Raw genomic sequence first — 57,671 nt, forward strand, 5'->3', positions numbered from 1 at the left:
GTGGACAGGACAGCGGAGGGAATCCGGCGTGCAGAAGCTGCCATCGCCGAATATCGCAAGCGGCACGGTGAGGGGGCTTACCTCTCAGCCAAGTCGAGTGGCCAGTACACTCGGCCGGGGGGGCTGTTTTACGGCGGGACCGAGCCTACGGAAGCCAGGCGAACCCTCGAGAAAATAGCGGCCGACTTTGATGTGGCTGCCCGCGATAACGTTATCATCATCGATTACCACACCGGGCTAGGTCCTTACGGCTATGGGGAACCGCAGTGCGAGCAGCCGTCTGGGCAAGACGGGTATGAGCGAGCAGCGCGCATTTTTGGCCCTTCCACAGCGGCCTATCTGGAAGACTCCTCCTCCACCTCGTACTCCGTTCCCGGATCCCAAGATGCGTTCTGGGAGCGAGCTTTGGGTGATCGCCACACTTACATCGCGCTCGAATACGGGACCTATGCCAATTCGACAGTACTGCGCGATGAGCATTGGTTGTTTAAGTATAGGCGGGACGAGATCAATTCGGAACTCGGGCGCCAGATTCGGAATGCCACAAAGCGGCATTTCTACCCTCAGAAGCCGGACTGGAATGAGATGGTTCTTTGGAGGGCGCATCAGGTGCATCGACAGGCGATCGAAGGACTAGGGTCCGAAACATAGTTGACCTGAGGTGCATCGGTTTCGAAGAAGTGCGCGTGACCGCGAATAGAGCGGGTGCGAGCTCATGGGTAGCTGGAGCGATTGAGTAACCGATTTTGCAGGAAGCATGTCAGTTGGCGATTGGGCATAAACTGCGCGTGCTCACGATCGTCGATATCTTCATATCTTCTCCCGCTTCTCACCGGCGCTGGTGCCGCGGTTCACCTTCCGCGGCAGCGACGTCGTGGCGATGCCGGAAAGGGCCTGCAAGGAAGTGGGATACCCGGCCACGATCCGCGTCGATCAGGGCAGCGAGTTCGTGTCGCGCGACCTTGACCTGTGGGCCTATCAGCGCGGCGTCACGCTGGACTTCTCGCGGCCTGGCAAGCCGACCGACAACGCGTTCATCGAGGCCTTCAATGGCCGCTTCCGGGCCGAATGCCTCAACGCCCACTGGTTCCTTAGCCTTGCAAACGCCCACGAAAAGGTGGAGAGTTGACACATCAGAACACCCAATTGTCTATGTTGTTGAAGAGAAGAGACTTTGTTGATCGGGATGCGATCCTGCGGGGTATCTTGGGTTCTGCCGCGCTCGTTCGGTGATGGATGTGGCGGCATCCGTGGTCAAGGCCGCGCGCGCGAAGATCCATGGCCCATCCGGCAAAGGGTGGACCGCTTCGATCTGACCAGCTTCTGCGGCCAAGCGCAGCGTCTTGGATGCGACCTTGAGAAGCCTGGCGGCGTCGGAGAGATTGAGCCATGGCTCGACGCTATCCTCGGCCCGCCGGAAGACGGGTATCCGATGATAAGATCGCGTGGTTGTGACGCGCTTACGGGTCCAACGGTTGCCGTTGCCCGTCTTGGGGCCGTTGCGGTTGAGCAGGCCCGCAATCAGGTCGTCGCTGGCGATCAGCACCAGTTGCCGGATGGCTGCGATGATGTCACCGGAGGTGCTGTTACGCTGCCCCCGTCGACGCTTCGGCAGCCGCATCTCGCTGTGAGCGCCGCCCGCCCAATGCACGACAAGAACGATCTCGGACGCTTCGTCATCGATATCGGCAACGACCTAGTGGATCAGCGTACGGACGATGCGCTTCTTCAGCCGCGCATCGATGGTCGGCCCTGACCAGATTGACTTGAGGTCTGAGGCCAGCACGCTGAGCATCGTTGGATCGATCGCTGTCGGTGCGGTCGTCGCATCATGCGCGGCAATCTTGCTCTCTACGTCGGCGACGCGGGCAAGCGAGCGACTCCAGCGCGTCTCAAGCTCCGCGGCAACCAGGCGATTTGCCGGATTCGCCGGGTCATATTGCCGGAAGGCGCGATCGGCGGCGTAACGGGCCGCTTCGAGATCACGGCCGAGCGCTTCGCGAACTTGATCCCTCTGATGTGTGGCTTGGGCTGCGGCGGCCGTAGCCGCCGCAACGGCGCCGGGTCCGACAACGCCGAGCAGTGCCCCTTCGATCGCATCATCGACGCGCAAGCCACCGAACGCGATGCAGCGCGGTTCGCCGTTGTCCATCCAGCCGCGCGAGCAGCTGTAACGGGGGATGTGATGCTTCATACCGCTGTAGCGCAGCGTCAGCTTGCGGCCACAACGCCGGCAGCGGATGAGCCCAGCGAGCAGCGCCTCGCCATGCTTGGGCGCGCCATGATGCCGGCTCGTGGGCACGTTACTGGAGACCATTGTACGGATCGCTTCGAACCTTTCCCAGTTCACATAGCCTTCGTGGGCGTCCGGCTTGAGGACGAGCCACTAGGCGCGCGCCTTCCGCCGGATCTTCGCGCCTGCGCCATGGGCGCCGTACCCCGTCGCTACGGCTGTTCTACCATAGGCGTAGGCTCCGCCGTAGACCGGGTTCTCGACCATCCTGTGGAGAGTCGCGTAGCTGGGCCGCCGCCAGGCTGTGTCGCCGTTCGGCTGCTTCACCGGTAGGTCGAGGCCGTGCTCATGGAACCACAGCAGCGCCTGCCGCGCGGTCCCGAGTTCCTCGATCTTGTCGAAGACGAGCGTAATAGCGTCCTGCACACGCCGGTCCGGATCCTTCTCGTAGCGATCACCGACCTTCACAAAACCGTGAGCGTCATCCAGGGACCACGCACTGAGGGCTGATCCGGTCGGCTAAGAATATCTCCCGGAATGGTTTGTCGCGGGGTCACAATGTCCAAGGATAGTCGTAAGGATAGCGATAAGGATAGGCATACGTCTATCCTTGAAGACGGCGCCGACACGCTGCAGCGCATCGAGATCATCACGGGGACGGGGCCGGCGTCGGCGCTGGTCGACCGACGCGAAGGCGGCGATTGTTGCGGAGAGTTTTGCGCCGGGGGCGAGCGTGTCCGCGGTGGCGCGGCGGCACGATATCAGTCCAAGCCTGTTGTTTCTCTGGCGTCGCCAGGCAACGCAGGCGCAAGTCGCGGAGCGCGGGGACAGAGGCATGCTACCTGGCTTTGTGCCGGCCGCGATCATCGGCTGCGGGAGCAAATTGCCGAGTGGGGAGCAGGCGGAGATCGAGGTCGGCGCGGTTCGGATCCGTGTCAGGGGGACAATCGACCGGCGGGCACTGTGCGAGGTGCTGGCGGCAGTCGGGGCGATTGGTCGATGATCGGGCTTCGATCTGGGTTGTCGATCTGGATTGCGACGCAGCCGGTCGATTTCCGCCGCGGCATGGACTCGTTGGCGATGCTGGTGAGCGAGGCTTTTGGAGCCGATCCGTTCGACGGCGGACTTTATGTCTTCCGCTCCAAGCGCCGAGATCGCGTGAAGATCCTGACCTGGGATGGGAGCGGCCTTATCCTTTACTACAAAAGAATCGAGGGACAGTTCACCTGGCCGCCGATCAAGGGAGGCGTCATGCCGCTATCTCATGCTCAGCTCTCGGTGCTGCTCGATGGCTCGGACTGGAAGCGTCTGCCGATGCGAGTTGTGGATCAGCCACTACGAGCTGGTTGATCCTTATTAAGAGTCGTTCGTCACTCATGCGGAGTTGTTGTAGAATCACTCTGCATGAGTGATTTGCCTTTCGATCCAGCATTGCTCCGTCAAACCGTGATAGTGCTATCGTCCGGCTTGCGGCGTTGTCGGAGGAATGCAGCTCGCTTTCGGCCGAGCGTGATGCGGCAATCGCCCAACGCGACGCTGCGATCCAGGAGAACGACAAGCTCCTGATGATCCTGTCCCAGTACAAACGCACGATCTTCGGTCCCCGCTCCGAGACACTGGATCTCGGACAGCTGTCTCTCTTCACCATCACGGCACAGGCGGTTCGTGCCGCCGCCAACGACGACGTGACCGGAGGCAGGCTGCCCGACGGAGCGGAGGACCGTGGAAAGCGACCGGCGCGACGCAACCGTGGGAAGCTTCCGGAGCATTTGCCGCGTATCGATGTCGTGATCGATATGGAGAGCCAGATCTGCCCCTGCTGCGGCGAGCAGCTGCACAAGATCGGGGAGACCGTCAAGGAAGCCTTCGACGTCATTCCGATGCAGTACCGGGTCAAGCGCATTGTGCGCCCGCGGTACGGCTGCCGGGGATGCCGCCAGGGCGTCCTGCAGGCACCCGCGCCGGCCCAGGCGATCGACGGTGGGATGGTGACGGAAGCGTTGCTGGCCCACATCGCGGTAATGAAATACGGGTACCAGCTGCCGCTGTATCGCCAGGAACAGATGTTTGCCGCCCAAGGCATCACGCTCGACCGGCAAACGCTGGCCTCGTGGATGGGTCGCGCCGCCTGGTGGCTGAAGCCGCTTCACACGTTGTTGCGCGACACAGTGATGTCCTACCCGCGGCTGTTTGCCGACGAGACGCCGCTGCCGGTTCTCGATCCCGGCCGTGGCCGGACCAAAGTCTGCCAGTTCTGGGCGATCGCCACCGATGACCGTCCGTGGGGTGGCCCGGCGCCGCCGGCGGTGGTCTAAATGTTTGCCGAGGATCGCAAGGCGATCCGCGCCAAGCAGCTGTTCGGGGACTACCACGGCATCCTGCAGGTCGACGGCTATGCCGCCTACAAGGGCCTGATCAAGAACGGCGGCCATCTGGTGCAGCTCGCGTTCTGCTTTGCGCATGCGCGGCGGAAGTTCTGGGACGTTCACGTCGCGACGAAGTCGCCGATTGCCGCGGAAGCGCTGCAACGGATCGCGATGTTCTACGCCATTGAGGATCGCATCCGCGGTCTGCCAGCGGCGCATCGGGCTGCGGTGCGGCAAACCGACACCAAGCCGCTGATCGAGGACTTCAAACCCTGGCTCGAAGCGCGACTGCTGGAAGTCTCGAAGAAGTCCGGTCTGGGCAAAGCCATTCGCTACACCCTCAACCATTGGGACGGCCTGACGCGCTTCATCGATGACGGACGCATCGAAATAGACAGCAATACGGTCGAGCGCAGCATCAAGCCGATAGGCCTGGGAAAGAAGAACTACTTGTTCGCCGGCAATGACGGCGGCGCCGAGACATGGGCCATTCTCGCCTCGCTCATCAACTCGGCAAAGCTGCAAGACATCGACCCGCGGCACTATCTGACCGATGTTCTCGAGCGCATCGTCTCTGGACGCACCAAGATCAATCAGCTGAACACGCTGCTGCCGTGGAATTGGAAGGCCGAACGCGACGGTTCGGAGGCAAAGCTCGCCGCTTGATCAGTTCGACGGCAAGGCGTCAGGAACTTCCTGCGCATCGCTGGCGTCGTCGTAGATCTCTTCGCGGGTCACGCGCAGCGTCACCTCGTGCAGATACACTTGCAGCGCACCCTCCAGCTCGGTGAACTCCGGCAGCAGGACTCGATCGACGAAGCCTCGTGATGCACGGACCATCACCGTGTTGCGTCGCTGCCGGTGATAACGAAACGGCCGCAGCCCATATCGGCGGCAAAGCGCCAGAAAAAGATGCCGAGACCATTGGTCGGGAAGTGAGAATTGCTGTTCGATCGGTGGATCGTGGCGAGCGAGTTCCTCGACCCTAGCTCGCACCCGCTGCAGCGCGGCTTCCGCCGCAAGGCGCTCACCAGCAGTTCCGGCACCTGCGAACAAGGCCTCGATCTTCCGAAGCTTCTCGCGCAGCTGCGACTCGCTGGTCATTCTGATCTCGTTACCCGCTCCGAACCAGGGTCACCCCATCACCGCGCGCCGGCGGCGTCAATCATCCCGACCGCGCTATCCAAAGCATTCCGCGCAAGTCAAGCCCGGGCACCGGTGATACTATCGTGACGCTCACACAAAACCGACTGGCGTGGCCGCAATCAGTTCGCCACGGCTGGCCCTCTCGTAGCGTGCCGAGAGCGAGCGTTGTCGCAAAAGGTCCAGCTCATACTCGTTGAGGCTCCCCCTTCAGCCCGAGAAGCAGTCGGTCGTTGCCATGCCGCGGAGCATAGACAGCTTCCTGGTCAACCAGCACCGTGTCGACGACGCGACACATCTAGCTAGATCAGCTGTTGCCAATCCCGGCTATTGCGGGCAAAGCGCGAGACCTCCCGCGCACAGACTGCGCCGACCTTGCCGAGGCAGACCTCGGCCACCATCCGCTCGAAGCCCGCGCGCTGGACGCCGCCGGCAGCGGAACGCCCAAGATCATCGTCGATCACCTCGATCTTGGACCACCCCAGCGCCGTCAATCGGTCGCGCATCGCGTATTGCAACGCGCTGCTCTCACGATTGTGCAGAACCTGATGGGCGGAGGACTGGCGCACATAGAGGATCGCCTTGCGCTCGAGATGGTGAGGGCGGACCTTGTCACTGATCATGACCGTCTTCCCTCTTCGCGAGCGTTGCGCTTACCCGTGCATGGTCCAGCACCAGCTGCGTCATCAAGTTCACCAGCGCATCCTGCGCCTCCTTCGGCAGCTCCCGCCATTCCGGTACCCCGACGGCGCCGTGCGCTATGCCACCCGTGAACAGGTCCATCTGATGCACGCCGAACCGCCGGTTGCGCCGAACCGGGTTCGATATCGCCGTCCTGCTTGCCATGAGCCTCTCCCCGATTCTGATCGTGAGAGACTCCACATGCACCGGAAAGCGGTTCATTCAATGATGATGTCGCGCTCTTGACCGCTGAATCGACAAGCGACGACAACGCGTTGAGCGCTTCCAGGCTGACAAAGGGCTCTGCCGTTAGGCTGCCACCGCGAGCACATGCCGCGCGGTCGAACATCCAGGATGGGATCTCCAGAAAACGCTGCGTCTCCGATCCATCCAGCGTGCAGCGGAAAACAACGCCGTCCGCCTTGTCGATCACACCATGGACGAAAACCTCGCGGCCTGCCCAAGGGGGATGCCGGTACAGAACCTCACGGCATACGGTCCCGTGGGCGTTCTCAAGCTTGTTGTACAATGAAGAACGTCCTCATGGGGCAATCGGCAACAGACCGCCGATTTTGCTGCATAACCACGATGGCGCCACCAGCCCGCCACCGTGAAAGAAGCGCAAAACTCTAGTTCTGGGTGGTCCAAACTTCGGTCTCGCTGCAAGAAGCGAAATACTCTAGTCATCTGGAACGCAAGTTCGTCGCATTAGTTGATAGCTCGAATCTCTGTAGAGGAGAGCGCTTGTGGCGAATGCAGGTATGAGAGGCCGGCCGATTGCGCCGTTAGTGCTGAGCCAGCAGGAGCGGACGTACCTGGAGAGGCAAGTTCGTCGTCATCGCGTTGCCCGGTCGCCATCTGAGCGATGCCGCGCGATCCTGCGATGTGCGGATGGCTTGCCAAGCAAGTCTGTGGCTGCCGAACTCGGCCTCCACGAACACACCGTTGGGAAGTGGCGTCGCCGATTTTTGAAGGATCGCTGTGACGGCCTGCTTGACGAGGCCCGCCCTGGTCGCCCTCGAACCATCAACGACGATCAGGTTGCCGCGGTGATCGAGCGGACGTTGCGGACGACGCCAGCCGATGCGACGCACTGGTCGATCCGCTCGATGGCTGCGGAAACCGGCTTTTCCCACACCACGATCCGCCGAATGTGGGCGGCGTTCGGCTTGCAGCCGCACCGTAGCCAGACATTCAAGTTATCGAGCGATCCGCTGTTCGTCGACAAGGTACGCGACATCGTCGGCCTTTATCTGTCCCCGCCGAACCGAGCCCTTGTCCTCAGCATCGATGAGAAAAGTCAGATTCAGGCACTCGATCGCGAGCAGCCGGTCTTGCCGATGATGCCTGGCGTACCGGATCGTCGCACGCACAGCTATGTGCGGCATGGCACGACCACGCTGTTTGCTGCACTTGATGTCGCCTCGGGGTTTGTCATCGGCAAATGCTACAAGCGTCACCGGGCGGTCGAGTTCTTGAAGTTCCTCAAAGAGATCGACGCTCAAGTCCCTGAAGGGCTCGATGTCCATATCGTCATGGACAATTACGCCACCCACAAGACACCCAAGATCAAAGCGTGGCTCGCCCGCCGGCCGCATTATCATATCCACTTCACGCCGACTTCCGCGTCATGGATCAATCAGGTCGAGCGCTGGTTCGCTGAGCTCACCAGAAAGCAGATCCAGCGAGGTGTTCACACCTCCGTCAGGCAGCTCGAGGCCGACATCCGTACCTTCATCGACCTGCACAACAAAAATCCCAAGCCCTTCAAATGGACCAAGTCCGCAGACCAGATTTTGGCTTCCGTCAAACGCTTCTGTCACAAAGCTCAGCAGACTTTATGTGGCGAACTTTAGATTCACGTGACTAGTGTCCTGAGTCACAAGTTCGCAATCGTAGATTCGCAGTAGATTCGCGTCGCTGTGTCAGAGATGGCGGCTGTAACAGCGACGGAGGATCTGATGTCGGCCCAGCGACTTGCGCCCCTGATATTGAGCGATGATGAGCTTGCCGAACTTCAGGCGCTGACGATGCGACGGAAAACGGCGCAGGCGCTGGCTCTGAGAGCCCGGATCGTGCTGACCTGCGCGGAAGGCGGTCAGAACAAGGAGGTGGCGGCCAAGCTGGGCCTGGAGCGGGGAACGGTAGGCAAGTGGCGGCAGCGTTTTGTAGAGCAGCGCGTGGCCGGGCTGCACGACGAGCCGCGTTCCGGGGCGCCGCGCACCATTGACGATGCCCGCATCGAAGCCGTGATCGTGCGGACGCTGGAAAGCTGCCCCGAGAACGCCACTCATTGGAGTTCTCGGGGCATGGCGAAGGCCAGCGGCCTGTCGGTATCAACGGTGCAACGCATCTGGCGGGCCTTCGGGCTCCAGCCGCACCGGCTGGAGACATTCAAGCTCTCCACCGATCCGAACTTCGTCGCCAAGGTGCGCGACGTCGTCGGCCTTTACGTCTCGCCGCCGGCACACGCCATCGTTCTGTGTGTAGACGAAAAGTCCCAAATCCAGGCACTGGACCGCAGTCAGCCGATGCTGCCGATGCGTCCCGGTCAGCCGGCTCGAAGGAGCCATGACTACAAAAGGCACGGCACCACATCGCTGTTCGCCGCTCTCGACATTGCGACCGGACGGGTCATCGGCAAATGCTACGGACGCCACCGAGCCGCCGAGTTCCGCAAGTTCCTCGACGAGATCGAGGCCGCCGTACCGGGCGAACTCGACGTCCATCTCGTCATGGATAACTAAGCAACGCACAAGACGCCGCTGATCCGGAAATGGCTAGCCAAAAGGCCGCGTTGGCATGTGCACCTGACCCCGACCAGTTCGTCATGGCTCAATCAGGTCGAGCGCTTCTTCGCGCTCCTTACCGATAAGAAGATCAGGCGCGGCGTCTATCGCAGTGTCGCTGCCCTCAGGGCGGACATCACCTCGTTCATCGAACGACACAATGCCGATCCGAAACCATTCCGATGGACCAAGTCCGCTGACGACATCCTTGCTTCCATCGAGCGCTTCTGCCGATACAATGCCCCGGCACAAAACGGACCAATGTTGCGAACTTCTGGTTCAGGACACTAGCAGCATGGCTGTTCTATCATCAAATCCCCACGTCGGAGCACGATCAATTAGATCTGACGGAAAATTTGCAAATACACCGCGGCCCTTTATCGGCACTCTTTTAACATACAGCTCGTTGCTGCGATCGAATACCTTGTCACTCATCGTGTCTGTCTTCTCGGTCCTGAGCTTTTGACTATTTCCTTCGTCGTATTCAGCACTGGTTCGATCCATTTGGACGGGAGCACCCCGATGGAGCGGCATCAGGAGCTTTGTGCTGCATGGGACGTTTGATGACGGAGAATTGGATGGACTATCACCAATGCGTGGACTAGGGCCAACGGCGCAGCAGAGCGTGAGACCGCGCTCGATAGGATCTCGAGCAATGCCCAGGCCCGGCAGCAAAATGGGTGACGAAAAGTACTGCGAGGCGGCCGAGTGCGCGGTCGGTTGTCGGGGGCGCGGCCTCACACCACAGATCTAGGAAAACAATACAAACCACCGCTCGATGACCGATGAGCGCACGACCAGCCGGTATAGTATTGGCACGATCAAGCGTTAGCGAGTCGAAAAATCGTATTGGCTGGATCAGGGCAGTCAGCGGGCCACTCCAGACACTCCGCCAGTCCGGACGGGTACGGGCAGAACGGTACTCCACGCTTGCGGACGCTGCCAACAATGTCATGCATACCACCCGACCGCGCATTCTTTGGGGAGCGAAATCTCAGCCTTCCGCTCACATTTTAGGTAGCTAACACTACACTTTCGCGAGCTAACGTAAACTATCTCCAAGCTCCTTACACCTACGTGGGAAGGTAGCTACCTAACACCGGGGGGCTGACCTGCCACTGCGTATTGATATTTCCTCGAAATTGTGGACGGTTGTAGGCGCCTTTTAGCTCTATCTCGCTCGGGGCGGATTGAGGAATGGAGTCGGGTTCGATTGTAGAAGCCCTCGATGAAAGCAAGGACATCGCGCTGGGCCTCGGCGCGGGTCTGGTACTGGCGATGACGGACGAGCTCTGTCTTCGAGGTGTGGAAGAAGCTCTCCATCGGGGCGGTGTCATAAAAGTCAGCCTTGCGGCTCATTGATGCGGTGATTGCGGCGGCCGACAGCGCCTCGCGATAATCGTGGGAGGCGTACTGGGCGGCTTCAAACGCAAGCGTAGCGCCGAGACCCTTCAGATTGTCCGTGCGCAGACTTGGGAGCACCGTTAGAAGAGTCATCTTCGGCAAGGGTGCTCATAATGGACGACCATTCGGACGACATAAGACGACCGTTGACGCAGCGTATCAAAGTCTATGCTGGCGCAGGCCGGAAGCAATGGCCGGATGATTTGAAGGCACAGATTGTCGCGGAAAGCCTCGAGCCAGGTGCGGTTGTAGCAGATATCGCACGCCGTCATGGCTGCCGGCCGCAGCAGGTGCATGACTGGGTCCGGAAGCACGTGACGTGCAAGTGGGCGCTGCTCTTCATCGAACGATGGCTGGCGGCACCTATGGACAAGGATGGAATTATTATCGAGCGAACCCGCGGCACCCCTCAGGGTGGCGTGATTAGCCCGATATTATCCAACCTTTTCTTGCACTACACTTTCGACCTCTGGATGGGACGGGCGCACCCCGACCTCCCATGGTGTAGGTATGCAGACGATGGCCTAGTGCACTGCCGGAGCGAGCAAGAAGCGGAAGCCTTAAAGGCCGAGCTACAAACTCGTCTGGCGGAACGCGGCTTGAGATGCACCCCACCAAAACCAGGATTGTCTACTGTAAGGACAGCCGGCAAGGGCAGCTATTCGAACGTCAAGTTTGACTTCCTTGGCTACTGCTTCCGGCCGCGACGGGCAAAGAACTCGCAAGACGCCTCGGTGTTCTGCAGTTTTCTGCCTGGGGTCAGCGCTTCGGCGCTGAAGTCTATGCGGGCGGCAATCCGGGATTTGAACCTCTCGAAGACGGACCCGTGTGTCAATGGCTGACATCGCTCGGCAGCTCAATCCACTCCTGCCGGGGTGGATTGAGTATTACGGTCGATTCACGCGGGCGGCTCTGGGGCCAATCCTTCGATACGTCAATCAGACAATCGAGGCTTGGATGATGCGGAAGTTCAAACGCTTTATGGGTCGCAAGGCCAAGGCCGGCCGCGTTCTCGACCGACTATCTCGAGAACGTCCCGGGTTGTTCGCACACTGGAAGATCGGCATACGCGGCTCGTTCGCCTGATGGGAGCCCAGTGAGGCGAGAGTCTCACGCTGGGATCTATGAGAGGCCGGCGGTGAGATTCCACCGGCCTACTCGCCAAAGCCGCCCGCCCGGATCTGTGAGGGCAAAGCCAAATGGCCGAGCTACTCGACCACGATCTCTGTTCGATCGTATTCCATGATTCGCTCCGGGGCTAAACTGCCGTTCTCTGCAGGAAAAACCTAGCAGATGGGGTGTATTGCGACAAAAAACGTCCTGATAGCATCTTGGATAGAAGGGGCCATTTCAACGACATCGGAATGAAAAACTTTGGTTGGAATGGTCGAACGGTGGTATCGCAAAGCCACCGCTGAGATTGAGTTTCGGCGCCCGCCGCTCCGCTCGCGCCGAGCGGCCGACTCATGCAGGTTGCTAAAAGTCCGCGAATGTCGTTTTTGAAATTGGCGCGTGTTGCCGAAGAGTAGCCATGGTGTTTTGCTGCGGTTGCGGTCTTGGCACGCGAATTGCTGTGACTTACCTGGAGCCAAGTTCAGCCTGAGTCGGAACTTCGTTGATAGCTGACCCCTCCATCGCAGAAAATCGTCGATTTCTGCGGCCACAAGCGGAATTTCTTTGATATGCGTCTCAAAGCAAGAGAATTCGAGCTCGAATCCCTTGCTAGAAGTTTTTCTTCGTTTGTAGTCGCGATATTTATTGGAGTTGTTTAATGCCGTCTCAAACCTCTCGCGCTCTCGGATTCCTGAACCTTGAACGGAAATTGCCGTTTGACGTCCAATCTCCCAAGCCAACGCCAAACGTGCTCCTAAATCCGGACACCTACGGCTTCCCAGTTATTACAGAAACCGTCGAAGGTGCGTGGTCGGACCGTGTCATCCGAGGTGATCCAACGCTTGAGTCGGCCTGCATTCGTGCCGCTCGCCGTCTGTTAGAGCGTGGTGCCATCGCAATAACGTCGAACTGTGGCTTTTTCATCCGTCATCAAGCGGCGGTAGCCGCTTCGGTGAGTGTCCCAGTAGCAGTGTCGAGTCTGCTCCTAGTGCCGATGTTGCTCCGCCAGCTTCCGCCGCACCTTAAGCTGGCTGTGGTGACTGCCGACTCGAGGCATTGCAGCGAGGACCTGCTCGGGGTTGATGATCCGGTTGAGCGGTCAAGAGTGATAATTGGCGGCGTCGAAGAAGGTGAGTGGTTTATTAATCTGATGAAGGATTGGTCAGAAGACGAGTCGGAGCGTCCAGCGGCACCGAATTACCAGGCCCATCTTGAGACAGATGTTTCAGCCTGCATTGCGCGATTGCGCCGTGCGAATCCGGAAATCGCAGCGCTCGTGTTCGAATGTACGGGGTTTCCATCTGTAGCGCCGGCAATCCGTCGCGTCTCGGGGCTGCCGGTCTACGACATCACGACTCTCTGTCGGCTGACCTTGGCATCGGTTTCTTGAAAGACTTTCTGACGGTGCAGAAAATCGCATGAGCGATGGGTTCGTTCGAACGGCGGGCGGGAGCGATATGATCGTTTCGGCTAGTTACTGTGCCGTAACAACATCAAAAGTGATCATGAGCGCAGGGCCCGAATGGCTGACATGGACTGGCTATTTGACAACCCAATAATCTGAGCCATCAAGATCGCAGTGGCTGCGCCGCAAGCCTTGTCAAGTGAGGTTCTGAGTGGCTTCGCGCCTCGACATTGCAGGGCAACTCGCTGAGCTAATGGCGGTCGCACTTCCGCTGAACAGAGCGCCGGTGTGCTGATGGTCGCGCTCGACCGCTTGCCTCAGATTCTTGACCACCTCGTCGGCGAGCCATGGCACGAAGCTGCTTTCTGAATTCCACTCGCCGAAAGCTATGAGAGCTGTCGCTGCGGGCAACGTGTTCTCGCAAACATTGAGCTGCTACCGGTTTGATGGACACCAGGTTAAGCTAATCCCACCTTGCGCTCGAACTCAATCGGGCTGAGATAGCCGATGGTCGAGTGCCTACGAATCGTGTTGTAAAATCCTTCGATAAATCGAACACATCGGCTCGTGCATCGTCTCTGGTTCGGTAGATCTTGTTGGCGGCCCGTTCGGTCTTGAGCGACGAGAAGAAGCTCTCCATCACTGCGTTGTCCCAGACGTTGCCGGAACGGCTCATGCTGCAGAGAATGCCGTGGTCGGCCATCAAGCGTAACCGGCATGAGGCCCCCACCTAGCCACCCCTCGGCTTGCGCGCGATACAGCCTGGCATGAGCTGATCGGTGGAGGTGGAACGATGGCAAATGCCATGCTTGATGCCAGGCAGGAAGATGACTCCTAGCGTCGCGTCGAGGTGATCACTGGGGAGCGCCGACGGCGTCGGTGGACGGGCGAGGAGAAGGCCCGGATCGTGGCGGAGAGCTTTGGGGAGGGTGCGAACATCTCCGAGGTTGCGCGGCGCAATGGCGTTTCGCGCGGGCTGCTTACGGTGTGGCGACGCCAAGTTGCGGCGGCGGTGGTGGGCAAGGCGCCGAACTTCGTGCCAATCCAAATTGATGCCGAGAGCGGTAGCGGGACAGCCGGCCGCCCGAGCGTATTTCGCGGCTACAGACGAAGCTTTTGGAGATCGCCGCGCCGCCGGCCAAGGTTTGCGGGGTTGTCGAGATCGAGGTGAACGGGGCGCGCATCCGGGTCGAGCCGGGCGTGGAGCTGGCGACGCTGTCGACCGTGCTGGCGGCGCTTCGGGGCGTCCGGTGATTGCGCTACGCTCTGACCTCAAGGTGGTGCTGGCGACACAGCCGGTCGATTTCCGCAAGTCGGTGCATACGCTGTCGGCACTGGTGAGCGAAGCGCTGCGTGCGAACCCTTATTGTGGCGACGTCTTCGTGTTCCGCAGCAAACGCATGGACAGAGTGAAGCTTCTGGCGTGGGACGGCAGCGGCATGGTGCTGGTGACGAAGTGGTTGCACCAAGGGCACTTCACCTGGCCGCCGATCCGCGACGGCGTGGTGCATCTCAGTGCGACGCAGCTCGCGATGCTGCTCGACGGACTCGAGTGGACGCGCGTCTCACCCAAGCCTGTGAAGCAGCCGGCCGTTGTCGGCTGAGAGGAGAGGATTTCGCTGGAGCCTCTGGCGCGCGCATGTATCGTCTGGTCATGGCGATTCGCCCTGACGCTCTCCCGACCGATCCAGCGGCGCTGACCGAGATGGTGCTCGCGCTTGACGCCGAGAACGAGAAGCTGCGCGTGGCGATGCAGACGCTCAAGGAGATGATCTTCGGGAAGCGCTCGGAGCGGCTTGCGGCGCTCGTGGCCGAGCAGCTCGCGCTTGAGCTTGGCGATCTCGAGACCAGTGTCACGCCGCCTGCAGCTGCCAACGACGATGCTCCTGCGGCAAAGCCGGCCGACAAGCCGCGCAAGAAGGCGCGCCGCAACATCGGCGCGCTGCCCAAGCACCTGCCGCGCTGTGAGCAGGTGCTGGAGCCGGAGGCGACCGCGTGCCCGTGCTGCCCGAGTCAGCTTCACAAGATCGGCGAGGACGTCAGCGAGGTGCTGGACGTGATTCCGGCGATCCTGCGGGTGCTGCGCACGATCCGTCCCAAATACGGCTGCCGCAGCTGCACCGATGGCGTGGTCCAGGCGAAGGTGCTGCCGCGTCTGATTGAGAGTGGCATGGCGTCGACAGCCCTCGTGACCCACGTGGTGGTCTCGAAGTTCGCCTGGTATCTGCCGCTGTACCGGCAGGTGCAGATCCTGGTCGGCCAGGGCATCCATCTTGACCGCGCGACACTCGCCGGCTGGGTGAAGCGTGCCGCCTGGTGGCTCCAGAGCCTGTATGAGCTCCAGCTGCGGGTGATCCAGGCCGCACCGCGCGTGTTCTGCGACGAGACGCCGATGCCGGTGCTCGATCCCGGACGACATCGCCCCCGTATGTGCCAGTTCTGGGCGCATGCCATGGATGATCGGCCGTGGGGCGGCCCTTCGCCGCCGGCGGTGGCCTACGTGTTCGCCGGCGGCCGTGGCACCGAGGAGATCGCCCGACAATTGACGGGCTTTTCCGGCATTCTGCAGGTGGATGGGTATGCCGCCTACAAGGCGCTGGCCCGCGGTCATGGCGGCGCGATCCAGCTCGCCTTTTGTCTCGCCCATGCCCGCCGCAAATTCGTCGAGGTCTTCAAAACGACCCAGTCGCCGTTCGCGCGCGAGGTGATCGAACGGCTGCAGGCGGTCTATGCGATCGAGGCAGAGATCCGCGGCAATAGTGCGGAGCAGCGGCTCGCCGTCCGCCGCATCAGGAGCGCACCGTTGATGGCGGCGCTCAAGGCGCGACTGACCGAGATAGTCGGCCAGCTGTTCTCCCAGTCGAAGCTGACAGAGGCGATCAACTATGCGCTCAATCACTGGGACGGACTGACGCTGTTTCTCCGCGACGGCCGCGTCGAGGTCGACTCCAACACGGTCGAGCGTTCCATGCGCCCGATTGCCATGGGAAGACGCAACTCCTTGTTCAGCGGCAGCGAAGGCGGCGCCGAGAGCTGGGCCATCCTGGCGTCGATCGTGAACACCGCAAAACTCCATGAGCTCGATCCGCAGGCCTATCTGACCGACGTGCTGGAGCGCATCGTCTCCGGGCGAACCGAGAGCCATCAACTGCACGAGCTGCTCGCCTGGCACTGGAAGGCGGCGCGCCAGCGCACCGCACAGGCCGCTGCGTGAGCCCACGTCGCCATAAAGCATCGTCATCGATGGCCGCCGCCGCGATGCCACTTGCGGAACTCGAGCGATGGCTGCAGGCTCGCGTCGATCAGCATCCTGCCGCCACCAATCTCCCTATGCTCGACGGCTACGTCGCCGCAATCGTGGCCGGACCGGTGTCGATGAGCCCACTCGACTGGATCTGCCCGCTGCTCGCCATCGATGCCGATGCCTTCAACCACGGCGGCACCCCGGCGTTTGCAGCCATATCGGCCGTCGCGCTGCGCCACAACGACATCAGCAACACCCTCTCGACCGCACCCGACAGGTTCGCGCCGATGCACCGGCGCAAACCCAGTGGAGACGTCGATCCGCGACCATGGTGCCAAGGCTTCTATGCCGCGATGCGGCTCAAGCTATCGGCGTGGGCGCCGTTGCTGGACGCCAGCAACGTCAATCACGGCCTACTTCTGCCCATCCTGCTGCACTGTCGCGACGATCAGGGCCGTCCGCTGCTTGGACCACCACGAAGCGGCCGCGAGACCAAGAACTTTCTGCGTAACGCCCACGCCGATATTCCGGCGGCGGTCGAGGCCTTGCGGCAATACTGGATGCCGATCCGCTACGCCCGCGCTCGCTGATCAGCGCGGACGTGGGAGCTCATACCGGTTACCATCAAGCGCTGGAACTGCTCGCTGGTGTACTGACTGACCTGGTCGGAGTGGTGCAACAGGGCGTCCGGCTTGCCGCGTCGCCAGACGGCCATCAGCAGGGCATCGGTTACCAACTGAGCTGTCATGTCGGCGCTCATCGACCAACCCACCACCCGGCGCGAGAACAGGTCGATCACCGCTGCGACGTAGAGCCAGCCCTCGCTGTCGAGAGATAAGTAAAGTCGGCGATCCACTTCTGGTTCGGCCGCTCGGCGGCGAACTGCCGGTCAAGGAGGTTCGCCGGCACGGTCTCGAGCTGTCGATCGCCGCTGTCCTTCGGCAAGCGCCGGCGTCGCGGCCGCGCCCGCAAGCCTTGCAGGCGCATCAGCCGTTCGATTTGGTGCAGGCCACAGCCCGCCCCATCGGCGAGCAGATCACGCCACACCCGGCGCGCACCATAGGTGCGGTCGCTCGCCATGAAGCTGGCCGTCACCTTGCCGCCGAGCTCTTCCGTCGCTGCGGGACCTGGCGCTGGGCGAGCGATTCAGCCAGGCATGGAAGCCCGACCGCGACACCCCCAGCGCATCGCATTGCCATGCCACCGGCCAGATCGTCCGGTGCTTCGCGATGAAGACGAACTTCATATCGCTTCCTTCGCGAAGAAGGCTGCGGCCTTCCTAAGAAACAGCCGGATTGGCGTCCCCGGAATGGCCTGCAATAGGAGGCCTAGCGATTTGGCCGTCCGCTGAAGGTTGGCGACGACGCGGCTGCGATATTGTTGCTCATATTGGTTGGCACCCGGATCGCTGTAGCTCATGCCGTGCCGGAGCGTGTTGTAGAATAAAACCGCAATCTTGCGGGCGGTCGCCGTTACGGCCTTCGACTTACCCGCCCGTGAGGACAGCCGACGATAGAATGCACTCCCAGCGCTGTATCACTTCGACCGACCGTTGTGGCCGCCAACCGCAACAGTGCGGCTGCCCGACTGGAGGATCGTCGCGTACGCGAAGACAGCACCTTGCCGCCGGAAATCTTGTTGTCCGGTGCGAGGCAGAGCCAGGAGGTGAAGTGCTTGGCGCTCGGCCATGCCCTCAGATCTGTGCCGCACTCGCCGATGAGCTTCAAGGCGAGCGACGGACCCAACCCATGGATCTCGGTCAGATCGACGCCGAGCACACCATACAGCGCGGTCCTGACCTCGAACCTGGGTGTGTTGACCTGCTTGGTCTTTACGCGTGGTCTGGGTAACTTTCTGCCGGTTTTGTCCCTCTGTTGCTTAACGCAGCGATCAAGACTTCGAGCTTGCGATCGCAGTCCAGCATCTTCGCCTGGTAGACGTCGTAGAGTTCCAGCGATTGGGTCAGGGCGAAGACATGTTCATGTCGGTTGTTGCCCCACCAGTGCGGCGCGGATCGTCTCCATGGAAGAATGGCAACGTGCATCCCGGTAGGTCGCCAACACGGGGATTGCGTTCGCCCGCAACAATAGCTCGAATGATCCGCATGCCAGTCGCGCCCCTGATATCCGAGACCACGTGATGGAGCTGCAGGTTCATCTCCATCAGGCCTTCTGCATATGCTGGATATGGGCAGCGGCATATTCCACCAACCGCTCCCGCTGGCGCAAATAGGCGCGCAGGGTTGCAATCTCGGCATCAGGTCGGAAGCTGCCGCGTAACAGGCCATAGGAATGAAGCTGGCGCAACCATGCGGCATCGCTGACATCACTTTTGCGCCCGGGCACGTTCTTTGCGTAGCGAGCATTGACCAGAATGACCTCAAACCCGCGCTGCTCCAGGATCTCGTGAACCGGGATCCAATAGACCCCGGTGGATTCCATCGCGACACTCGTCACGCCGCAGGCCTTAAACCAGTCTGCCAGATGATGCAGGTCTTCTGTGAATGTGCCGAACGTGCGCACTGGCATATCAGCGCAGGCTGGGTTCACCGCAGCCATGTGCATCTTTGATCCGATGTCGATGGCGGCCGCGCCGACATTGACCGGCTTCAGCTCCGGGCGGTCACCAGTCGTCCTCTTGAGCATAAGCGTGTCCTACATTTAATGATGGGCAGGAGGGTCTGGGTTATGCCAATCGTCATCTTCCTAATCGGGATCGCCGCCGGAGCAGCGTCACCACTCCCAAGTGCGTATTTCGCAAAAACGGGACAGTGGTTTCGCTAACTGACGGACAGCAGTTTCGCTAAATCGCGGACAGCGTGGCGGCGCTGGCTTTTGGTTGCCTGGTTGTTGAAGTCAGTTGGTATTCGTTTCGCTGTTTTCGACGTCGGTCAAGGGGCGCGCGGCTTTTTTCCTTCGCATGCTGTCGCCTTCGAGAGCGATGCGGTGGGAGTTGTGGATGATCCGGTCGAGGATAGCGTCTGCGATGGTCGGCTCGCCGATCATGTCGTGCCATTGCGCAACGGGCAGCTGGGCGGTAATCAAGGTCGATTTGCGCCTATAGCGCTCTTCGAAGATTTCAAGGAGATCAAGGCGCTGCTGATCATTGAGGGTGTGGGTGCCCCAGTCGTCGAGGATGAGCAACTGGACCCGTGCGAGCTTGTCGATGAGGCGCGGGAAGCGACCATCGAGACGGGCCATGGCGAGGTCTTCGAACAGGCGCGGCATACGCAAATAAAGGACGGAATGATCGAGCCTGGCCGCCTGGCGTCCGAAGGCGCACGCCAGTCAGGTTTTACCAGTCCCGGTCAGGCCGGTGATGATGAAGTTCTCATGGGCTTTCAGCCAAGCGCCTTGCGCCAGTTGGAGAGTGTTGCGCCGGTCAAGGCCGCGGCGGGACGCGAAGTCGACGTCTTCGATACAGGCGTCGACGAAGCGCAGCTTGGCTGCGGCGAGGCGATTGGTCAGGCGCCGGTCGGCACGCATGGCGGCTTCACGATCGAGCATCAGGCCGAGCCACTCATCCCGGCTGAGATCGGCGGCATTGTCCTGTTCGGCTAGTTGCCTGTAAGCGGCCGCCATTCCGGCAAGGCCGAGCGCCTGCATCTGCTCGAGGGTCGGGTGGGTCAGCATCGCGATGTTCCTTTCCTTCATTGATAATAGCCCCCACCACGGATGTTGGTGTGCGAGGGGGTGGCTTTGACGGGTGCGGCAGCAGGGCTCGCGCGGTCGAGCCCGGATTTGAGGATCGCCCTCACCGAGGAGTAGCTGATCGCGTTGATGACGAGTGCCCGCTCGCAGGCCGCTTCGAGCCGATCGCGCTCGTAGCGCCGTGCCAGGGCGATGATCCCCATGGCGGAGCGATAACCCTGCTCGGGATGCGGGCGCTCACGCATCATCCGCTCGACCAGAGTGGCGGTGTTGACGCCGATCCGCGCCGCCATCTTGATCAAGCTCGCCGGCGTCATATTGGCATAACGCTGATGGGCCTTGGGCATGTGCTCGTTCACGGTGACATGGCCGCCGCGCTGAGAGCGGCGCACATGGCTGGCGACACGCGTGTGATCCTGGAAGATCTCGACGGCTCGATAGGTGAGCCGGATGTCCACCCGACGGCCGATCAGCCGGTGCGGCACTGAGTAAAAGGTCTTGTCGACTTCGACGTGATAATCGGGATGGACCTTCGCCGTTTTCCATTCGGCGTATTCGAACGGTTCGCTCGGCAGCGGGGTCAACGCAGCGCGCTCGATCTCCTCGAACAGCTGCCGGCGGGATTTGCCGATATGGCGCATCGGCCGATGGTTCAGCTCCTCCAGCAAACCGCCGATCGCAGTATTGAGATCGGTCAGGTTGAAGAACCGCCGATGGCGCAGCCGTGCCAGAATCCAGCGCTCAACAATCAGCACCGCGCCTTCAACCTTGCCCTTGTCGCGGGGCTTGCGGCTGCGGGTCGGCAAAATCGTCGTGTCGTAGTGCTCGGCCATGGCGCCAAAGGTTTGGTTGAGCGTCGGCTCGAACCACAACGCCTTGACGACCCCGGCCTTCAGATTGTCGCAGACGATCGCCTTGGGAACTCCGCCGAAGTACGACAAGGCTCGGGTCTGGCCTTCGATCCAATCTGGTAGTCGCTGACCGAAGCTTCCCATAGCGAAGGTCAGCGACGAGGCCCCGAGCACCGCGACAAATATCTGCGCCTGACGGATCTCGCCGGTTTGCGGATCGATCACCTCCACCGTCGGACCGGCATAGTCGGTCTGCATAACTGCACCCGCCGCGTGGCGATGACGGAAGGTCGGGTTCGCCCGGCGCCGATAGACGTCAAACTTCTCGCAGAACCACGTGTAACCATAGCCCTCGGGATGCGCCGTCCGGTATTCCTGCCACAGCAGCGTCAGTGCCACGCCCTTGCGCTTGAGCTCCTGCGCGACCCGCAGCCACTCAGGCTCACTCAAGTCCTGCGGAGGCCGCCCGACCCGCCGGAACAGAGCCCGCTGCAACGCCGCCTCGCTCGCGTAAATCGGCGGTAACGGCCAGCTTAAGCCCGCCTCGCGTGCCCGCAGCAGGTAGGTGGCAACCGAGCTCTTGCTGATCTGCAGCCGTTCCGAGATCTCCCGAACCGACAGGTCCTGCTCGTACGTCAGCCTCAGGATCGATCGTAGGTCCTTCACAGTGGTTCGTTTCGCTTGCTTCCGTCTCGGCATTGCCCCTCTCAAACTCAGCTTGAGAGAGAACATTGCCTGAACGGCGCTCCCGAAAACCAACCTCCCGCAACTGTCCGCGATTTAGCGGAATCCCTGTCCCGGAATTACTGAAATCGCTGTCCGCGAATTACCGAAATCGGTGTCCGGAAATTGCCGAAACACGCACCCAAGTCCGCATGCGCCCATGGACCACGTTTTCTAACGGGGATTCTGCCTCCAATAAGCTGACGGCCGCTACCCTCCTAGCCAAGAAGATAGCATCTACCCCGCGCAGGCGCGCCACAACGCTGGACAGTTTTTTAGGATATCCCGCTCGGCCTTCAACTTGGCGACCTCACGGCGCAACCGCTCGATCTCCTGCTGCTCCGGCTTCATTTGCCGTGGCCGGGAAAGGCCTGCACCGGATCGGAGCCGAACTCCTTCACCCATTTGCGCAGAACGTTCTCATGAACATCCAGGTCGCCCGGCCTGCGCCACCGACACCTCACGCTCCCTGACCAGCTTGATCGCCTCGATCTTGAACTCGCGACTGAACTTCCGTCCCTTCATCGCCCTCCTCCGGCTTCATGAAATACCTAATCTCGGTTTCCATCAAACCGGCAGCAGCTCAACCCGCCTGCTCGCCTTCCTAGGTAGAGGCACTCTGAGCGCCTCAACTATGCCGAATGAAGTGGGAAACCGTGCACGCGATCGACGTGATAGCGACGCGCCAAGCCGGACCCGTTCGGCATAGACCGGCGGGCGACATCTTCCGGAAGTTTGGCTTGGCGCGCTCGCGGGTAAATCTCCGCATACCCGTTGTCTCGGCCAACGGCCTGTTCCGTCGCCACGATGCCGCCGGGTACCTCGCGTGCTCACAACGGGCTGAATGCGGCTCAGCGGAACCTTCCCTTGCAGAATTTCGGCTCCAGGCGCCTCCATATTGATCAAATTCAGATTCAGCAGCCCGGTAATATTTGCGTGAGCGATACCTCCTTTGTCGACATAGTAAAATAATAGGTAGAGGAACATGACCCACTTGGTAAACCGCAGACGTCTCATGCAGGCGAGCTCAGCCGCTGTTGCTGTGACGGCGCTGGATATTGTCGCTGGCCGGGCTTCGGCGCAGCCGAAGAGCGAGCTGCGAGTTCAGCTCTACGGCGGCGACGCGGGAAGAGCAAACATTGAAGCTTACGTGAAGCCGTTTCAAACCGAGACCGGGATCAAGGTGACTCCGATTACTGATGATATCACCTTGGCTCAACTTGAGCTGATGGTCACGAACAATAACGTTACGGCCGATGTGGTAGCTCTGAGCCCAGCCCAGAACTTTATCGCAGCTAAGAGAGGACATCTCGATCAGATCGACTACTCGATTTATAGGAAGGAGGAACTGGAGGGCATCTTAGATTTCGCCAAAAAGCCTTTCGGCGTTTCCGGGATTATTTATTCCGCGGTTATGTTCTATAATACGGAGAGAATTTCCGGCGTCAGACAGCGTCCGACCTCGTGGGCCGAGTTTTGGGATGTCAAGAAGTTTCCTGGCGTTCGTACCCTCATGAACGGCCAAGGCGGGGCTGAAGGTCCTTGGGAGGAGGCACTGCTCGCGGACGGCGTGCATGCAGATGCGCTTTACCCGATTGATATTGATCGTGCTTTTGCCAGCTTAGACAAAATCAAGTCGCATATCCGGAAGTGGTGGGTATCTGGGTCAGAGATCCAGCAAATCATGCGCAGTGGGGCCGCGGACTTCGGGAGTTGCTATGACGGGCGGGCGGGCGTGTTGATCGATCAGGGCGCGCCGATTGAGATTAGTCGGAATCAGGCCAAGCTCTACAGTGATTACTGGGCGATCCCGAGGGGCAGCCCGAACGCTCAGAACGCGCAAAAGTTTATCGAATTCGCCACCCGTGCCGACCGCCAGGCGGCCTTCGCTCAGCTCATGCCGTACGGTCCTAGCAACCTCAATGCCTACAAGCTGCTTTCGGAGGAGAGGGGGCGCCGGCTTCCGAGTCATCCTCACCATTTGAAGAGCGGAGTTCTCGTCAATGCAGGGTGGTATAGTGAGATTGGGGCGGACGGGCGGCCGAACCAAGAGCGGCTTCGAGAGCGCTGGAACGATTGGATTCTTCGTTAGCTCAAACATCTTCCGACACATACCGCGACTTCAAATCGAAGAAGTCGCGGGCAAAATCCGGTGTATGCGCAAGTGCGGATAGACGGTGCACCTTGCTATTCGGGTGCGAGACTCAGACGTTCTGGAGCATCAAAGTGAACATGTATGTCAGACATTCAGTCGATGCCGAGGGTCGAGCATTGAAAACAGAGCCAGCTGCTCCGCAAATCGAGTTTCGTAACGTCATTAAGCAATACGGGCCGATTACCGCGGTTGAAGACTTCTCGCTGATCGTTCAGCAAGGCGAGTTTCTTACAATCCTCGGTCCGAGCGGTTCGGGTAAAACTACAACCCTCATGCTGCTCGCGGGCTTCGAAGCTCCCACGCAAGGCGACATTCTTATCGCGGGAAAGTCCGTTGCGCGTGTGCCGTCGTATCAGCGGGACCAAGGCGTTGTTTTCCAGAGTTATGCGCTGTTTCCGCACCTTTCGGTGCGCCGGAATCTCGAGTTTCCGCTCGAAATGCGCGGCATGAACGCCATCGAGAGGGCAAGTCGGGCCGACCGAATTCTGGAGCGCGTACACCTCAATGACTTGGGGAATCGCATGCCGTCACAACTAAGTGGCGGTCAGCAGCAGCGCGTGGCGCTTGCCCGCGCATTGATAGCGGATCCCCCGATTCTTCTGCTTGACGAGCCGCTGAGTGCGCTCGACCGCAACCTGCGCGAGCAGATGCAGGGTGAAATCAAAAGCCTGCACAAGGAGTTCGGCATCACAACTGTCTGCGTCACACACGACCAAGAGGAAGCGCTCACGTTGTCCGATCGCATCGTGGTCATGCGCGCCGGCCGGATCGAGCAGACCGACACGCCGGAGGCACTCTACGACAGGCCAGCGACACGGTTCGTGGCGAATTTTCTGGGCGAGGCCAACATCTTGGATTGTCCCAGTTTCGAAGTCGAAGCCGTTGTCCCGCAGCCGCCTGGCACTGTAGCGATGCTTCGGCCGGAACGTGTCTGCATTGCCGCTCCCACAGCGTCGCAAAGAAATGATGCGGACCGGCGCCAGTTTGTCACCGGCACCGTGGACGATATGATCTACGCTGGTCCATTGCGCAAATACCGTGTGCGCGTCGGAAGCAGCGTGCTAATCGTGCGTGAGCATGTCGCCTCGGGACAACAGGTCTTCCGACCGGGCGCTGAGGTGCGGCTTGAGTGGCTGCGATCCGACATCCGCTTTGTCGAGGTGTGAGGCAGTGGCATGAAAACAATTCAGAAGCTCTGGCGCATGCCAATCGGGCTCACGATACCGGCTTTCGCTCTCCTGCTCGCCGTGTTTGGCATACCGACCGTTCTGCTCTTTCTGACTAGCTTCAACGCGCCAGCCTTTTCCTTAATTAATTATCACGCGTTCATCGTTCAGCCGGCGAACATACGCGTGCTTTTGCAGACCGTCGAAGTCAGCCTGGTGTCCACGACCATCTGCGTGATCATCGGCTACCCCATGGCTTATCTGATCACAGCAGCCTCGAAGGGACTACGCGCGGCACTCATCGTGCTCATCGTCATCCCTTATCTGACTAGCGGTCTGGCGCGCACCTACGCTTGGGTCGCGATCCTTGGCGACCGAGGCTTGATTAACAATGTGCTGTTCGAACTCGGGCTGATCTCGAGCCCTCTGGCTCTCATTTACAATCGCACGGCGGTGTACATTGGTATAGTGCATATCATGCTGCCGCTGATGATCCTGCCGTTGATCACCGTCATGCTGGGCGTCGACAAATCCCTTGTGGCTGCGGCCCGCAGCATGGGCGCGCGCCCCTTTGCCGCCTTTTGGCGCGTGTTCTTTCCGCTCAGTCTGCCCGGCGTTCGCAGCGGCTCTCTTCTAGTGTTCGTACTCTGTCTTGGCTTCTACATCACGCCAGCCGCGCTCGGCGGGCTACGAGACGCTATGCTCTCGACCTTCATCGCGGCGCAGGTCTCGTCCTCATTCAACCTGGCTCGCACCGCCGCCTCGGCGTTCATTCTCCTCGGTATCGCCGCAATCATGCTCTTCGTGCTCGGGCTCGATCTTTCTGGTCCGCAAGGTCGTGCGGCGCAATCCGCGCGCGAGTCTTCGCGGAGATGGCTGCCATCATTTGGCTCCTTAACACAAGAGTTCGCGACGCGGTATCGGGCTAAGCGTTGGGCGGCCAAGCTCTTCCAGGTCGGTGCTGAGAGCCCCTGTTGGAAGATCATTGGCGCTGTGTTCGTTGTGCTGACCATGTTCTATCTGCTGTTTCCGGGTCTCATCGTCATCATCATGTCTTTCAGCGCCGGAACGTTTCTGCAGTTCCCCCCGAAAGGCCTTTCAATGCAGTGGTACCGCTCCTTCTTCTGTGATCCGTCCTGGACAGACGCCACCTTGACCAGCATTCAGATCGGCATTGCGGTCGTCATCCTTTCGACTATCGCCGGTACCCTCGCGGCCTACGGCCTCAGCCGTACCCGTCCGCAGTTACGCGCCGTCCTAACCATGATTCTCCTAACACCAATCACCTTTCCGAGTATTGTTGTCGGCATCGCGGCCTATCTCGGGCTGCTCAACCTCGGAATGATCGGCACGATTACCGGTGTCGTCTTGACGCACAGCATCGGATCCATCAGCTATGTCGTCGTGATTGTTTCGGCGACTCTGGCGAATTTTGATCTGCGACTGGAGCGAGCGGCGAAGAGCATGCGGGCCGGACCGCTGCAGACCTTCTCGAAAGTGACACTGCCGCTAATCCGGCCAGGCATCATCGGCGGAGCTATGTTTGCATTTCTGCACTCCTTCGATGAAGTTGTCGAAACGTCGCTAGTCAGCGGACTCTCGATTCGTACCTTACCACTGAAGATGTGGGAGAACATGCGCAACGATATCGACCCGACGATCGCCGCAATAGCATCGCTGCTAACGCTTCTGCCGGTGCTCTGGCTGATTGTCCTCTACGCCGCGTGGTGGCGGGGGAGAACGTTGGCTAAGAACGTGCCCCCGGTCCTCGCGCCTTGAGCTGTCGGTTCCAGATATTTAATTTGCACGATATTGTCTCGGCAACCTTATCACCAGATTGCCGACCGACCTGAATCAACGACGTCTTGATCAATCGACCTGGACGTTGTCTGGCGGGAAGCCGCATTGATATCCAGTGACTGCGAAGCAGATTCCCAGTTATGGCTCGAGACACGGTGGTGGTCACTACTTGATGTCCATTAGCAAGCCTTTGAGAATCGCGCGGGCATCGAGCGTGACTTGAGGCGCGGCTGTGGCGCGATCATCCCGATGATTGATCCAGAGATTGTGATCGAGACCCCGTCGGGGCTTGAGCGCAAGTTTGCTGCGACTTTCGCTGATTGGGCAGCCGACGATCCCGCCGGAGACGCTGGTTCTGCGAGGAAGGACGAACGACTGAAACGACTCGGCACTGCCCTGCCACTGAGTTTTCATCCAGCGGCGGTTGGACTCTCGGAGTTTTGTGCAGCGAGACCGAACTTTGGACCACCCAGAACTCGAGTTTTGCGCTTCTTTCACAATGGCGGGCTGGTGACGCCATCGCGGTTATGCAGCGCAATCGGCGGTCGATTGCCGATCGCCCCATGGGGACGCTCCAGCCTTTTCTGGGCGTCCGCAAGGCTGAGGAACCAATGAGCGTTGAGGCATTCGGCCCGGAAGCGCCCGTTGAAGGCTTCGAGGAAACCGTTGTCGGTCGGCTTGCCAGGCCGCGGGAAATCCAGCGTGACGCCGCGGTGATAGGCCCATAGGTCAAGATCGCGCGACACGAACTCGCTGCCCTGATCGACGCGGATCGTCGCCGGGTATCCCACTTCCTTGCAGGCCCTTTCCCGGATCGTCACGACGTCGCTGCCGCGGAAGGTGAACCGGGGCTGCAGCGCTGGCGAGAAGCGGGAGGAGATATCGACGATCGTGAGCACGCGCAGTTTATGCCCCGTCGCCAACTGATCGTGGACAAAGTCCATCGCCCAGATCTCGTTCGACTGCGCCGCTCGATGATCGCCGTCAGTTCGTCGTTTTCCCGAGATTTCTTGCTCACCGCGCAGCGGAGGACCGGAAGATGCGAGATGCAGAATACTTCTGCAGAAGTCAGCTGTAATAGCGTGTCAGAAGCGGGTGGCACGGACAGCTCGTCGAGTGCTAGACGTTCATCTGGTCGAATAGAGACTCGTTCGGCAGGGCGCGTCGTGTTGTCTCAAGGTAGTTGGCGAGCTGCTGAGTTGGAGTCGCCTCCTCCTCAACCGGCCAGCTCAGCCCTGTGGCTTCGAACCTATAGATCGTGAGCCCCACAGTTGAGGGTATGGTCCCAATTCACCGCCTGATTCTCGGATCGCAAGCCCCGGCACCTGCCACATGGCGCGTCACAAGCCTCTCGGCTTACAATCCACTCGTCTCAATGCCGGAAGAGGGACCCTGTCAGAGCTAAAACAGGCCGCTTCACTGGCGATTTCATCCCGGAATGGGGGCGATTCCATCTAGGAACGGTGTTGATGTCGAGCGGAATCAGCTGTTCACTTCTCTGGCCGAGCCCTGCCCCGATATAGTGGCGATCGACTGCAATGAAGAGCGATTAAAAAGTTCAGCTCGAGAGGAAGGCGCCCACCGAATTGGCCTTCTGGAATCCGCGCCCAGGTCAGCCGCTGTTGTGCGATGTCAAGGGCTCGGCGTCGGCTTTCCTTAGACTACTGCCAACACAAATCCAACAGCTAGAGCGGATTGAGGACCTGACGTTGGGCAAAGTCACCGTTGCTATCTCGTCCGGATGATCAGCTCCTCACGATACCTCGTTCCCACTTAACCCGGTAGTAGCGCCAGACTGTTTAACGATCTAACAGAACTACGATCGCGCCAAGGCCGCGACGCGGCTTCTCGCGATCGAGACAGGGCACACAGCAATGAAACACCTAGTCGATCCGTTACAAGTCTCCCGCTTCCTTCAAGTGTATGACCAAGCCGCCATTCAGAAAGGCGTCAAGCTCTCGATAGGATTCGATTTTTGTGAGTACGTCTCGATCACGAAGAATCTTCCGACAAAAGGGCGGACGTATCCAATTTTTCGGCCTGATCGCTCTCCCATTAAATCCGGCGAGGGATATTGGGTTGTCGGCGCTGACAAGAATAACGATATCGTTCTTGTAGAGGCTGCTCGGCTGTATGATCTTTCGAACACCACTCTTGCGGAACATCTAGAATCTCTAAAGTTCTTCTACGCTGATCCGAGCAAGCATGCCCATCCTGATGATAGTTGTATCTGCAGAGCACCACATGCGCGGCAGATCAGTGGAAAGGTGGTCTTCCACGGAGACATTTGGGTGCGCAGTGACTTTAGGCGACGGGGTATGCCCAAGATCATGGCAGGGATAGTGCGCGGTGTGTCTCTTGCCATGTGGGCTCCTGATTTTACATGCGGTCTTGCAGGGCGGTGGTCCGTCGACAAGCGTGTATACGATATATCGCACTGTGAACCTGATGGTGCAATTTTAAGACTCGTGGCAGAGAACGTCGTGGACGATGATTGGCTTTTCTGGACGACTCGTGAGGACTTAATCAGGTTAGTCAGCGGTCAGGATGGAAGGGCAATGGCGTTACCACCGTGATCTAAAGACCGATCCGCCGGCTAGCACGTTGGCGCTCGACCAGTAGCCAAGTTATTTAGTCTCACGCGCGAGTTCCTTCACACCTATGTTCGCATCTGAGGCCGTCGGGCAGCCGCGGCCATCGCCGGCTAGAGAGCGCGCGAGGGGCAGCATAATCGCGATCGAGCTTGGCGGCTGCCGGGTCCGCCTTGACCGTGACGTGGACACTGAAGCGCTGTAGCGGTCCTCGAGCTTCTGAGACGGTGATGATTCCGATCCCAAGCAAAGTCAGGGTCAGGATCCAGCGGTCCCGCAGACATGCGCCGCGGCATGCAAAGCCTGGCGCTCGCGGTCCAGGAGAGTTTGGAGCGCGCCCCCAATGCGGGTGATCTCTACATGTTTCGCGGCCGCCGCGGTGATCTGGTCCAGATTCTTTGGCATGACGGGTTAGGCATGTCGCTCTATGCCAAACGCTTGGATCGCGGCAAGTTTATCTGGCCTTCGACGTCGGGAAGGCGGTATCGATCTCGGCGGCGCAGATGGCTTATATGCTCGACGGCATCGATTGGAGGGATCCCCAATTAAGCTGGCGGCCGTTGAGCGCTGGCTAAGCTGCATGTTTCGCGGGATCCTGAGCACGGATTTCAGAGGATCGTGAGCAGAGATTTCAGACGATCGTGAGCACGGATTTCGCGGGATCGTGAGCAGCTTTTCAGTGGCTCAGCCCGCTTCGGCCGACAACTCAACCGGCTTAGGAACTGCCTCGTCAGTGAACGAGGAAGGCCGATGCCCAACCAGAGATTGTTGATGCGCCGGATCAAAGAGGTTCTCCGCTTAAAACATGTTCAAGGCTTGCCGGAGCGAGCCATCGCGCGCACCCTGGGCATCAGCAACGGTGCCGTGCAAAAAACTCCGAGACTCTAACGGCCGCTGGATGAAAACTCAGTGGCAGGTCAGCACCGATGAAGGCATTTTCGGTCGGTTGCCGGGCCGCGAGAAGTTCAGTCTGACGCAGCGCTCGTAGGCCCACAGGTCAAGATCACGCGACACGAACTCGCTGCCTTGATCGAGGCGGATCGTTGCCGGGAATCCCGCTTTTTTGCAGGCCACTTCCCAGTACCTCCACGACGGCGGTGCCGCGGAAGGTGCGCCGGCGAGAAGCGCGAGCAGATATCGACGATCGTAAGCACGCGAAGCCTGTGTCCGCTCGCCAAATGGTCATGGACGAAGTCCATCGCCCAGGTTTCATTGGTCTGACCTTCCGCCCTATCCCCGCGTAGCTTGGCCTCTTCACACGATGCTTCGGCATTTTGCTGCTACGCTGCGTCTGGTTCTGCCAGAACGTGGACACGGCGATACCCGTAGCGAGGGCGTGCAGAGTGAATTCTCTAGCTGGATCAAGGTTTGCGAGGCAAGCCAAAAGCAGACGTGGCTGCGCTTGATCAGCGATGCGACGAGGCTCGGGCTACTTGTTTGGAAGGCGACCTTTCGTGTGCCGCTGTCGGAGATCCGACACAACTACCAGCCTCGCTCAAAACAAACGCCTGCTTTCGAATGCCCCGCCTATTTTCATAAGCGGAACGGAAATTGCTCATTGGCATCTGGATCCGCCCCAGAAACTGTTCAGGGAGAGTGACAGCGCAGATATATCGAAAGGTCGAGTGCCATGGATAAATCAAAACCGCCGAGCACAGAGATTGAGATCACTCACGTGGCGCTGACGATCAATATTCCTCTAGGAGGCCAACATAAATGAGCGTCCACTTCATATTCGTTCGCTGGCACGGCCATGACGCGCTCTGCGAGCTGCTCGCTCGAAGCGAAGGAGCAATACTGATGCGGATGGCGCTGGAGAGTCATCCTAACCTGATGCGTCTCAACAGGCACTACGACGAGATCATTCACAAAGATTGATCCGTCGGCATCTGAGAGACGACACGTTCGGACGCGTGCGACACGTTTGCCAGCGGCGCTGCCCATGACCAAATCACGATCGAAACTCATAGGCGGTGCGAGCGTTGGATCGCGCGCGGTGCATCTGTCCAGCAAGATAACAACGGCCAAGTTTTTCGCTATCGCACTTCCGGCGATGCTCGTCAATATAACCACTCCATTGATTGGAATCGTCTCAGCCGCAGCGATCGGCCAGCTCGGAGATCCCGCCTTGCTCGGAGGCGTGGCGCTAGCTTCAGTTATCTTGGACTGCCTTTTGTGGTTGTTCAGCTTCCTGCGATCTTCCGTTGTCGCTTTCACGGCGCAGTCGCTGGGGGCCGGCGACATTGAAGAATTACCGGCTCACTTGGCGCGCGGTCTCATCGTGGCCGCTGTAGTCGGAGCAGCACTCATTCTATTGCAGGCGCCGATCGCGGCTCTTTTGCTCGGGGTAATAGGCGGCACCAGCAATGTGACAGCTGCCGCAAGCGTGTACTTGGTCATCCGCATTTGGTCGTCGCCTCTCGCACTTGGCAACTATGTCGTGCTGGGCTGGCTAATTGGTCAAGCGCGTTCGAAGCCTGCGGTTCTCCTACAACTCGTCATCAACTTCACCAACGCGTCGGCTACAGTCTTGTTGGTTCTCGGCCTCGATTTTGGCGCTGCCGGCGCCGCTATTGCTACGGTGATCGCCGAGGCCATTGGCCTTTTGCTCGGCATATTGATGACCCAGCGGATGATGCGCGGACGGCTGGCTGTGCCGGCAAAAGCACTTCTGGACGGTTCAAAACTTATGCGAATGCTGACTGTCAATCGCGACATCATGATTCGTGCCGCGGCCATGATCACGGCGCTTCTCTTCTTTACCTCGCGAGGCACACATTTTGGCGATGTAGCCTTAGCCGCAAACAGTGTGCTGAGTACATTTCTGTGGGTGAGTGGCTTTTTACTCGACGGGCTCACCAGTGCGGCCCAACAGCTCTGTGGCCACGCCTTTGGCGCTCGAGACAGAACAGGCTTTTCCACGGCGACGCGGCTGGTGGTATCTTGGGGCGCTCTCTTGGCAGTAGTGATGACGGCGATGTTTGCACTATTTGGGCCAGCGCTGATCGCTGCCATTAGCTCGAGCCAGGACGTATGCCGCTTAGCGCGCGAGTATCTAGCCTTCGTCATTGTCTTACCGCTAGTTGGAGTATTCGCATCCGCTTTTGACGGTGTCTATATCGGCGCGACTTGGACGCGAGAGGTGCGTAACTCAATGCTGGCCTCTCTCGCTATTTTTCTGCTTGCCTGGGTTGAGTTGCGCTCATTTGGCAACGCGGGCCTCTGGGGTGCGCTGCTGGTGTTCTATGCCGCACGTAGCGGCTTGGGAGCGTTACGTTATCCGGCGCTCGTCAAAGCGTCGTTTGGGAAGGCTAGATGAGCGTTTGTCCATGGATTGTGATCGGCACTGCTGGCGACCTTGTAGTTTGCGCCTTAGTTACCCGATGCCGGCTTTCAAGCTTGCTTGAAACCGCGGCTGAGTTCTTCAAAACCTGCTACAACGATTGTGGAAGATCCGTCCTCACTAGGAACTATCAGTTGTTCTTTACAGTTCGTCAGCGGATCGGCCCCAACCAGTCACGCGTTGGGCAATGGCCGGACCGGCGTCGGTGCACATGTCTCTTGAACATGCTGGAGGCTGCCAGCAGGGGTGAGACGACGCGCGAGCGCCTCTAGGAGCTTTGATTACGTGCGCCTCGCCAGACTAACCATGTGGAAGTCGGCACGCGAGATCGATGTTGTCACTGAGGAGAACTTCCAAGCCACAGTTCTGAAGAATTTGGTGCTCTAGCCTGACGGGCTCACTCCGTTGGCAGAGCTTAGGGGACAAGGAACATTTGCTGATCACTATGGAGATCGAGGGCGGCCTCATTTGTGTCGCTGCGTCGGCGAAAATGATGTTCAGGCGTTCACCGACTTTGTCATCGAAAACCTGATCGAGCTCGTCAGGTTCTACGAAGAAAACCCCAAGCTGCTCACGCGCTGGCAGCGGGAATGATCCAGCCACCCTACGGTCCGTGCACGGTTGCGCACAAAAAAGGGAAGATTTCGTATTTCATCCAGCCAATCGTTGTTCGGTATTCGACAAGGTCTGGTGCGTCGGTAAGTGTTAATCCGCGGTTCGCGATGCCCAAATGTTGCAAGGGTGACCCGGGCAACACGTTAAATAAGTCCTGGCATGACTATTGCTGCACCAGGAAATTGAGGAGCAACAACGCTGGTAACAGCCCTACTGGATCCAAGTAGCGCAAAGCGCGATGCTCTTTGTTCTTTGAGCTGGCCCTTGATACAAAACGACGAGATAGAAGCCATGCAGAGAATCAGTGGTCAGGTTCGTCCTTATGTTAGAGCGAAGTACCCTCGGTCTCTCAAGTCCGCAGGCTTCCGCATAAAAAAATCCGGAGGGGTTATATCACCCGGAGTGTATTCCTGCGTCGCGGCCGCAGGCTGGCCGCTGTTTCGTGGATACCCGGTGCCTGTTTTCGCCGGGCCAATCAAGCCACTTTTGAAATCCGCTGTTCGGTATTGGTCTCATTTAGGTGAGGTAGCATGCCTGAGGCATTCATCTATGATCACGTTCGTACTCCACGAGGTCGCGGCAAGCCGGACGGCGCGCTACATGAGGTAACCGCACTTCAGCTAGCCTCCGTGCCACTCAACGCACTCAGGCGGCGGAACAACATTCCTCGCGATATGATCGACGACGTTATCCTCGGCATCGTCGATCCCATCGGCGAAGCCGGTGGCGACATCGCTCGGTTTGCAGCCCTCAAGGCGGGGCTCGGTGATGCCGTAGCCGGCGTACAGATTAATCGGTTCTGCGCTTCAGGCCTTGATGCCGTGAATTTTGCAGCCGCCCAAATAATCAGCGGTCAGCACGAACTCGTCATTGGCGGCGGCGCTGAATCTATGAGCCGGGTGGGCATGGGCTCATCCGGCGGCGCCTCGTCGATGGATCCCACAGTGGCGATACCCACCTATTTCATGCCACAGGGCCTGTCGGCAGATCTGATCGCAACCAAGTATGGCTTCTCACGCAACCAGGTTGATAGCTATGCCGTGCAGAGCCAGCAGCGGGCGGCAAAAGCATGGGAGCTGGGTCGCTTCAACAAATCGGTCGTGCCCGTACAAGATATCAACGGGCTTTCTCTCTTGGACAGGGACGAGTACATTCGCCCAAACACGACTCTGAAGTCGTTGGCACAGCTCAAACCAGCATTTGAGGAGGGCGGGCAAACGGGCAGCTTCGACGCTGTCGCCATTCAGTCACACCCTGAACTTGAAGGCATCAACCATGTGCACCACGCCGGCAACTCGTCGGGAATCGTCGATGGCGCTGCAGCAGTGTTACTCGGCAGCAAGAATTTCGGTGTGAAACACGGGCTCAACGCACGCGCACGAATAAGAGCGTTCGCTAATATCGGTTCAGAGCCCGCCATCATGTTAACGGGTCCCCTCGATGTCACAAATAAGTTGTTCGCACGCGCCGGCATGAATAAGTCGGACATTGATCTCTTTGAGGTCAATGAGGCGTTCGCTTCAGTCGTCTTGCGCTATATCCAAGCGTTCGAGATCGATCACGACAAGATCAATGTCAATGGTGGCGCGATTGCGCTTGGCCATCCACTAGGCGCCACCGGCGCGATGATCTTAGGCACCGTGCTCGACGAGCTCGAACGCAGCAATAAAGAAACCGCCCTAGTGACCCTATGTGTTGGCGGCGGCATGGGGACTGCCACAATCATCGAACGGGTGTGAAGGCAAGGCGGCAGGAGCAGCATATGATTTTTCAGAACTTTCAAGTTGAAGTCGCCTCGGATGGCGTAGCTCTCGTGACTTGGAGCAATCTCGGTCGTTCGGCCAACGTGCTGGACGAGACTTCGACTAGCGAACTCGAGCAGATTGTTAAGGAGATCATAGCGGACAACTCGGTGAAGGGCGTTGTTATCACCTCGGGCAAGGAGAACTTCTGCGCGGGAGGCGATCTCCCGTTGCTCGAAAGCACGAATAGGGAATACATCAAGGCGATGGAGGAAGAGGGGGAGCTTGCCGCGACCCAGATGCTGTTTAATCGAAGCCGCCGATTGTCGCTCGCCTTTCGGTCGATCGAGACGTCGGGCAAGCCCTGGGTGGCTGCCATCAATGGGACCGCGCTAGGCTGCGGATTTGAGCTGACGCTATGCTGCCATTATCGCGTTGCGGCCGATAACCCGGTAACGCAGGTTGGTTTTCCCGAGATAAAGATTGGTCTGCTCCAAGGCGCTGGTGGGACCCAGCGTGTGCCTCGCATCGTAGCTTTGGAAGACGCGATTCAGATCTTGCTAAAAGGCCAGCCCGTGAACCTGCCGCGCGCCAAAGCACTGAAGCTGATCGATGCGGTGGTGCCGGCGGCCGATCTGATCAAGAGGGCGAAAGACTGGATAAAAGGGAGCGGCGACGCGGTTTCACCTTGGGATAAGCAGGGATTTAGGTTCCCCGCTGGGCCGATATATTCGCCGGCAGGCAAATCGGCGTTTCGGGCTGCCAATGCGCTCTATCGGCGCGACACTTACGACAATTATCCTGCCTCCCGCGCAGTAATGAGCTGTGTCTATGAAGGCTTACAGTTACCAATCGACGCGGCGCTGCGCGTGGAGTCGCGATATTTTACGAGCGTCCTACGGTCCAAGGAAGCTCGGGCTATGATTCGCAGTCAAATCTCGATGCGCGAACTGGAGCAAGGGCGTTGCCGTCCGCAGGACGTGCCGCCCAGCAAGGTCAGGAAGCTGGCTGTCATTGGCGCTGGTTTCATGGGTGCAAGCATCGGTTACGTTTCGGCGCGCGCCGGAATCGAAGTGGTTCTAATTACCCGGCACCAACAGAGCGCGATTAAAGCCAAAGCGTACGCAAAATCTGCGTTCGACGATCTAATTCGGAAGGGGCGTGCCAACGAAAATGAGCGCGACGAAGCGCTCTCGCGCATCACGGCAACCACTGATTATGCGGCGCTTCCGCAATGCGATCTGGTCATCGAGTCGGTATTTGAGGACCGGAAGTCCAAGGCCGACGTGTATGCCAAGGCACAGCCTCTTCTGAAGGACGGTGCTATTTTCGCCTCGAACACTTCGTCGCTGCCGATCAGTTCTCTGGCCGAAACCTTCGGGAATCAGGGCATATTCGTTGGCCTTCATTTCTTCTCGCCCGCTGAAAAGATGAGGCTGGTCGAGGTTATTCTAGGCAAAAACACAGGCAAGCTCGCGCTTGCCACCGCCCTAGACTACGTTGCCCAGATCGGGAAGACCCCGATACTCGTAAAAGATTCCCGCGGGTTTTTCGCTAATCGCTGCGTGCGGCGCTATGTCTCTGAAGGAATAGAGATGTTTCTGGAGGGGGTGCCTCCGGCTGCGATCGAGAACTGCGCCAAGATGGCAGGCATGCCGATAGGACCGCTCTCGTTAGCTGATGAAGTTGCTCTCGACCTTCGCTTGCAGATTATGAAAGCGACAGAAGCCGATTTGGGCCCAAACGCGATCGACCCAGGCCAAAAGAAACTGATGGTAGAGCTAGTCGAGAACCAGGGTCGATTTGGACGAAAAAACGGCCGTGGCTTTTACGATTATCCTGAGAAAGGCAACGGAAAAAAGCATCTTTGGCAGGGTCTTGCCAATCTGCAACCAAGGCATATTGATTCCGACAGGGTTGATACAGGGGAGTTGAGCCAGCGGTTCTTGATTGTGCAATCGGTGGAAGCTGCGCGCGCGATCGACGAATGCATCATAACCGATCCGCGCGACGCCGATGTCGGCTCAATTTTAGGCTTCGGCTATCCACCGTTTACCGGTGGCGTACTATCATATATCGACCTCGTAGGCGCGGACAGGTTTGTTGAGCGCTGCCGCAAGCTCGAAGCTACGTACGGTGATCGGTTTACACCGCCGCAGCTCTTGGAAAATATGGCCAAGAATTCTGAATCCTTCTACTAATTAGCATAACTCTCTTGAGTGCAAGAAAAGACGTGTCGCCATCGCAGCGTATCGGGTCTGCGAAAGAGTCAAAAGTTCGAAATGTTTTACTCAGACCGCGCGACTGCGCGGCCTTGATCAGCACTGACTGGATCTATGCGAACTCATGAAGGTGATCGTTGAGCGTTGGACACAAGCCCTTGCCTCCTCCATGTGGAACGCTACACCCCCTTGGCTGGCAAGCTTACCAATCCGTGCTGGGCAATATCTCACTTGCCCCGATCTGCATCAAACGGGATAGCAAACAAAGGCTGAAATGCATCGAAGCGTCATGGCTTCTCTGGAGCTTGACTGATCGCGTTGACAGAATGTCCCGGCACGCTGCCAGATGGCCAGAAGCAGGAGGGCGATTGTGCACGGCTGCCAGGAAGCGAGGACCTATGTTGCTAGGCGAGCCCACTGCAGCGCTCTTGATCCGACAATGGTGTGAGAAGTTCTCGATGTTTATTCGTAAGTTCGCACGGGATGGCGTGATGAGTGATCGCCACTAAAGAAAAGAGTTTTGGAGACTGCCGCGGGTGGCCGTTATCATGGTGAGTTTTCCCGCGAATCTCTGGAGCTCCCCACGAGCGGGACACGGGAATTCCTCACGAAAGATCTATGAGACGGCAAGATGCGCAAGAACACCCGTTTAGATGAGACGCTTTGCGTTATTCCGCCTGAAACACCGCTTGAAGGCTTCGCGAGTCTTGCCATTCCCGTCTATCGGGGATCGACAATTGTATTTCCGGACGCAGCCTCTTATCGCGGCCGGGCTACTCGTGCACCAGATGGTTACACCTATGGACTGTCGGGGACGCCGACCACACGGACTTTGGAGCGGCAGCTGTCCGCCATGCACAATGCGGAGCGGGCAATCATTGTGCCGTCTGGTCAAGCTGCGATTTCAGCCGCCATATTAAGCGTGGTCAAAAACGGCGATCTTCTGCTCGTAACGGATAACGTTTATCCGCCTGTAAAGCAATTCACGCGCAAGATACTTGGCGATCTAGGTATAGAGACAGAGTTCTTCGATCCTACTCGGCTCACAGAACTCGAGGCGCGGCTTCGCTCCCGACGCACGCGGCTCGTGTGGATCGAGTCCCCGGATCGACCACCATGGAGATCTGCGACATTCCCGCTATTGCTCGCTTGAGCAAGGAAAACGGCGCGCTCCTTGGATGTGACAACACCTGGGCAACGGGACTATTGTGCAAACCTTTGGACCTGGGCGTTGATATAGTTGCGGAAGCACTCACGAAATATGTTGGTGGGCATTCCGATATTCTGTTGGGCGTGATTATTTTCTGTAATATGGACCTCTACCAGCGTGCACGACTCACATTGGGGTCACTTGGTATCGGCGTGTCGCCCGACGAATGTTCTCTTGCCCTGCGCGGCATGCAGACAATGAGCCTCCGATTGCGACACGTTGGCAAACTTTCAGAAGAATTTGCTCTCCAATTGGCTCAAAGTTGGAACTTCCCGGTGCTACACCCTTGCCTGCCTGGGTTTCCTAATCATGAAATCTGGCAGCGTGATTTCAAGGGCAGTTCCGGTGTTTTCAGCCTCCAAGTGGACAGCGTTTCTTCAGAAGGTATCAATCGCGCGTTAGATGGTCTCCAGACATTCGCCATAGGAGCCTCTTGGGGCGGGACCCGCAGCCTTGTGGCCCCAATGATCATCGCCAGCGACCGCGATGTTATGGCTTCAAGCGCCTCAACAACCTATCTGCGGATTAGCATTGGCTTGGAAAACATTGACCAGCTGTGGGCAGATCTTGAAGGGCTGGTGAAAACGTTGCAACGTCAATAACGCCACACACGACCGACCTAACCATATCGTAAAGGCCGTTTTTGAAGAGCGGCATTGACGCCACAAGCAGAGCTGCCGTACGCAATCTGGTAGGGCAGGGTGAGCTTGGCATAGAAGCGCTTGTACGTGCACGGATGCGCATGACCAGAGACTTTCGACAATGAAAGGAGAGGCAAATGGCGCATCTCCCACGATGGCCCCCAAGGATTAATACATCTCGGCTCAACCAATCTAGTCGTATCGAGGCAAGTGGCAAGATATCTAGACTCATGTTCGTCAGAGCTATGTGCAGATCATCAACTCAGCCGTCCGCCGCCGCGCCAACATCAAGTGCCCTTTGTCAGACCTCGCTCGATGGATCGACTGGCTTCTTCGAACTTGCCTGTGAGAGGCGGCGACGCTCCTTTACGGATCAATCATGCAAGCACGTGCGGATTGCAGCAGAGCTGAAACTCCTCTGGTCGGCGCCGTCGATTTCGCGGGGTGCGATAAAGCCTCAGAAGCTTATTGTACTTGGCCTCGTTCCAATCGCGCCGAGCCGCTCAGCGAGCAGACCCCTTGATCAATCGTTCTGACGCAGCATACTAGAGGAAGACAATGACAATCCGCCGCCACGCCAGATTGGGCCGGTGAGCCACGACCGCCCGATATTGCGCCGGAACGACGTCCAGGCTCTCTCCTACCACGACTCCAAGCGTAAATTGCCGACGCTTTGTCGACAATCATTGTCCACCCGGCAACACGTGCCGTAACGGCGTCATATGCGGCCGTCATTGCGATATGGCGTCCTTGCCCATTCCGGAGCTGCAGTTCTGGAACTGAGGTCCGTTCAACAGACGCTAGTGAAAACGTGACTCATCTTAGATCCCGTGCGACTTATCTTAGATTTTGATCTTGGAACGACCACCCCACCATTTTTGGAATTGGCGCTTCGTTCGGTGCGCCAGACGTTGCTCTTGAAATCAATTCACAGAGGCAAAACCAGCAGTTTCGGGCAACCGGTTTGGATCTACGCAACCCGTAGGTCCATGCGCTCGACCTACGTACCGAGACCACAGCGATACTACCGCCGAACGCAGGACAATCGACGCTGTTGGTTTTGTCGAGTTCGCGACAAGAGACTACCAGCGCCTCGCCTCTTGCTGCCACTCATCTAAGCCGTTGAATTGTCAATTCTAATCCGATCTCGGCGCTCTTGCGGTTGTTGGCACGAGTTTTGTGAGTCTCTCGTCGGAGCTCAAGGAGCTACCAACGCAGATCGACGTTGTGTCGGAGCTATTCATTCGTTTTCTTCAGCAAGGGCCTGAATCGACGCTGATACGGAGAGTTAGCATGCGCGCGGCGCTGAAAAGCCTGTCTCATCTTGATTACCCGCTGGTCGCCCACCTGAGGGTGGAGCCCGAGCAAGAAGACTTTGTGGACCCATTGGATTTAGTGTTTTCGGAGCTTCGAAATAGCGCATGTCCCGGTTTTGAGCACGCGTTCTCGATTGAGGTCTGCGATAAGACCGTTGGCTTCTTTGTTCTGCGTGAAAGAGCGGCATTGCCCGAATGGGCGCTCCCAAATGCCATGACCTTGCACACCCTTTGCGTGGACCGATCATGCCAAAGGAATGGATACGGTAAAGCAGCGATTGAACTTGCTGCTCGATGGATCTCTAGGAACCGTCCTTCTATCGGCAGTCTCATGCTCGGCGTCAACGTACGCAATGTGACAGCTAGAGCTGTTTATCTGGAGTCGGGGTTTCGGGACACGGGCGCTACTCACTACGGCCCAAGCGGCCTTCAAAACATTCTTAAACATGAGATCCGTCCGGGAGGGTAAGAGTGCCTTGTTCTCGATTAGTCCCTCGGGCGGCGTGGCATTCGCGGCACGTCTTCTCTGAGTGAAGCCTGCATGGTTTTCGCGATTCGGTCATAGAATGCTCGGTGGAGAATGTTCCAGCAAATTTCTGATCCTCGTCCCGAGCCACAAATTGGAGACTAGCTTAACTCGCCAGTCGAGGTCGTCACCAGATGGTCATCTCGAAGCAAAAAATCTACCACAACCTGAGGCCCCGCCCGCTCCGCAGAGGAGGCGCACAACGGCGGTCCACTCATTACAGAAGCATCAAAGAGGCATGCTATGCTGCACAAGACCGTAACTCAATTGATCGGGCAGACGCCGGTAATGTCAGTTGACATTCCCAATCGTGATGCCCGTTTGATGCTAAAAATCGAAAAAAACAATCCGGGCGGTTCGATGAAGGACCGCATGGCGCGAAGCATGGTTATGGCTGCGCTCCAGGATGGGCGACTCGCTCCTGGCGGCACCATCGTTGAGTCCTCTTCCGGCAATACGGGTATAGGTTTAGCTCTCTCCGCATTGGACTTTGGCCTGCACTTCATCGCGGTGGTAGATCACCATGCGGCCCCCGATAAAGTCCGGATGATGCGGGCGCTCGGCGCCGAGATCCGCTACGTCGAAGGCGAGTTTGCGGAAGACGAAGTCGCCGTCGTCGCGAGGCAGCGCTTAGCGGAACGGCTTGCCTCAGAGCTTAGCGGCGCGCTATTCATGAACCAATCGAACAATCCTGCAAATCCGGACGGCTATGCAACTCTCGTCGAAGAGCTGATCACGCAAATTCCTCAGGGCATCGACGCGTTTGTCGGATGCGTTGGGACCGGCGGGTCCATGACAGGTATTGCGCAACGGCTCAAGCGCCATAAGTCGACGGTGCGCACAATCGGCGTGGAGCCGGCCGGATCGATCATTTTCGGAGGACCCGCGCACCCCTATTATCAATCAGGGACCGGCATGCCTACTGGTGACCAGGTCGGCAACGTCCTGGACTATGGCTGCATCGACGAGGGCGTCCAGGTGACCGATGCTCACGCTTTCGAGACGGCGCGCTACATCGCTCGGCGCAAAGGGCTTTTAGTCGGCGGGTCGTCCGGCGGCGCTATCTACAAAGCCTTGGAGTTCATCGACGCAGGCAAGCTGACCGGTACGGTCGTAAGCTTGGTGGTTGATGGCGGTGAAAAATATCTGAGCACGATTTTCGACGATGACTGGATGGAAAAGCGTAGCTTGCTAGATCCAACAGTCGCTGCCCAATTGGACAAGTGGCTCTTTGGGAATGACACGTAAGGTAACGGTAGCTGGGCACGCATCCCCATTCGATAATGCGTCGCTGCTTATCTTCAGTAGGTGCGAATGCATCGAGGTGGGAAACTCGCGAGGATAATGGTCTTGAGACAGGTTAAGAGGATCGTCATGAAGGCCGACTGGGCGAGAGAACTTGAGTAGGCTGATTATCGGTCAGCCTCCTGCCGGCTTAAGCCTTAAAGCCGGATGACTTTGCTGCTTGATTTCGTGAAGGGGTAACATGCTTCATAGCTTGCCTCAGCGAATGTGGGCATGGGCGTGGCGCGCATATAACGATGTGCTGAGCTCGCTCGCGGAGAGCCGATGCAGGCGCAGCTCTTGCTGCCGATTAGGAGCGACGTTTGCCCCAGCATTGAGAGCAAAAGCATCCGATGACGCTCCAAGTTCTGCATCCGTCCGAGCGTAAAAAGGGCATCGCGATGTTTGGCGAGGACAAGAACGTGTTGGAAAGGGGCGTATACCTTACCAAACCGATGTTTTGGATGAACCTATGTCTGGGTCCTCGAGCTCGAGATCATGCGTGACTTACGCCATACTTGCGGGGACCGCGCCGCAATCACGAGGAGCAGCTCTGTTGATCATCGTTTGTCCTATTCTGTCGTTGAGAGAGCTTCTCCTATCTGGGTTGAAAGGCGTCTGAGGGAGAGTTGCATCGAAACCGCAAGCGTCCGTGCTCGAGTGCCGTTTGTCAACCAAAGGTGCAAGATCTATGAGAACCCGCGTGTGGACTACTATCAATTTTGATGCGGACGGAATGCAATCCGATTTCGCGCGCGTTCCATACTCCTCGGACACCTCCGCCTATGGTTGGATCCCTATCCCGATGCTTTGCTTCAAAGGTGCTGACGGGCCAACGGCCCTATTTACTGCGGGTACCCATGGGGACGAGTATGAAGGCCAAGTCGCACTTCGCAAGCTAGCACGAGAACTTACGAGTACCAATCTCCAGGGTCGGGTCATCATCCTGCCCGCTCTCAACAGGCCTGCGGTCGCCGCGGGCCATCGCAACTCGCCCCTCGATGGAAGCAACCTCAATCGCGTTTTTCCTGGTATGCCTGATGGCGGCCCAACGGCCATGATCGCACATTATGTAGCCACGGAACTGTTTCCTCGCGCCGATCTTATCATTGATCTGCATTCGGGCGGGACATCGCTCGAATACTTGCCTGTGGCGCTGGCCCCACCCGGGCGCACCGACGGCGAAGCCGAAAAAATCCGCTGCCTTTTGAGGAGTTTCGGTGCGCCCTATGGCATCCTTACGGACAGAGCGGGAGGCGGAGCAAGCGGCACACTCTATGGGTTCGCCGAACAGCAGGGCATTCCAGCATTGACGACGGAGCTCGGCAGCGGTCCAACGATATCAAGAGTTGGCCTCGCAATCGCCGAAAGCGGCCTTCGCCGCGTGCTGCGTGACTACGGTATCGCGCCCGATATTATCGCTCCAGAGGCGCCGCCGGTTCGGCTCGCCAGATCACTCGGGCGAACAAGTACAATCTATTCGCCTACTGATGGTCTTTTCGAACCTCATGTGAGGCCCGGCGACCAGGTTGCCGTCGGTCAAAAGGCTGGATGCATCTATCGCTTAGATGACCCGCTCGCGCAACCGCTTGAACTCACCTTTGCTGCAGCAGGCATCGTCAGCTTCCGGCGCTTTCCAACGCTTACGTCGATTGGGGATGCACTATTTGGCCTTATGGTAGAGGCAGATAACTAGCAAAAAGTGTGGCAGAAGTGTTCCTTCGATGGGCGCGACTGCATCGAACGAAACCGCTACCAAAGCGTGAACCGAGAGTTGGCGTTGAGCGCCTCAGATGATCCCGCATCAGCAGTTCGGCTGGACGCGGGCATGTACCCGGTGGTTGATTCCGGCTGGCCTGCGTTCAGCAGTTCTCTTCGCGCATGCGTTTCTGGCCCGATCTTTCGCTAGCTCGAGAGCCGCAATGGCTCCATCGAGGTCCTCCAAAGCCGAACGTAACTGGAGCTGAGAATTGATCTATCGCCAAGCTTAAGCGATCCCGGCAAAGCGATTCAGTAGAGGCGCGGCGACCGCACGTAGCTCGGTGGCTCGCTTGGCGACCATCAAGCAAAGCCCTGTTGTCCCGATTCCATGCGAGCGTCGATGCAGCGAAGTGTTTCGGCTGGGTGATGCGAGGTATTCCATACGTCAGTCGTCACCCAATGCTCTGATTAGTTTGGCATGGTACGTGCTTTGCTGTTCGTACACGAGTCACAGGCGAGCCTTTGTCGCGAGCTGCTGGTGCATTTCAGTCGTCTGAATGCGCAAGGTGTACAAAGAATCAGGGACAAAAGAATGTGCGCAACGGCCAATCCCGTATCGAATTACGCCGTAATCAAACTGCCTGTCAGGCAATTGCGACCGACAGAGCAAATCAACATTGAAGATGCGCGTAAACTGACGAATATAATCGGGAAGGAGAAACGTTGGAAGCGACCTATTTTGGTCGAGCACCGTCACTCTGTCATCATGGACGGTCATCATCGCTACTTCTGTGCAAACGCGCTTGGTCTCTCGTTTGTCCCGTGCGTCTTGCTTTCTTATGATGATCCCAACCTGCAGGTGACCTACTGGTCCAATTCGGCGCCTGTCGCTGTGGATCAGATCATCCGGGCCGGGCTTTCCGGCGACCTTATGGACTATAAAACGACGCGCCATCAGCTACTCGTCCCTGTGGACAGCTGCTCAGTCGACCTAGACGACTTGAGGTGAGGGACGATGGAATGATGCAGGGCTTTAACGAACGCGACGTCAAATGAAGAATGGTCCCGAGCCGTAGACAAGTTTTGTTCCCTTTCAACCTCGGTGGGCTCCCGCAACGTAGAAGGCAAGTAGCCCTTTTCCACCGTACGCCTGATGTCTGCTCGAGGGGCCCCCACGTGGTACACGTGCGCTGACGTCTAGCAGCGCGGGCAACCTTGTCTACCCGATCTTAGACGTTGTCGATAGGCATCCAGGCGATCTCGCCCACCAGCTCCCGGACGCGGCCGTCGGCCGCCCTAGTGATCCGGCGACCTGACGGACAGTCCCGCCGTTAGCTCGCCGGGCATCACACGGCGATAATGCATGATGCGACCAAAACTCTCAAAAACACTCGCCTCGCAAGCTCGGGGTTGAATGCTATCGCGACGATTAGGGCGATAGCTCCCAATGTTCGAAGCGCCCGCAGACGGGGAGAAGCCGTACCGAGACAAACTCTTCGATCAAGCGCTCAAGCCGGTCGATCCGGTCCTTGGCGACCCAAACCGCCTTACTATTTCGTGAAGCGCGACCATGTGCCGGAGTGATTTAACCTCTAGTTCCTGAGGCTAGCGAGATAACGAATTGTCGAGCCTTTTCTGCAGGGATAGGTGAGGCCGTGCTTGAGCATCAAGGCGCGCGCCTTCTGCCGATGGACGGCAGCGCTTCAACCGCTGCCACTCGGACGTGAACGAGACCGCGCATCGTCTCGCGGCATTCATCGGAGACCCATACCGCCGTCGGCGCCCACGCGTAGCAGCCACGCGAGAAAGGCGCGCCTGGCGGTTAGTCTTGGCCCGATCACCTGCCTTCTTTGAGGCCAGTGACGAGCTAGCCTGCATTCATGAGGCATAGCCGGCCGGACAGGCCTCATAACCAAAATGCACACGATCAAATCGGCACCGATCCGTAGCGCATACTGGCTGCAGGCGCGTCGACCTCGCAAGAGGCAAGCGTCTCCTTTGCCGGCATGTTTCCACGAACGCGCAGTGTCTTCACCTTCGCGACGTCGGCTCTGACACATGCATAGCAATCAGCTACCACAACTCCTTCCCGGATCATGATTATCGGATCGGCCGCCCGATCATCACTCGGACTCGCTGTGTCGGCCGGTCGCCTCAACACAGGCGGACATAGGGTCTTACAGCTCGTCTATCTCGCCAGGGTGCTGGATCGGGTAGCATGCCAATTTCTGTTGTGGCGGTGGTCGGATCACCATGGAAGCAGCCTTTCTCGCAAAAAAAATCTTTTGAGGATACCCTGATCGTCAAAGCGGGTCGGACCCCTCCACAGATTTGGCCTCACAATTCACGGGTAAGCCCCTCATAACTGTACGCGCCGGCAACGACGTCGCCGTCAGCACGGACGATAAGGGCGCCCGGCGCGACAAACGTGTTTGTCTGAACGGTGGGAGCGCAGCGCCAGTACGAGGAGGTATATCGTCGGGTCTGCGAGACCGGCAGTGGGGGCTCACGATCATAGGCCATATCCCGATTCCACAGAGACGCCCCTATTCGAGCTTCGACCGCAGCACACCAAGCCTGCTTCACCTCTCCGCCCGATCCGCGTGGCCGCCTAACATAGGCAGAGGTGTCAACGCGGAGAATTGTCGTGACTGGCTCGATCTACGGCGGCAGCCGCCTTGGAGGCGGCGCGAACGAACTTACTAAACGCCTTCTGCTTGAGTTGAGTTCAAGTGTGAGCTCAACGAGCCGAGGCTATCATCATTGGCAGTTGGCAGACCAGAGGTAGAGCGTCTAAATCGCATGATGCCGATGAGTCACAGCTACCGTGTCGACAGCTAAACAAGATGAGAGCACAGGTCAAATCGAGTCGGAGAGATAAGCTATGAACAAAACTAACCTCGCTTGTAAGCCGTCAGATCGCATCTACGTCGGACGATCCGAGATAAATGGGTCCGGCTTGTTTTCAAGAAGAAATATATCGAGGGGAGATGTCATCGAACGGCTCGAAGGTGAGATCTGTCCGCTGGCGACCAAGAGGACGATACAGATTGATCGCGATAAGCATCTTTGTAGTGAATACATAGACTTCATAAATCACTGTTGTCGTCCGAATGCCCGCCTTCAGATCGACGATGGTGGCGTTGCACTGATTGCGATGGAGGAAATTGGTCGTGACAGAAATGAAGTGACGATCAATTACAACTGCTCCGAATACTCTCTTGCTGAGAGCTTCTTGTGTCGATGCTGCGAGCCTCCCACGCTTATCGCTGGATACAGATACTTATTGGAAGCAGGTCACGGCGAATACCTAAATCGAATAGAGCAATTCGTGCTGCCGCACCTCTTGTCGATGTCTTCAAAATGATCGTCGTCACAGGACTGAGTTCGACTACGAGGAGGTAAACTGAGATCAGGTAGTCCAAGCATGGTGTAAGGAGTGCAACAGCTGCGTCGCAGAGATGCGTTACGCGGAGTTCTGATGGTCGAGCCAGCTTGCTCTTTCAGCCCGATTTCTTAGCTCTCTGCGGACCACGTCCTGCAGCGTCTCCTTGTGTCGAGCGATAGATCCGACGACAGCTTCTTTCAGCTTGATCTTCTCGTCCTCGAGCTGCTTTAACCGCCGTTTCTCGGTCGGCAACCGCCGTCATACTCTTCTTCCAATTAAAATAGGGAAAGTCACCTGGCTGATGCGGCCTTGCGACCGATGTCCGACAGCAAACGGATAAACGCCTTCTGGCAGCCGAAACGCCGAGGGCCTTCTTCATTCTTCGCTCGTTCCAGCCTGGGAATCAGTGCGAAAAATTGCAGCTCAAATAGTGCTTACCGCGCCTCAGATCACATTCTTGCAAAAAGTCGATCCCTCGCGATTGCTATGAAATCAATCGCCTGATTCATGCAAGTAACCCCAATCCCCAGTTGTTTGCCACTTCGCGCCGGCAAATAGTTGCGCTGAGGGTCCGAAAATTGCGCATGTCCGGTTCCAGACATTTTTCGGCCGAGCCTCGGCATCTCACTGTGTAAGCATTTCAGCGACGGAGGAAAAAGGCGGAATGCCCTCCTCTTATCTCCGCAACATCCGGGCACATCGTCGTGGCATACTGTTTGCTGGGAGATCGCAGGGCTTACGACGCGCCACTTTCGGCGAAGGAAGATCCAATGAAATTGATCGGGGAGATCAAGCAGCTGGGAGCGGTTCCGATCGAAGCTTTGTCACTCGTGTTCCTTTTCGAATGATGACACGGAGGATAGTTCGTCTATGCCGTACGGCATCGGGACGGACGGCCCGAAACTCTCTGAAGTCGCAGAACATGCAACTAGCCGCGCAGCGCGAGAGGGTCATCCCCGCAAAGTTAGTTGGACGCTCAGCTCGAACGCGGCGTTCGACGAAGAGGCGCAGGCCCGTTTGTTCGCCGTTCTCGTGGAGGAAGTGAAATGGACCAGAGCATGTCCTCCTGGGCATATGATGAATCTAAGGCGCGTACCTCGCGGCTTTGCCTGGGCGCATCGCGCAATGCCATCTGCCGCTTGGTCCGCTGCCTATTCGCCGAGCGTCTTCTTGAGCCGGAGGGATTAATGTGGGCTCGCCAAGGCAACGAAGCATGGCTTCCCCTTTGGCGATCACGCGAAGTCCTACACTTTACGGATTTGCATCGTGCGCCTGCCGGAATACTTCAAAATCGAGGTTCAATCGAAGTAATAGACGAGACCGGCGCTCGTTACCTGATCGATAGTCCCTCCGACCTCATCGGACAGGTCGCGTCGGCTTTGACAATCGCGCCAGCAACGGACGGCGTTCAGCGTCTCATCTGCGACGTCGAGGACAGCATGCGTAACGACGTCCTCGCACGTGATCACCGGGAGCACTGGAGCGCAGAGTTGCGTGGTAAAATAGCCGAAGTAGGAGCCCGGGATTTCATCGAATATCTCCAAAGGAATCTGCCGCCGCACCTGGCGGCAATTACTCTCGATCAGTGGGGAGCACTGGAGGGACATCCCTTCTACCCGACATGGAAGGCCAAATCCGACCTGTCGACCGAGGACGTCACTGCATTGTCGCCTGAGTTCGGGGCTCGCGTGCGCGTCCGAATCGCCGCACTGCGCAAAGAATGGTCTTATGTGGAGAAGATGCCGCATGTGGGCACCTATTCGGAATGGTTCTCCCAAAACTTCCCGCAGCTCTGGTACGACTGGACTGAAGGACTTAAGAAAAGGGGCAAATCCTCTGAGGACTGGCTGCCGCTACCTGTCCATATCTGGCACCTAGACAATTTTCTGCGACGTGAACTCGCCTCAGAGATAGCGTCTGGAATTTTCGATCCCAACGGCCCGGAAATCATAACGCTGCCGGCAATGTCATTCCGCACAATGCTGCCAGACACACGGGAGCCGAGACCCTTTATCAAATTACCGGTGGCGATTTGGATGACCAGCGAACAGCGCATTCTGCAGGCAAAGTCGATTCACATGGGACCGCGTCTCAGCACCTTGATTCTAAAAATCATATCAAAGGAGAGGCATCTCTCAGAAAAATTGGAGATCTTCCCAGAGGAGCTGGGGGCAATCCTTCACCACCCCGTAACAGACGACGAGCATCGGGGTCGATTTCTTTCGGTTGTCTACCGCAACCCTGATGCAATGACACGAAATGATGGACTATTTTCGGTCACTGTTGCAGCGCTCCTTGCTGCAAGCCCGGTCGACGGCCGCCCGCTCATTTGCGAACTGATTGCGCGGGGCGGCTGTCAAAGCGAATCTGCATTCTTCCGTGCCTATGTGAGGACCGTGATCACGCCGATCCTCACCATGTATTTGCTTTACGGACTGGCGCTTGAGGCGCATCAGCAAAACAGTACAATCTTGTTCGACGAGATCGGTCGTCCCCAAAAACTCCTACTCCGGGATTTCGGCGACGCCCGCACCTTTGTTCCCCTGCTCAAGGAGCGAGGGTACGATCTCAAGCCGTTCACTCGGACGGGGATCTTACCCACGGCCTTTTACGACGACATCAGTCTCGTGCGCTCATTCGTCATCGACGCGTGCTTCGTCTGTCATTTACATGAGGTCGCACTGTGCCTCAATGAACATTATGAGCCGTCAGGCCCAAGCCTTTGGTACATCCTACGGGAAGAGACCGAGGCCGTCTTTGACGCCCTCAGGCCACGCATGATGTCGGATGCGCTCTGGTTGGAAGAACGCAAAGCGTTTCTCGAGGATCCCTGGCGAAGCCGCTCGGTGCTACGGATGCACTTGGAGCGCTATCGGGACTTTCGAGTGGAGCACGAGCTGCCAAATCCACTGGCGGGAGTGTAATGACAGCGGTCCCCGGGGTTTTCGGACCTGGCATACTGCATCCGCAAACCGCCGGTTCAGCGCCTCTGATGTTGCGCTTGACGGCCGCTGGAAGCTGAAATCGGGCTTTGACGCTCCGTGCCAGGCCAGCTGAAGACCCACTTTATCCTTCAGAGCAGGATCGATGCGCCGAGAATCCAAAAGTGGCGATCGCTATATTCGGGCTGCCGTCGTCTTCAAGTCTTTCATTGCCACCCTGCCGGTGTCGCAACTCTCCTGGCCTGACGGACGCGCCCCCCTTTGCTGTTTTGCCTGCCAAAGAACATCGATGGCGGCAACATAGCGAGATTTGCTGCCTGTTCTTTCGGCGGCCATGATCGTGTGCGGTTTCGCCAGAGCTGGCTCACTTTACGCCAAGCGCTCCCGCTTGGTGGTCCACAAAGGTGGACGGGGCACCACCTTGGTAATGCAGATCGTTTCGTTCCGAGCGATGTGACAGAGACTGGAGACGAGGCGCAGGCGATCCCGTTCTCTATGCGCCTCACGGTCCACATTGGCCAGTTTCGCGATGACCTTGTCGCCTCAACTCGAGCATAGGGGAGAACAAACGGCGAGACGTGGGCGAATTCGCCGGAATCAACGCAAGGACGCAGAATTTCAAACAGCAGCGGCGCTACATCGAATGAATCGAAAGTCGGTCGTTTGATAGCGGTTTTCCGGCAACTGAAAAAGGAAACGATTTCTGCGCCCCAGGCGGTTCGGTGAGTTCAAGAAGGCGCACACCTTGGCTCGCACGATGCGATGTGTGCAGATCCTCGCTCCCATTCAGCAGGTGTTTTGAGCAAACAAGAATCGGTGTCCAGGCACCATCCTACGCACAAACATGAGGTAGCATGTCAAGTGAAAGTCCCGCCCTCACCATTGTCGTCAACCACGATAAGGCGGAATTGTTTGCACATGTGTTGGGTGAACGTTTTCCGCAAGTCCGAATCATTGTGGCGCCGGATGCCGAACGGCTAGAGCAACACATAGGTGAGGCCCAGGCATTGCTTGCTTACCATTTCCCGGTCGAACTGCACGGCCGGGCGCGGAAGCTGAAGTGGTTTCAGTCCCTTAGCGCGGGTGTCGATTCCATGCTTCCGATCCGCGACAGAGTGGGTGATATCATCGTGACAAATGTTCGCGGAATGCAGGGCGGCCTCATCGCTGATTACGTGATGGGCGGCGTGACGATACTGAATTGGAATTTCCGAAAACTTTTGTCCGAGCAAGCGGAGCGCAAATGGATCCATCGATCCGTGGCGCCTTTGGCCAACAAAACGCTTGGCATTGTCGGGTTGGGTTCGATCGGTTCGACTATTGCTCGGCGCGCGAAGAGCGCGGGGATGATCGTTTTGGGTGCGAAGCGGGATATTTCTGTCCTGGCGGAAGACGTAGAACGGTTGTTCGGCTCCGATCAGCTGAAGGACTTGCTGCCACTCTGTGATTTCGTGGTTTTGGCCGTGCCGGCCACGCCGGAGACGGTCGGTCTGATCGGCGCTGACGAGATAGCATGCATGCGAAGTGATGCATTCCTGATCAACATCGCCCGGGGCAGCGTCGTCGTGGAGTCCGAATTGATCAGTGCCCTGCAGGCGGGCTCACTCGGGGGTGCAATGCTCGACGTGTTCGAGCGTGAGCCGCCGCCGCAGGACAGTCCGCTTTGGGACATGCCGAATGTGATCATGACGCCCCATATTGCAGGTATTCTCACAGATTATGTGGAGCGAGCAATTGACATCGTCACAGAGAACGTCGAACGCTACCTGAAAGGGCTCCCGCTGAGGAACGTAATTGACCTGCGACGCGGTTACTGAGCCTCGATGGGAGCCAGGCAGAAGATTCGTTTCGCTCGCCCCACGTGCCGCCGCATGGGCGTCTCGAATCGATGGCGTGCTTAGGCTCGCCGCGAGACGAATCTTACATGAATCCTGGACGATATCCTATATGAATGCTGTTGAATGCCTTTTGCAGCGGGCCAAGCTTTGCTGGCTCAACGAGGCTAGTAATGGCCGGCTTCCTGATGGGGGGGACGGCCTGAGAGGCGGTCTCCTGACTGAACAGCCCTCGTTGGGGCACCTCGAGATGACAAACCTTGCTCTGGAGAGCAAGGATGGCCGGCCCTCCCCGAACTGCTCGGCAGGTTGTCCCGGTCGGAGCCAATTGTTGTCGGGGCAAGCCGTCTTTTCCTTTGCAGCGGCCTCATTCCCCCTACTGTCGTCGTGCTCGAGCTGAGTATCGTTTCGATCGAATGAAAAGCCGCGCTGTTGTCCAGTTCCGCGTTGAATTTCGAACATATGACGGCCCAGATTGAAGAAATTCGGCCGGCGAGACGGCTAGTCTATTTGAACAACGCAGTGAACCGCCTGAGCGCTGCACATTAACCCGGGCGCGATGCAGAGGTTCATTGTCTATCGCCCTTTCGAATTACCCTGACTGCTCGGAGTTCTGATTGCTGTTTGCATTGATCCTGCACGCGATGCGGCGCTGATGCAGCGTCGATTCGCGTCTGCTCGGAATATTGACTGGCCGTACATCGCCGCGCTGGGCCTCCGGTTCACCAGGGACTCCAGCGATCGGATGATGGCGATCTGTCATCCTGGTGAGTATTCGATGTGGCGCGTCGGTGTACGAGATGCGGCCCCACTGCAGTCTAGGGCCTGCGACGAGTGTGGTCGGCTGAACAATGTCTTGACGTGCGTTCCGCTACCTCGCTCGCAGATGATGGGCTTTAAGGCTGAGACGATCGAGCATCGCGTCTCGGCGGAATAACTAAAGGAAGAATTGGAGCTATGGAAGCACGCGTTCCGACCGCCGCGGTCGCCTCAAGTGATTGGTCGCCTGCAGCCGATGCGAGTGACGTCATTAGCGGCATTCATGCGATGCTGCATCCCCGCAACATCGTGCTCGTCGGTGCCACAGACAAGCCGGGCAACTATGCCGAGCGCATTTGGAACAATCTGATCAAGTATAAATACGCTGGCGGGCTCTATGCTATGAACCCCGGGCGCGACACGATCTGGGGCGTGACCTGCTATCGGAATTTCGCCTCCCTTCCCGAAGCGCCCGACCATGTGCTCGTGCTGGTGCCGGCGAAGTTCGTCGTTCAGGTATTACGGGAGGCAGCCAGCGCAGGTGCGCGATCAGCAACTATCGTGACGTCGGGATTCAGCGAGTTGCAAGATGAGGAAAGTCAGCGGCTTGCGGCTGAACTTAAGGCCGCGGTGCGCGAGACGGGAATTTTCGTAACGGGCCCGAATTGCCTTGGCAATTTAAGTGCAGGCGAAAGACTGTTCACCAATATCGATGACCGAGTCGTCACGATGGAGCAGGGGGCGGTCGCGATTGCCGGCCAATCGGGCGCTATCGTGATGCTGATCCGGCAGGCGCTCGAGGAGCGCGGTGTCGGTGTCGGTTATATGGTATCGACCGGTAACGAGGTCGGGCTGGAAACGCCGGCTTTGATAGAGTACTTCGCCGCCGATCCCTCGATCCGAGTCATCGTGGTTTATCTGGAGGGCGTGCGCAATACCAATGCGTTTCGGCGTGCCTGCAGGGCAGCGCGTGACGCCGGAAAACCTGTCATTGCGTTGAAGCTGGGGGCCTCTGCGGGGGGGCGCGCTGCCGCTATGGCGCATACCGGGGCGCTGGCAGGCTCCATCGAATCCTTCGACGCGATATCGAGCCGCGAGGGCGTGATCCGGGTGCGCGGGCTTGATGAGCTGATCGAAACGACCGAATGTTTCGTTCATGCTCAATTACCTAGGGGCGGGCGGCTTGCCGCGGTGACGCTATCGGGTGGCAAGCGCGGGCTTCTGATTGACGCATTCCATTCGACGGGACTTCATTTTCCCCCGCTCTGTAAGGACATTAGCGGAAAGCTCGCGACGATGCTTGGGCCGGGTTCGCTCGTTGGCAATCCGCTGGATGCCGGTTTTGCTGCGGTGGTCGATCCATCCGTTTATCTCAAGTCAATCAAGATCATGATCGATGATCCGGACACCGACATCGTCATCATTGACGCGGAATTGCCTAAGGCGCCGCATGAGTTGCGCGAGAAAAATCTGCGCATCGTTAACGAGATGGCGAGCACCACATCGAAGCCTGTGATCTACATTAGCGGGATGTCCATCGGATTTACCGAGCACTCAAAGGCCCTGCGTAAGTCCTTGCCTTACATTGCTGTTGTGCAGGGCATGGACCGTGCCGTCAGCGCGATCAAGGCGCTAATCGACTATGCGATGCTCAAAAATGACGTGCCCGATATCGTTTCCTGCTCAAAACCCCGGGCTCGGGCCGTACTAAAAAAGACCTTGAACTGCACCAACGGCGCCGCGCTCGACGAAGTCGCCTCGAAAAAGCTGCTCAAGGCCTATGGCATTCCGATCCCAAAGGAGGCGATAGCGCGAACCGCCAAAGAGGCGTCAGCACTCGCAATGAAGATCGGCTTTCCAGTCGTGGCGAAAGTAGTCAGCCCTGACATCCTTCACAAATCCGATGTCGGCGGCGTCATGCTCAACCTCAAAAGTGCGGACGAGGTTCAGGTTGCCTTCAACGAAATCGTCACACGCGTGAAGAAGTTGAAGAGCAAGCCGAGGCTGGAAGGTATCTTGATTTCTCAGCAGCTCGAAGCCGATCTCGAGCTACTGATAGGCGCCTCGCTTGATGCTGAGATGGGGCCGGTGGTGCTATTTGGCACCGGCGGTGTCGACGTCGAGTTGATGAAAGACGTGGCACTCGCCGGAGCGCCTATTGACGCGACCGAGGCCAGAAGGCTGATACGTCGCACCAAAGCGGGCATTAAGATCGGGGGCTACCGCGGCAAGCCCGCCTTGAAGCAGGCTTCAGTTGTCAAGGCGCTCGTCGGGCTCTCCAACCTGATAGCCGATGCGGATGGTCAGATCACGTCTATTGACGTCAATCCATTTCTCGTCACGACCAAGAAAGGTCTCGCGGCTGATGCACTTGTCGTACTGCGGTCTGACACAGACAAGAGCGCCAAGAGGAGCCCACTGTGAGCGAAGTGGTGAAGCTTGAGCGTCATGATGAGGTCGGCATCGTCACAGTCAACAGTCCACCGGTCAACGCGCTGAGTGCCGCAGTCCGGGGCGGCATCTTCGAATGCATCAAGGCCGCAATCGCCGATCCTGCGATCAAGGGCATCGTGCTGACCTGCGCCGGCCGCACCTTTATCGCCGGTGCCGACATCACCGAATTCGGCAAGCCGCCAAAGCCGCCCGCCCTCAACGATGTGCTTTCCGAGATCGAGAACTCCCCAAAGCCGGTCGTGGCCGCGATCCATGGTACCGCGCTCGGCGGCGGCCTCGAGGTCGCGCTGGCCTGTCATTTCTGCGTGGCCGTGAAGGAAGCCAAGCTCGGCCTGCCCGAGGTGAAGCTCGGCCTGTTGCCGGGCGCTGGCGGCACCCAGCGCCTGCCGCGCGCGGTCGGGCCGGAACTCGCGGTCAAGATGATCGTCGGCGGTGATCCGATCTGTGCTGCCGAAGCGCTCAAGAATGGCCTGATCGAGGAGATCGTCGAAGGTCCGGCCTCCGGCGGCGAAGCCTTCGTGCGCAAGCTGCTCGCCGAGAAGCGCCCCCTGCGGCGCCTGCGCGACGACGATTCCAAGCTCGCGGCGGCCAAGGCCGACCGCTCGATCTTCACCAATGCGGTCGCCGCCATGACCAAGAAGGCGCGCGGCCTGAAGGCGCCGTTTGCCGCCGCCGACGCCGTCGGCTACGCCATCGACCTGCCGTTCGACGAGGGGCTGAAGAAGGAGCGCGAGGGTTTCCTCAAGCTCGTCTCCAGCGACCAGTCCAAGGCGCAGCGTTATGCCTTCTTCGCGGAGCGCGAGGCCAGCAAGATCGCCGGCGTCCCTGAAGGCACCAAGTCGCGGCCGGTGAACCGCGTTGCCATCCTCGGTGCCGGCACCATGGGCGGCGGCATCGCGATGTCCTTTGCCAATGCCGGCGTGCCCGTCACCCTGATCGAGTCCGGTGAGGAGCAGCTCAAGCGCGGCATGGGCATCATGCAGAAGAACTGGGAAGCGACCGCCGCGCGCGGCGGAATCCCGGCCGACGCGCCAGCCAAGCGCATGGCGCTGATCAACGGCGTCGTCGGCATCGAGAACGTCGGTGATGCTGACCTGGTGATCGAGGCCGTGTTCGAGACCATGGCGGTGAAGAAGGAAGTGTTCGGCAAGCTCGACCAATACGTGAAGCCCGGCGCCGTGCTCGCCTCCAACACCTCCTACCTCAACATCGACGAGATCGCGAAGGCGACCAAGCGGCCGCAGGACGTGCTCGGCATGCACTTCTTCTCGCCCGCCAACGTCATGAAGCTGTGCGAGATCGTGCGCGCCGACAAGACGGCGCCGGATGCGCTGGTCACCGCTGTGACCATCGCGCGCAAAATTGCAAAGGTGCCGGCCGTGGTCGGCGTCTGCGACGGCTTCGTCGGCAATCGCATGCTGGCGCAGCGCGGCAAGCAGTCCGAGAAGCTGCTGTTCGAAGGCGCGCTGCCGCAGCAGGTTGACGCGGTCGTCACCAAGTTCGGCATGCCGATGGGGCCGTTCGCGATGGGCGATCTCGCCGGCCTCGACATCGGCTGGCGCTCGCGGAAAGATCGCGGCATCAAGTCGGAGATCGCGGACGCGCTGTGCGAAGCCGGCCGCTTCGGCCAGAAGACCGGCAAGGGCTATTACAAGTACGAGGCCGGCTCCCGCGCGCCGCTGCCCGACCCCGAGGTCGAGAAGCTGATCGACGAGACGCTGCTGCGCCTCGGCCGCAAGAAGCGCGTCGTCAGCGACGAGGAGATCTTGGAGCGCATGATGTACCCGATGATCAACGAGGGCGCGAAGATCCTCGAAGAGGGCATCGCGGCGCGTCCCTCCGACATCGACGTGGTCTGGCTTTACGGTTACGGCTGGCCGATCTATCGCGGCGGCCCGATGTACTGGGCCGACACCGTCGGCCTCAAGCACATCGCCGATCGCCTGTCGTTCTACGCCAAGGAGACCAACGACCCCAGCCTCGAGCCCGCCCCGCTGCTGAAGAAGCTCGCCGCAGAGGGCAAGATCTTTGCGTCGCTCGCGGCCGCGGCGAAAGCGGCGTGATGGCCTCAGCCTCTCCGCTTGTCATTCCGGAAGCGCCGAAGGGGCGGGCCGGGAATCCATTTCGCCGTGAAAAGCGCGGGTCGATTGATTCCGCGGCTCGCGACTTGTCCAATCCCGGAATGAGTCTGATCTAATTGCAGAAAATGACCCCTCCCGGTGACCAGGCTTATTCCGAGACCGTGCGGCAGACGACACCATCTTGCAATGCGCGCCGCCCGACCACCTGTCGGAAGCTGCCGCTGATTATGGCGCGCATGCCGAATCTGGCGACCAGCGGATCAGCTCACCGAACTCGCGGCCATGGTCGGGCGCGCCA

38 protein-coding genes and 12 pseudogenes (1 of these 50 cut by a window edge) are annotated in these 57,671 nt (G+C 58.6%); 33 read left to right on the top strand and 17 right to left on the bottom strand.

The genetic code is table 11. The features are described 5' to 3' along the window. Window positions 1-651: the 3' portion of a DUF2817 domain-containing protein gene (locus AC5V87_RS08025; RefSeq protein WP_495370561.1), read on the top strand. The gene continues 462 nt to the left of window position 1, outside the view; only the last 651 of its 1,113 coding nucleotides appear in the window; its start codon lies off the left edge, out of view; the stop codon is at window positions 649-651. A gap of 110 nt (window positions 652-761) precedes the next feature. After that, a pseudogene (locus tag AC5V87_RS08030) lies at window positions 762-1,123 on the top strand (integrase core domain-containing protein); the annotation flags it as partial. Between the two features lie 27 nt (window positions 1,124-1,150). Here AC5V87_RS08030 and AC5V87_RS08035 read toward each other — a convergent pair. The 3 genes from AC5V87_RS08035 to AC5V87_RS08045 all read right to left on the bottom strand — a co-directional run bounded on the left by AC5V87_RS08035 (window position 1,151) and on the right by AC5V87_RS08045 (window position 2,659). After that, on the bottom strand, window positions 1,151-1,621 hold the full coding sequence (locus AC5V87_RS08035; protein WP_495370562.1) for a MerR family transcriptional regulator: 471 nt from the start codon (window positions 1,619-1,621) through the stop codon (window positions 1,151-1,153). A gap of 75 nt (window positions 1,622-1,696) precedes the next feature. After that, window positions 1,697-2,317: a recombinase zinc ribbon domain-containing protein gene (locus tag AC5V87_RS08040; protein ID WP_495370563.1), complete on the bottom strand. Its 621-nt coding sequence runs from the start codon at window positions 2,315-2,317 to the stop codon at window positions 1,697-1,699. A 69-nt stretch (window positions 2,318-2,386) separates the two neighbouring features. Further along, entirely contained in the window at window positions 2,387-2,659 is a 273-nt protein-coding gene (locus tag AC5V87_RS08045; protein ID WP_495370564.1) for a recombinase family protein, read from the bottom strand. Window positions 2,660-2,843: 184 nt separating this feature from the next. On the opposite strand from AC5V87_RS08045, the gene tnpA reads away from it, so the two are divergent. From tnpA to tnpC (AC5V87_RS08060), 3 genes and pseudogenes are all read left to right on the top strand, one after another. After that, complete coding sequence (gene tnpA / locus AC5V87_RS08050; protein WP_495370565.1) at window positions 2,844-3,236, top strand: IS66-like element accessory protein TnpA; 393 nt, start codon at window positions 2,844-2,846, stop codon at window positions 3,234-3,236. After that, window positions 3,233-3,583: an IS66 family insertion sequence element accessory protein TnpB gene (gene tnpB / locus AC5V87_RS08055; RefSeq protein WP_495370566.1), complete on the top strand. Its 351-nt coding sequence runs from the start codon at window positions 3,233-3,235 to the stop codon at window positions 3,581-3,583. The genes tnpA and tnpB (AC5V87_RS08055) overlap by 4 nt, the downstream gene beginning before the upstream one ends. 107 nt (window positions 3,584-3,690) lie before the next feature. Next, window positions 3,691-5,265 (top strand): annotated as a pseudogene (gene tnpC, locus AC5V87_RS08060) (IS66 family transposase). Here tnpC (AC5V87_RS08060) and AC5V87_RS08065 read toward each other — a convergent pair. The 3 genes from AC5V87_RS08065 to AC5V87_RS08075 all read right to left on the bottom strand — a co-directional run bounded on the left by AC5V87_RS08065 (window position 5,266) and on the right by AC5V87_RS08075 (window position 6,588). Continuing rightward, complete coding sequence (locus AC5V87_RS08065) at window positions 5,266-5,703, bottom strand: hypothetical protein (RefSeq protein ID WP_495370567.1); 438 nt, start codon at window positions 5,701-5,703, stop codon at window positions 5,266-5,268. Window positions 5,704-6,044: 341 nt separating this feature from the next. Continuing rightward, entirely contained in the window at window positions 6,045-6,365 is a 321-nt protein-coding gene (locus AC5V87_RS08070; protein ID WP_495370568.1) for a recombinase family protein, read from the bottom strand. Further along, the gene (locus tag AC5V87_RS08075) at window positions 6,355-6,588 is read right to left on the bottom strand and encodes a hypothetical protein (RefSeq protein ID WP_495370569.1); all 234 of its coding nucleotides are present in this window, start codon (window positions 6,586-6,588) and stop codon (window positions 6,355-6,357) included. The genes AC5V87_RS08070 and AC5V87_RS08075 overlap by 11 nt, the downstream gene beginning before the upstream one ends. 581 nt (window positions 6,589-7,169) lie before the next feature. Between AC5V87_RS08075 and AC5V87_RS08080 the strand changes: the two genes are divergently transcribed. Both AC5V87_RS08080 and AC5V87_RS08085 read left to right on the top strand, forming a co-directional pair. Continuing rightward, window positions 7,170-8,279: an IS630 family transposase gene (locus AC5V87_RS08080; RefSeq protein ID WP_495370570.1), complete on the top strand. Its 1,110-nt coding sequence runs from the start codon at window positions 7,170-7,172 to the stop codon at window positions 8,277-8,279. A gap of 105 nt (window positions 8,280-8,384) precedes the next feature. Next, window positions 8,385-9,503 (top strand): annotated as a pseudogene (locus tag AC5V87_RS08085) (IS630 family transposase). Between the two features lie 897 nt (window positions 9,504-10,400). Here the strand turns inward: AC5V87_RS08085 and AC5V87_RS08090 are convergent. Further along, a pseudogene (locus tag AC5V87_RS08090) lies at window positions 10,401-10,628 on the bottom strand (IS3 family transposase); the annotation flags it as partial. 101 nt (window positions 10,629-10,729) lie between these two features. Between AC5V87_RS08090 and AC5V87_RS08095 the strand changes: the two are divergent. The 3 genes from AC5V87_RS08095 to AC5V87_RS08105 all read left to right on the top strand — a co-directional run bounded on the left by AC5V87_RS08095 (window position 10,730) and on the right by AC5V87_RS08105 (window position 13,119). Next, entirely contained in the window at window positions 10,730-11,458 is a 729-nt protein-coding gene (locus tag AC5V87_RS08095; RefSeq protein ID WP_495370571.1) for a reverse transcriptase domain-containing protein, read from the top strand. Next, a complete protein-coding gene (locus tag AC5V87_RS08100; RefSeq protein ID WP_495370572.1) occupies window positions 11,451-11,702 on the top strand; it encodes a group II intron maturase-specific domain-containing protein in 252 nt (83 codons plus the stop codon). Before AC5V87_RS08095 ends, AC5V87_RS08100 begins: the two co-directional genes overlap by 8 nt. Window positions 11,703-12,387: 685 nt before the next feature. Next, entirely contained in the window at window positions 12,388-13,119 is a 732-nt protein-coding gene (locus AC5V87_RS08105) for an aspartate/glutamate racemase family protein (RefSeq protein ID WP_495370573.1), read from the top strand. A 473-nt stretch (window positions 13,120-13,592) separates the two neighbouring features. Here the strand turns inward: AC5V87_RS08105 and AC5V87_RS08110 are convergent. Next, window positions 13,593-13,843 (bottom strand): annotated as a pseudogene (locus AC5V87_RS08110) (integrase core domain-containing protein); the annotation flags it as partial. Window positions 13,844-14,041: 198 nt separating this feature from the next. Between AC5V87_RS08110 and AC5V87_RS08115 the strand changes: the two are divergent. The 5 genes from AC5V87_RS08115 to AC5V87_RS08135 are packed head-to-tail and all read left to right on the top strand — an operon-like array spanning window position 14,042 to window position 16,968. Then, entirely contained in the window at window positions 14,042-14,305 is a 264-nt protein-coding gene (locus AC5V87_RS08115) for a transposase (RefSeq protein ID WP_495370574.1), read from the top strand. After that, the gene (locus AC5V87_RS08120) at window positions 14,251-14,388 is read left to right on the top strand and encodes a hypothetical protein (RefSeq protein ID WP_495372048.1); all 138 of its coding nucleotides are present in this window, start codon (window positions 14,251-14,253) and stop codon (window positions 14,386-14,388) included. The genes AC5V87_RS08115 and AC5V87_RS08120 overlap by 55 nt, the downstream gene beginning before the upstream one ends. Continuing rightward, the gene (tnpB, locus tag AC5V87_RS08125) at window positions 14,385-14,738 is read left to right on the top strand and encodes an IS66 family insertion sequence element accessory protein TnpB (RefSeq protein ID WP_208089702.1); all 354 of its coding nucleotides are present in this window, start codon (window positions 14,385-14,387) and stop codon (window positions 14,736-14,738) included. Before AC5V87_RS08120 ends, tnpB (AC5V87_RS08125) begins: the two co-directional genes overlap by 4 nt. Window positions 14,739-14,788: 50 nt before the next feature. Further along, complete coding sequence (gene tnpC / locus AC5V87_RS08130) at window positions 14,789-16,348, top strand: IS66 family transposase (RefSeq protein ID WP_495371852.1); 1,560 nt, start codon at window positions 14,789-14,791, stop codon at window positions 16,346-16,348. 29 nt (window positions 16,349-16,377) lie between these two features. Further along, on the top strand, window positions 16,378-16,968 hold the full coding sequence (locus AC5V87_RS08135) for a UPF0149 family protein (protein WP_495370575.1): 591 nt from the start codon (window positions 16,378-16,380) through the stop codon (window positions 16,966-16,968). Between the two features lie 32 nt (window positions 16,969-17,000). Here AC5V87_RS08135 and AC5V87_RS08140 read toward each other — a convergent pair. The 5 genes and pseudogenes from AC5V87_RS08140 to AC5V87_RS08160 all read right to left on the bottom strand — a co-directional run. Continuing rightward, a pseudogene (locus AC5V87_RS08140) lies at window positions 17,001-17,657 on the bottom strand (IS3 family transposase); the annotation flags it as partial. Next, window positions 17,621-19,023 (bottom strand): annotated as a pseudogene (locus AC5V87_RS08145) (IS110 family RNA-guided transposase). The pseudogenes AC5V87_RS08140 and AC5V87_RS08145, both read right to left, overlap by 37 nt. Window positions 19,024-19,233: 210 nt before the next feature. Then, window positions 19,234-20,010 (bottom strand): annotated as a pseudogene (gene istB, locus AC5V87_RS08150) (IS21-like element helper ATPase IstB). A 17-nt stretch (window positions 20,011-20,027) separates the two neighbouring features. Further along, on the bottom strand, window positions 20,028-21,578 hold the full coding sequence (gene istA, locus AC5V87_RS08155; protein WP_495370576.1) for an IS21 family transposase: 1,551 nt from the start codon (window positions 21,576-21,578) through the stop codon (window positions 20,028-20,030). A gap of 276 nt (window positions 21,579-21,854) precedes the next feature. Beyond that, a pseudogene (locus AC5V87_RS08160) lies at window positions 21,855-22,127 on the bottom strand (transposase); the annotation flags it as partial. 460 nt (window positions 22,128-22,587) lie between these two features. On the opposite strand from AC5V87_RS08160, the gene AC5V87_RS08165 reads away from it, so the two are divergent. The 3 genes from AC5V87_RS08165 to AC5V87_RS08175 all read left to right on the top strand — a co-directional run bounded on the left by AC5V87_RS08165 (window position 22,588) and on the right by AC5V87_RS08175 (window position 26,702). Then, window positions 22,588-23,694, top strand: coding sequence for an ABC transporter substrate-binding protein (locus AC5V87_RS08165; RefSeq protein WP_495370577.1), 1,107 nt, complete (start codon window positions 22,588-22,590; stop codon window positions 23,692-23,694). A gap of 140 nt (window positions 23,695-23,834) precedes the next feature. Continuing rightward, entirely contained in the window at window positions 23,835-24,923 is a 1,089-nt protein-coding gene (locus AC5V87_RS08170) for an ABC transporter ATP-binding protein (RefSeq protein ID WP_495371853.1), read from the top strand. A gap of 9 nt (window positions 24,924-24,932) precedes the next feature. After that, entirely contained in the window at window positions 24,933-26,702 is a 1,770-nt protein-coding gene (locus AC5V87_RS08175) for an ABC transporter permease subunit (RefSeq protein ID WP_495370578.1), read from the top strand. Between the two features lie 186 nt (window positions 26,703-26,888). Here AC5V87_RS08175 and AC5V87_RS08180 read toward each other — a convergent pair whose 3' ends face one another. After that, window positions 26,889-27,137 carry a hypothetical protein gene (locus tag AC5V87_RS08180; RefSeq protein ID WP_495370579.1) on the bottom strand — a complete coding sequence of 83 codons (249 nt, stop codon included), beginning with the start codon at window positions 27,135-27,137 and terminating at the stop codon, window positions 26,889-26,891. 80 nt (window positions 27,138-27,217) lie between these two features. Further along, window positions 27,218-27,775, bottom strand: a pseudogene (locus AC5V87_RS08185) (DDE-type integrase/transposase/recombinase); the annotation flags it as partial. A gap of 822 nt (window positions 27,776-28,597) precedes the next feature. Here AC5V87_RS08185 and AC5V87_RS08190 point away from each other — a divergent pair. Both AC5V87_RS08190 and tnpB (AC5V87_RS08195) read left to right on the top strand, forming a co-directional pair. Next, entirely contained in the window at window positions 28,598-29,299 is a 702-nt protein-coding gene (locus AC5V87_RS08190; protein WP_495370580.1) for a hypothetical protein, read from the top strand. Between the two features lie 309 nt (window positions 29,300-29,608). Beyond that, on the top strand, window positions 29,609-29,863 hold the full coding sequence (tnpB, locus tag AC5V87_RS08195; RefSeq protein WP_495371854.1) for an IS66 family insertion sequence element accessory protein TnpB: 255 nt from the start codon (window positions 29,609-29,611) through the stop codon (window positions 29,861-29,863). A gap of 370 nt (window positions 29,864-30,233) precedes the next feature. Here tnpB (AC5V87_RS08195) and AC5V87_RS08200 read toward each other — a convergent pair. Beyond that, window positions 30,234-30,663 (bottom strand): annotated as a pseudogene (locus AC5V87_RS08200) (DDE-type integrase/transposase/recombinase); the annotation flags it as partial. A 367-nt stretch (window positions 30,664-31,030) separates the two neighbouring features. Between AC5V87_RS08200 and AC5V87_RS08205 the strand changes: the two are divergent. The 8 genes and pseudogenes from AC5V87_RS08205 (at window position 31,031) to AC5V87_RS08240 (ending at window position 43,909) form a co-directional block, all read left to right on the top strand. After that, complete coding sequence (locus AC5V87_RS08205; protein WP_495370581.1) at window positions 31,031-31,192, top strand: hypothetical protein; 162 nt, start codon at window positions 31,031-31,033, stop codon at window positions 31,190-31,192. Window positions 31,193-31,367: 175 nt separating this feature from the next. Continuing rightward, on the top strand, window positions 31,368-32,633 hold the full coding sequence (locus AC5V87_RS08210; RefSeq protein WP_495371855.1) for an MATE family efflux transporter: 1,266 nt from the start codon (window positions 31,368-31,370) through the stop codon (window positions 32,631-32,633). A 1,169-nt stretch (window positions 32,634-33,802) separates the two neighbouring features. Further along, window positions 33,803-35,011, top strand: a complete 1,209-nt coding sequence (locus AC5V87_RS08215) for an acetyl-CoA C-acetyltransferase (RefSeq protein WP_495370582.1) — start codon at window positions 33,803-33,805, stop codon at window positions 35,009-35,011. 23 nt (window positions 35,012-35,034) lie between these two features. After that, window positions 35,035-37,215, top strand: a complete 2,181-nt coding sequence (locus AC5V87_RS08220) for a 3-hydroxyacyl-CoA dehydrogenase NAD-binding domain-containing protein (protein ID WP_495370583.1) — start codon at window positions 35,035-35,037, stop codon at window positions 37,213-37,215. 652 nt (window positions 37,216-37,867) lie between these two features. Next, a pseudogene (locus AC5V87_RS08225) lies at window positions 37,868-39,048 on the top strand (trans-sulfuration enzyme family protein). Window positions 39,049-40,380: 1,332 nt separating this feature from the next. After that, complete coding sequence (locus AC5V87_RS08230) at window positions 40,381-40,872, top strand: GNAT family N-acetyltransferase (RefSeq protein WP_495370584.1); 492 nt, start codon at window positions 40,381-40,383, stop codon at window positions 40,870-40,872. A gap of 300 nt (window positions 40,873-41,172) precedes the next feature. After that, entirely contained in the window at window positions 41,173-42,177 is a 1,005-nt protein-coding gene (locus AC5V87_RS08235) for a cysteine synthase family protein (protein ID WP_495370585.1), read from the top strand. Between the two features lie 739 nt (window positions 42,178-42,916). Beyond that, on the top strand, window positions 42,917-43,909 hold the full coding sequence (locus tag AC5V87_RS08240; protein WP_495370586.1) for a succinylglutamate desuccinylase/aspartoacylase family protein: 993 nt from the start codon (window positions 42,917-42,919) through the stop codon (window positions 43,907-43,909). 513 nt (window positions 43,910-44,422) lie between these two features. On the opposite strand, the gene AC5V87_RS08245 is transcribed toward AC5V87_RS08240, so the two are convergent. Beyond that, window positions 44,423-44,869 carry a hypothetical protein gene (locus AC5V87_RS08245; RefSeq protein WP_225130612.1) on the bottom strand — a complete coding sequence of 149 codons (447 nt, stop codon included), beginning with the start codon at window positions 44,867-44,869 and terminating at the stop codon, window positions 44,423-44,425. 1,929 nt (window positions 44,870-46,798) lie between these two features. Here AC5V87_RS08245 and AC5V87_RS08250 point away from each other — a divergent pair. The 5 genes from AC5V87_RS08250 (at window position 46,799) to AC5V87_RS08270 (ending at window position 57,355) form a co-directional block, all read left to right on the top strand. Then, window positions 46,799-47,281, top strand: a complete 483-nt coding sequence (locus tag AC5V87_RS08250; RefSeq protein ID WP_495370587.1) for an SET domain-containing protein-lysine N-methyltransferase — start codon at window positions 46,799-46,801, stop codon at window positions 47,279-47,281. Window positions 47,282-48,360: 1,079 nt separating this feature from the next. Then, on the top strand, window positions 48,361-50,226 hold the full coding sequence (locus AC5V87_RS08255; protein ID WP_495371856.1) for an IucA/IucC family protein: 1,866 nt from the start codon (window positions 48,361-48,363) through the stop codon (window positions 50,224-50,226). Between the two features lie 872 nt (window positions 50,227-51,098). After that, the gene (locus AC5V87_RS08260; RefSeq protein WP_495370588.1) at window positions 51,099-52,061 is read left to right on the top strand and encodes a D-2-hydroxyacid dehydrogenase; all 963 of its coding nucleotides are present in this window, start codon (window positions 51,099-51,101) and stop codon (window positions 52,059-52,061) included. A gap of 975 nt (window positions 52,062-53,036) precedes the next feature. After that, complete coding sequence (locus tag AC5V87_RS08265) at window positions 53,037-55,262, top strand: acetate--CoA ligase family protein (protein ID WP_495370589.1); 2,226 nt, start codon at window positions 53,037-53,039, stop codon at window positions 55,260-55,262. After that, on the top strand, window positions 55,259-57,355 hold the full coding sequence (locus AC5V87_RS08270; protein ID WP_495370590.1) for a 3-hydroxyacyl-CoA dehydrogenase NAD-binding domain-containing protein: 2,097 nt from the start codon (window positions 55,259-55,261) through the stop codon (window positions 57,353-57,355). Before AC5V87_RS08265 ends, AC5V87_RS08270 begins: the two co-directional genes overlap by 4 nt. The last annotated feature ends 316 nt before the right edge of the window (window positions 57,356-57,671 follow it).

Source organism: Bradyrhizobium sp. SOJA106, from assembly GCF_059448745.1.

What these genes read in the sequence shown, in the direction of transcription:
- AC5V87_RS08100 (WP_495370572.1), top strand. Translation starts at nt 11,451, where the DNA reads ATGGCTGACATCGCTCGGCAGCTCAATCCACTCCTGCCGGGGTGGATT.
- AC5V87_RS08260 (WP_495370588.1), top strand. Translation starts at nt 51,099, where the DNA reads ATGTCAAGTGAAAGTCCCGCCCTCACCATTGTCGTCAACCACGATAAG.
- AC5V87_RS08190 (WP_495370580.1), top strand. Translation starts at nt 28,598, where the DNA reads ATGAAACACCTAGTCGATCCGTTACAAGTCTCCCGCTTCCTTCAAGTG.
- tnpB (WP_495371854.1), top strand. Translation starts at nt 29,609, where the DNA reads ATGCAAAGCCTGGCGCTCGCGGTCCAGGAGAGTTTGGAGCGCGCCCCC.
- AC5V87_RS08215 (WP_495370582.1), top strand. Translation starts at nt 33,803, where the DNA reads ATGCCTGAGGCATTCATCTATGATCACGTTCGTACTCCACGAGGTCGC.
- tnpB (WP_495370566.1), top strand. Translation starts at nt 3,233, where the DNA reads ATGATCGGGCTTCGATCTGGGTTGTCGATCTGGATTGCGACGCAGCCG.
- AC5V87_RS08230 (WP_495370584.1), top strand. Translation starts at nt 40,381, where the DNA reads ATGCGCGCGGCGCTGAAAAGCCTGTCTCATCTTGATTACCCGCTGGTC.
- AC5V87_RS08175 (WP_495370578.1), top strand. Translation starts at nt 24,933, where the DNA reads ATGAAAACAATTCAGAAGCTCTGGCGCATGCCAATCGGGCTCACGATA.
- AC5V87_RS08205 (WP_495370581.1), top strand. Translation starts at nt 31,031, where the DNA reads ATGAGCGTCCACTTCATATTCGTTCGCTGGCACGGCCATGACGCGCTC.
- AC5V87_RS08245 (WP_225130612.1), bottom strand. Translation starts at nt 44,869, where the DNA reads ATGGCGCGTCGTTTTATAGTCCATAAGGTCGCCGGAAAGCCCGGCCCG.
- AC5V87_RS08250 (WP_495370587.1), top strand. Translation starts at nt 46,799, where the DNA reads ATGAACAAAACTAACCTCGCTTGTAAGCCGTCAGATCGCATCTACGTC.
- AC5V87_RS08265 (WP_495370589.1), top strand. Translation starts at nt 53,037, where the DNA reads ATGGAAGCACGCGTTCCGACCGCCGCGGTCGCCTCAAGTGATTGGTCG.
- AC5V87_RS08235 (WP_495370585.1), top strand. Translation starts at nt 41,173, where the DNA reads ATGCTGCACAAGACCGTAACTCAATTGATCGGGCAGACGCCGGTAATG.
- AC5V87_RS08210 (WP_495371855.1), top strand. Translation starts at nt 31,368, where the DNA reads ATGCTCGTCAATATAACCACTCCATTGATTGGAATCGTCTCAGCCGCA.
- AC5V87_RS08095 (WP_495370571.1), top strand. Translation starts at nt 10,730, where the DNA reads ATGGACGACCATTCGGACGACATAAGACGACCGTTGACGCAGCGTATC.
- AC5V87_RS08040 (WP_495370563.1), bottom strand. Translation starts at nt 2,317, where the DNA reads ATGGTCTCCAGTAACGTGCCCACGAGCCGGCATCATGGCGCGCCCAAG.
- AC5V87_RS08075 (WP_495370569.1), bottom strand. Translation starts at nt 6,588, where the DNA reads ATGGCAAGCAGGACGGCGATATCGAACCCGGTTCGGCGCAACCGGCGG.
- AC5V87_RS08105 (WP_495370573.1), top strand. Translation starts at nt 12,388, where the DNA reads ATGCCGTCTCAAACCTCTCGCGCTCTCGGATTCCTGAACCTTGAACGG.
- tnpC (WP_495371852.1), top strand. Translation starts at nt 14,789, where the DNA reads ATGGCGATTCGCCCTGACGCTCTCCCGACCGATCCAGCGGCGCTGACC.
- AC5V87_RS08065 (WP_495370567.1), bottom strand. Translation starts at nt 5,703, where the DNA reads ATGACCAGCGAGTCGCAGCTGCGCGAGAAGCTTCGGAAGATCGAGGCC.
- AC5V87_RS08070 (WP_495370568.1), bottom strand. Translation starts at nt 6,365, where the DNA reads ATGATCAGTGACAAGGTCCGCCCTCACCATCTCGAGCGCAAGGCGATC.
- istA (WP_495370576.1), bottom strand. Translation starts at nt 21,578, where the DNA reads ATGCCGAGACGGAAGCAAGCGAAACGAACCACTGTGAAGGACCTACGA.
- AC5V87_RS08170 (WP_495371853.1), top strand. Translation starts at nt 23,835, where the DNA reads ATGTATGTCAGACATTCAGTCGATGCCGAGGGTCGAGCATTGAAAACA.
- AC5V87_RS08220 (WP_495370583.1), top strand. Translation starts at nt 35,035, where the DNA reads ATGATTTTTCAGAACTTTCAAGTTGAAGTCGCCTCGGATGGCGTAGCT.
- AC5V87_RS08165 (WP_495370577.1), top strand. Translation starts at nt 22,588, where the DNA reads ATGACCCACTTGGTAAACCGCAGACGTCTCATGCAGGCGAGCTCAGCC.
- AC5V87_RS08035 (WP_495370562.1), bottom strand. Translation starts at nt 1,621, where the DNA reads ATGCGGCTGCCGAAGCGTCGACGGGGGCAGCGTAACAGCACCTCCGGT.
- AC5V87_RS08180 (WP_495370579.1), bottom strand. Translation starts at nt 27,137, where the DNA reads ATGAAAACTCAGTGGCAGGGCAGTGCCGAGTCGTTTCAGTCGTTCGTC.
- AC5V87_RS08135 (WP_495370575.1), top strand. Translation starts at nt 16,378, where the DNA reads ATGGCCGCCGCCGCGATGCCACTTGCGGAACTCGAGCGATGGCTGCAG.
- AC5V87_RS08255 (WP_495371856.1), top strand. Translation starts at nt 48,361, where the DNA reads ATGTCCTCCTGGGCATATGATGAATCTAAGGCGCGTACCTCGCGGCTT.